The organism is Pseudonocardia oceanicola, assembly GCF_047200735.1.
Taxonomy (GTDB): Bacteria; Actinomycetota; Actinomycetes; order Mycobacteriales; family Pseudonocardiaceae; genus Pseudonocardia.
This window is the reverse complement of sequence record NZ_JBJZON010000001.1, coordinates 623,244-680,914: the sequence shown is the minus strand read 5'-3', so window position 1 is coordinate 680,914 and position 57,671 is coordinate 623,244. Positions and strand designations below refer to the sequence as shown.

Here is a 57,671-nt window from a genome sequence, read left to right as displayed (position 1 = left end):
CGGCCAGCGCCCGGGCCGAGAGGTACACGTTGATCATCCGGTCACCTCCGATGGTGGGGATGCGTTCCCAACGGTGGCGACGCGAAACGGAGACGGGCGCGAGCCACCCGAGGGACGAGCGGTCTGCGCGGAGGGCCGAGCGGATCGGCGTGCAGGAACGCCGCCGGCCGCTCCCGGTGCTCCGGTCCGCCGGCGAAGTGCCCCGTGGTCGGACGCACCGGACCTCGGGCAGGAAGCCGGGCACGGCCGCGCGGCCCTCCGTCCGGCAGACTGCCGTCCGTGAGCCAGCCGATCAGCCCGCCGATCACCCCGCCGGTCACGGAGCCGACCGGGGAGCACCGGCCGACCACCGACACCTTCCCCCGCCTGCACGCCCGTACCCGCCGGTTCACCCTCGGCGCCCCCCGCGGCGTCACGGTCTCACCCGACGGCGGCCGGGTCGTGTTCCTGCGCAGCCGGGGCGGCACGGATCCGGTGACGTGCCTGTGGAGCCTCGAGGTGGGGACCGGGGAGGAGCGGCTGGTCGCCGACCCCCGCGAGCTCGACACCACCGACGTCGAGGACCTGCCGGCGGAGGAACGAGCGCGCCGCGAACGGGCCCGCGAGCAGGCCGGCGGCGTGGTCGGCTACACGACGGACCGGGCCGTGACCCGGGTCGTGTTCCCGCTCTCCGGCCGGCTCTACCTCGCCGAGTTCGCCGGCGGGCTCACGCCACGGCTGGTCGAGACGGACGGGCCGGTGATCGATCCGCGCCTCGACCCGACGGGCACGCGGATCGCCTTCGTCTCCGGCGGCGCGCTGCACGTGCACCTCGTCGCCGCGCGCACCACGGACACGCTCCTGGTCCCCGAGACCGACGACGTGACCTACGGCCTCGCCGACTTCGTCGCGGCCGAGGAGATCGACCGGATGCGCGGGTTCTGGTGGTCACCGGACGGTGAGGCCCTCGTCGTCGCCCGGGTCGACGAGTCCGCCGTGCCGGTGTGGCACATCGCCGACCCGGCCAACCCGGACCGGACCCCCGTCGCCGTGCGCTACCCGGCGGCCGGCACCACGAACCCTGCCGTCTCCCTGGAGGTCGTCGGGCTCGACGGGGGCCGCACGCCGATCGTGTGGGACGCCGTCCGGGACGAGTACGTGGTCGACGTCGTGTGGGACGACCGGGGCCTGTTCGTGGTCGTGCAGCCGCGGGACCAGAAGGCCCTGCGGATGCTCGCGGTCGACCCGGTGACCGGCGTGACCACGCTCGTCGACGAGGAGACGGACCCGGTGTGGGTCGACGCGACGCCGGGCCTGCGGGTGCACAGCGCCTCGGGCGCGCTCGTGAAGCTCGCCCATCGGGGCGGGGCCCACCGCGTGCTCGTCGACGGCGAGCCGGTCACCCCGCCCGAGATCCAGGTCCGGGGCCTGCTCGACGTCGACGGCGACACCCTGCTGATCAGCGGGTCGACGGCGCCCGCGTCCGTCCGGCTGTGGCGGTGGGACCCGACCGGCGGGCTCGTGCCCGCCTCGCCCGAGGAGGGCGTGCACTCCGGCCGGCTCGCCGGCGGCACGTTCGTGCGCACCTCGACCGACCTCACGTCGCCGGCCGCGACCACGGTGCGGAGCGGGGGAACGGAGCGGGAGATCGCGTCGTTCGCCGCCGATCCGGGCCTCGGCCTGCGCATCTCCCTGCACCGCTGCGGCGGGCGACGGCTGCAGACCGCGCTGCTGCTGCCCTCCTGGTGGGAGCCGGGCACCCCGCTGCCCGTCCTGATGGACCCCTACGGCGGGCCGCACGGCCAGCGGGTCTACGCCGCCCGCAACCCGCACCTGACGAGCCAGTGGTTCGCCGAGCAGGGCTTCGCCGTGGTCGTCGTCGACGGGCGCGGGATGCCCGGGCGGGGGTCGGAGTTCGAACGGGCCGTGCACGGCGACCTCGCCCGGCCCGTGCTCGACGACCAGGTGGACGCGCTGCGCGCCCTCGCCGTCGAGAACCCGGACCTCGACCTGACCCGGGTCGGCATCCGCGGCTGGTCCTTCGGCGGGTTCCTCGCGGCGCTGGCGGTGCTGCGCCGCCCCGACGTCTTCCACGCCGCCGTGGCGGGCGCACCCGTGACGGACTGGACGCTGTACGACACCCACTACACCGAGCGGTACCTCGGGCACCCGGACCGTGATCCGGCCGCCTACGAGCGGTCCTCGCTGCTGACGGAAGCGGCGACCCCGGCCACCGAGGAGCTGCCGAACCGGCCGCTGATGATCATCCACGGGCTCGCCGACGACAACGTCGTCGCCGCCCACACGCTGCGGCTGTCGTCGGCGCTGCTGGCCGCCGGGCGTCCGCACCAGGTGCTGCCGCTCTCCGGCGTCACACACATGACGCCGCAGGAGGTCGTCGCCGAGAACCTGCTGCTCCTGCAGGTGCGGTTCCTCCGCGACGCGCTGGGGGTGCCCGCCCCGCCGGCCTGACCGGGCGGGCGTCAGTCGTGCGAGACGTGGTGGGGCGTGTCGTCGTCGGCCGAGACGCCCACGCCGCGGGTGTCCGGGGCGTCCGGGTCGGGCGCACCGACACCCGCGGTGCGGAGCTTCTCGTTGCGGCGGTCCCACACCCCGACGCCGAGCGCGATCAGGGTGGTCAGCACGGACACTCCGAGCGCGCCCGCGATGGCGGCCCGGTAGGACCCGCCGGACCCGCCGAGCACGCCGTAGAACACCCCCGCCACGGTGGCCGTGCCGATCGCCGCACCGACCCGCTGCCCCGTCTGCAGCGCGCCCCCGCCCGAGCCGGCCATCCGCACCGGCACGTTGCGCAGGGTCATGGTGATGTTCGGCGAGATCACGAAGCCGCCGCCGATCCCGCCGACCAGCAGCGCGGGCGCGGCGAGGAACCCGGCGAGGTCCCCCGGCGCCACGAACAGGATCGCGGCGGTGCCCGCGATGCCCACCGCCACCAGGGACAGACCGAACACCGTCAGCCGCCGCCCGACGCGCTCGACGAGCCGGCCCGCCACCACGGACGAGCCGGCCGAGCCGACGGCGAACGCGGTGACCGAGAGTCCGGACTGCAACGGCGTGTACCCGAGGCCGGCCTGGAAGAACTGCGCGAACACGATCCACACGCCGGCGAACCCGGTGAAGTACACGAGGCCGAGCAGGGCGCCCGGCGCGTAGCCCGAGGTCTCGGTGACCAGCCGGATGTCGAACAGCGGCTCGGCCTCCCGGCGGACCTCGCGCCGCTCCCACCAGATGAACGCCGCCGCCAGCGCCGCCCCGACGGGGAACAGCCACCACAGCCGCCCGACGCCGCCCGACTCGGCCTGCACCAGCGGCAGCAGCAGGGCGAGCACCGCGCCGCCGAGCAGCCCTGCGCCCACCCAGTCGATGTCCGCCCGGTCGCCCGGCCGGCCCTTGGGCAGCAGCCGCGCGGCCAGGACCACGGCGAGCACACCGATCGGCACGTTGACGTAGAAGATCCACCGCCAGCCGTCGGGCTCGCCGAAGGCGGCCAGCAGCAGCCCGCCCACGATCGGTCCGGCCGCGGTCGAGATCCCGACGGTGGCGCCGAAGAACCCGAAGGCGCGACCCCGCTCGGCCCCCCGGAACAGGCTCTGGATCAGGCCGGAGTTCTGCGGCGCCAGGGCACCGGCCGCGAGGCCCTGCAGGAGCCGGGCGATCACGAGCAGCTCGATCGTGGGCGCCGCGCCGCACAGCGCGCTGAACACCACGAAGGCGGTGAGCGCGATGAGGAACATCCGCCGACGGCCGTACGCGTCGCCCAGCCGCCCGGCGGGGACGAGCGCGAGGCCGAAGGTCAGGGCGTACCCGGAGACCACCCACTGGACCCCGGCCGGATCCGTGTCCAGGCCCTGCTGGATCGACGGCAGGGCCACGGAGACGATGCTGACGTCGAGCAGCGTCATGAACCCGGCGGCGAGTGTGACGGAGAGGGCGCGCCAGCGGCGGGGGTCGGGCGAGTAGTCCTGCTCGGTTCCGCCCCGGGCCGGTGCCGAGGTCATGAGGCGGATCCCGAGGGCCGCGGACGAACGGGTCGGGGGCGATCGAGCACGGCGACCGACGCTACGCCGAGCCCCGCCGTCCCGCCCGCCGGACCGTGCGGACGAGGGGGATCCGGACGAGCAGCCCCACCCGGAGCGTGCCGGCCGCGGCGACGTCGGCGTCGGCACCTGCGCACGCCGCCGGTGCCCATGTCGGGGGGGGCGCACGCCACCTCCGGAAGGCGGGGCCCGGGCGAGGTCTGGCAGGGTGGCGCCCGACCGACGCGAGACGCAGGAGGAAACCCGACGATGGCACCGCAGAAGCCCGACGTCGACCCGATCGACGGCCCGGCCCCGAGCGATCTGGAGATCACCGACATCGCCGTCGGCGAGGGCGAGGAGGCGAAGGCCGGCCACCGGGTGGCCGTGCACTACGTGGGCGTGGCGCACTCGACCGGCGAGGAGTTCGACGCCTCCTACAACCGCGGCCAGCCGCTGCAGTTCGGCCTCGGCGCGGGCCAGGTCATCCAGGGGTGGGACCAGGGCGTGCAGGGCATGCGGGTCGGCGGTCGCCGCCGGCTGGTCATCCCGCCACACCTGGGTTACGGCGACCGCGGTGCCGGCGGCGTCATCAAGGGCGGCGAGACCCTGATCTTCGTGGTGGACCTGCTCGCGGTGCAGTGAGGGCGCCGGTGCGCCTGCTCCTCGTCTCCGACACGCACGTCCCGGTGCGGGCGAAGGACCTGCCCGCACCGCTGTGGCAGGCGGTGGAGTCACTCGGCGCGGGCGACCTCGTCGTCCACGCCGGCGACTGGATGGACCCCGGGCTGCTCGACGCGCTGGCGGCCCGGGCGCCCCGGGTCGTCGGGGTCTGGGGCAACAACGACGGCCCGGAGCTGCGCGAACGCCTCCCGGAGGTGGCCCGCTTCGAGGCCGGCGGGCTGCGCTTCGCCGTCACCCACGAGGCGGGCGCCGCCCAGGGCCGGGAGCGCCGGATGGCCACCCGGTTCCCGGCGGACGACGTGCTCGTGTTCGGGCACAGCCACATCCCGTGGGATTCGACGGCTCCCACGGGTCTGCGGCTGCTGAACCCCGGCTCCCCGACCGACCGCCGCCGTCAGCCCACGCACACGTGGATGACGGCGACCGTGCAGGACGGTGAGCTGCGCCGGGTGGAGCTGGTCCACCTCGAGGACCTGCGCTGACGCGTCCGTGCCCGGTGACCGGGCCCGCGTGGTGACCGCTGCCGAGCACCACCGACGACGCGCAGCGCTCAGGAGTGCTCGCGGTCGTAGCGGGCCGTCTCCGCGTCGATCTCCCGGTCGTGCCGGTCCATCGCCTCGGCCTCCTCGCGGCTGTGCGCCACCGGCACCGCGACCGACGTGCCGTGCCCCTCGGCGAGCTCGGGGCGGCGCCGGACGGCGACGAGACTGGCCACGGTCGTGATCGCCAGGACCCCCACGATGACGGCCAGCGACAGCGCGATGCCGACCTCCGGCACCGGGATCGGCTCGCCGCCGTGGAGGAAGGGCAGCTCGTTCTCGTGCAGGGCGTGCAGCACCAGCTTGACGCCGATGAAGGTCAGGATGACGGCCAGCCCGTAGGACAGGTAGATCAGCTTCTTCAACAGCCCGCCGAGCAGGAAGTACAGCTGGCGCAGGCCCATCAGGGCGAACGCGTTGGCGGTGAAGACCAGGTAGGGCTCCTGGGTGAGCCCGAAGATCGCCGGGATGGAGTCGAGCGCGAACAGCAGGTCCGTGAGCCCGATCGCGATCATCACGATCAGCATCGGGGTGACCCATCGCCTGCCGTCGAGCTTCACGGTCGTGTGCGAGCCGTGGAACCTGTCGGTCACCGGCAACACCCGGCGGACCAGCGTGACGACGCGCGGCTCCTTCCACTCCTCCTCGTCGCCGCCCGCGCCCTGCCGGACCATGTTCACGGCGGTGTAGATCAAGAACGCGGCGAAGAGGTAGAACACCCAGCTCAGGGCGTTGATCGCGGCGGCGCCGACGGCGATGAACAGACCGCGCATCACGAGCGCGATCACGATGCCGACCAGCAGCACGCGGTGCTGGTGGATCGCGGGCACCGCGAAGCTCGACATGATGATCACGAAGACGAACAGGTTGTCCACCGAGAGCGAGTACTCGGTGATGTATCCGGCGAAGAACTCCCCGGCGTACTGGCCGCCGGCGAAGTACCAGATGCCGAGGCCGAACAGCACGGCGAGGGCGACGTAGAAGAGCACCCAGCGGGTGGCTTCGGCGACCGTCACGGCGTGCGGCTTGTGGTCGACCAGGAAGAGGTCGGCCAGGATGACCGCCACCAGGCCACCGATGGTGGCGAACCAGAGCCAGACGGGCACGTTCACGCGGGGAGCCTCCAGGGTCCTCGGGCAGCACGGGACTGCCCCGAGGTCTCTCCCCTCCGCCGTGTGCGGATCGGTGGCGCCGGGTTCCGGGACCCGCATGGTTGTCCGATGGGGGCTGCGGGCCCGTCTCCGTGCTGACGACGCCACCGTGACCGGGATACTCCCCTACGGTGCTTTGCCAGTGTGCCCGGGCCGCTCCGCCCGGCGCCAGCCGGGGTGACCGACCACACCGGTCAGGGCCGCCGTGCCGGGGAGGAGACGGACGACCCGGCCGGCACGGACAATCCGGTCGGAGTACTCGACCAGCCGGTCGGGACCGCGGGAACGGCCGGCGCGGCGGGCGGCATCGCCGGGGGTGGGGAGGCCGGGGGCACGGCGGCGGGCGGGAGTCCGGGGAGGCCGGGCACCGGCCGGGCGAGATCGACCCGGTCGATCTCCTCGCCGTCGACCGTGATCGCGCGGATCCGCATCGTCGCGATCCGCCCGGGCGCCTCCGGCTGCACCTCCACGCGCAGGTACGCGTAGCCGGCGTAGCGGGCCCGGGACCAGCCGACCTTCTCCGAGCTCTCGCCGTCCTCCCCCGTCACCCGGCTGCGGATCTCGCGGTCCTCCCCGCTCCGGCCGCGGTGGCGGTCGCCCCCGTCGTCGAGCCAGCCGTTGCTCCTCCGTCCGCCCGACCCGACGCAGATGTAGGTGGTGCCGTCGCTCTCGGGGCGGACGGTGGACCGGTCGGCGGCCTCGCGGGTGGGCTCGCCGTCGCGGAGGGGGTCCGTGCGCTCGTACTGGTGGTTGTGCCCCTGGACGGCGAGGTCGACGGAGAAGCGGTCGAACAGCGGCGTCAGGGCCGACCGGACCCCGCCGTCGGAGGCGTGCGAGTCGCTCGTCGAGTAGGCGCAGTGGTGGAAGAACACCACCACGAAGGTGACGGCCGGGTCGGCGCGGAAGGCCGCGAGCGTGTCGGCCAGCCAGTCGACCTGCGCACCGCGGCTGTAGCCGGTGTTCGCGCGGATCTCGGTGGAGAGGTCGTTGGCGTCGACGCTCACCACGCCCACGCAGCCGTGCGTGAAGGCGTAGACGGACGGGCAGCCCGAGGGCCCCGTCCCCGGCAGGTCCAGCCGGGCCCCGTGGCCGCCGTAGCCGTGGCCGGAGTCGCCGTCGTCGTAGACCGCCTCCATGTCGTGGTTGCCGGTGGCGAACATCCACGGAGTGCTCGCGGCACTCCTCTCGATCGCGGCGAAGTACCGCGTCCACAGGCCTGGGTCGAAGGAGTCGTCACGGTCCCCGCGCCCGGCCCGGTCGGCGTAACAGATGTCGCCCGCCAGCAGGTGGAACGCCGGGGCGTCCCGGGCGACGAGGGCGGTCAGGGCGTCGGGGGGCGCCCCGCCACCGCGGTCGTCGGACGCGACCCCCTGGTCCGCGAAGGCGGTGAAGGTGAACGGCGTGCGGTCGCCCGGGCCCGGGGCGGTGCGGAACGTGGCGTCCGGAGTGGTCGCGCCGCCGGGCAGCCGGAAGCGGTAGTGGTAGGTGGTCCCGGGCCGCAGCCCCTCGGCCCGCGCGTGCGCGAAGAGCTGCTGCCCGCCCCGGACGTCCTCGCCCCGCGGCACCTGGCTCACCAGCTCGCGCAGCTCGACGGGCACGGTGGCGCCGTAGCCCGGGTCGAGGCCGAGGTCGAGCAGGACCTTCCCGGCCGGTGTCCCGGTCAGTTCACCGGCGATCGCCATCGAGGTCCGCGGGTCGTCGCCGAAGGCGAGGTGCCGGCCGACGATCCCGGTCCCCGCCGCCCGCGCGACACCGGCCCACGGCCCGTTCGCCAGCGCCAGTCCCGCGAGCACCCCGATCCCGCCCCGGAGCGCGGCCCGCCGGGTGACGGGCCGCCGGCGCAGTTCGGCGCGGATCCACTCGTGCTGGTCCGCGACCGTCATGTCGCGGGCCAGCCGGCGTGGGATGCCGAGATCGGGCGTCTCGCCCTCCGGGTTCACGGGCACGTCCCGACTGTCACCCGCCGCGCGCGCCGCGCGGCCCAGCGACGTCGGCGCGTCGGGAAAGGTCGACGACCGAGTGACCGTCGGACGAGGTACGGAGGACGGTCGGGTCGTCGCGCGGCTCGCCGGCCGGATGGTCGGGGCGGCCCGCCGGCGCATCCGACCACCGCTCTCCCACGAGATCGCCCCTCATGGAACAGGAGCGTCGGAATTCGACCGTCCCACTCCACGGCGAACGATCACCGTGCGACGGGGACGGTCGGGCCGCGCCGCCCCATCCCGCACCGGCCGACCAGGAGTGCTCCTCGTCACCGCGCCGACCGAGGAGCAGGCAGCGGTACTGCCCCACCCCGGAACAGGGTGTAGCGGACGAGTGCGACACTTCGGCTGAGAGCGGCCTGAGGCATCGCGCGCGGCCCGGCACGGCGCGCGGATACGGTTCCGGGGTGTTCCGCCTGTCCCGCGCCGTCGGCGCGCGTGCCGCCGTGCGCCCGGCCGCGCACCGGTCCGAGCGCCCGCCGGCCGGTGTGCCGGGGCGCCTTCGTCGTGCCGCCCTCCTCGGGTCCGCGGTGGCGACGATCGCGCTGCTCGTCCTCACGCCGGGCACCGCCGGGGCCGCGGCCGGTGCGATCGCGCCGCTCGCGGCCACGCCGGCCCCCGCGCCCGTCGCTGCGGACATCCGCACGAGCGACCAACGCATCGACGTCCGCGGCGGGCCGGGTGTGCCCGGCACGGTGTCGCTGGACACGACGCTCTACCTGCCCGCGACCACTCCGGCGCCCGCGGTGCTCGTCGCGCACGGGTTCGGCGGGAGCAAGCGGTCCGTCGACACCGACGCCCGCCAGCTCGCCGACCGCGGCTACGTGGTCCTGGCCTGGTCCGCCCGCGGGTTCGGGGCCAGCGGCGGCCGGATCGCGCTCGACTCCCCCGACCACGAGGTCGCCGACGCCCGGCAGCTCGTCGACTGGCTCGCCCGGCGCCCGGAGGTGCAGCAGGACGGGCCGGGCGACCCGCGTGTCGGCGTCACCGGCGGGTCGTACGGCGGCGCGCTGTCGCTGCTGCTCGCCGGCTACGACCGGCGGATCGACGCCCTCGCCCCCGTGATCACCTGGAACGACCTGTCCCAGGCGCTGTTCCCCAACGCCGCTGCCGCGCAGGGCCTCCCGCAGGACACGCCGGCCCGGGGCGCCTTCGCCGGCGACGGCGTGTTCAAGCAGGGCTGGGCGGGGGTGTTCTTCTCCTCCGGCTCGAGCGACACGGGGGACGCGGGCGCCACGGGAAACGGCGCCGGGACGACGAACGGAACCGCCCCCACCACCGACGGCGCCCCGACGGACGGCGCCCAGGACAACGGCGGCCAGAACAACGGCGGCCAGAACAACGGCGGCACGGCCCCCGCGGACGGCACCGGCGCCCCCGGCGACCCCACCGCCGCCGGCGGAACCGGCAACGGCGGCACCGGCGCGGGCGCGACCAGCAGCGCCGCCGGCGCGTCGAACGAGGCCGGCCCGGGCACCGGCGACAGCGCCCCGAGCGGCCTCGCTTCCGCCCTCGGGGCCCCCACCGGCGGGGGCCTGCCCGCCTCGGCCGTCCCGCCCACCGCACCGCCGCTGACCTGCGGCCGGTTCACCGCCGAGGTCTGCGCCGCCTACACGGAGGCCGCCACCACCGGCCGGCTCTCCCCCGCGACCGAGGACCTGCTGCGACGCTCCTCCCCGGCCTCGGTGACCGACCGCATCACCGCACCCACCCTCGTCGTGCAGGGCGAGCAGGACACCCTCTTCGGCCTCGACCAGGCCGACGCCAACGCCCGCCAGATCGCCGCGAACGGCACCCCGGTGAAGGTCGCCTGGTACGCGGGCGGGCACGACGGCGGCGCGCCGGACCAGGCCGTCCGCGACCGGATCGGCGCGTGGTTCGACTTCCACCTCCGCGGCATCGGCGAGGACCCCGGCACCTCCTTCTCCTACGAGGTGGAGAGCGGCATCCGGGCCGGGCGGACCACCACCACGAGCCGCACGGTGGTCGCCGACGCCTACCCGGGCCTGCCGGGCGCCGCACCGGCCACCACCGAGGCGCTCCCGCTCACCGGCGAGCCCCAGGTCGTCGTCCACCCGGCCGGCGGGAACCCGGCGGCGATCACCTCGCTGCCCGGCCTCGGCGGGGCCCTCGGCTCGCTGGGCAGCCGGCTCTCGGCCTTCACCGCCGACCTGCCCGGCCAGTCCGCCCTGTTCACCGGGCCCGAGCTCACCGCCCAGACCGACGTCGCGGGCGCGCCCCGCGTCGACGTCACCGTCTCGCGGATGCCCGGCCAGCCCGCGACCGACGAGGCCGTCCTGTTCGCCAAGACCTACGAGGTCGGCCGCGACGGGCTGCGCCAGCTGCTCGGCAACGCCGTCGCCCCGATCCGCGTCCCGGTCCCCGCCGACGGCACCCCCGCGCGGGTATCGATCACCCTGCCCGGGGGCGTCGCGCCGATCGAGGTGGGCAACCGCCTGGTGGTCTCGATCAGCACCACCGACCAGGGCTTCGCCTCCCCGGCCGCGCCCGCGGTGTGGCGGATCGGGCTGGCCGAGGGCACCGCACTCGAGGTCCCGGTGGTGCCCGGGCGGGCCGTCACCACCAGCACGGTGCCGGTGTGGCCGCTGGTCGGGATCGGCGTCGTCCTGCTGGTGTCCCTGGTCGCCTGGCTGGTCGCGAAGGCGCTGCGCCGCCGCCGCGAGGTCCCGCCGGCCGGGGCCGCCGGCGCCCCGCCCCTGGAGATCACCGGTCTCGCCAAGACCTACCGGGGCGGCTTCAGCGCGGTGAAGGAGGTGTCGTTCACCGTGCAGCCGGGCATGGTGCTCGGCCTGCTCGGCCCCAACGGCGCGGGCAAGACCACCGTGCTGCGGATGCTGATGGGGCTGATCTCGCCGACCTCCGGTTCGATCCGGGCGTTCGGCGAGCCCGTCGGGCCCGGTGCGCCGGTGCTGGCCCGGATCGGCGCCTTCGTCGAGGGGCCCGGTTTCCTGCCGCACCTGTCCGGCGCCGAGAACCTGCGGCTCTACTGGGCGGCGACCGGCCGGCCCACCGAGGAGGCGCACCTCGAGGAGGCTCTCGAGGTGGCCGGGCTCGGCGAGTCGGTCCACCGCCGGGTCGGCACCTACTCCCAAGGCATGCGGCAGCGGCTCGCCATCGCCCAGGCGATGCTCGGTCTGCCGGAGCTGCTCGTGCTCGACGAACCGACCAACGGGCTCGACCCGCCCCAGATCCACGCGATGCGCGAGCTGCTGCGCCGCTACGCCGAGGGCGGACGGACCGTGCTCGTCTCCAGCCACCTGCTGGCGGAGGTCGAGCAGACGTGCACACACGTCGTCGTCATGCACCACGGCAAGGTCGTCGCCGACGGCACGGTCGACGACATCATCGCCGGCGGTGGCGCCGCCAGCTTCGGGGTCGACGCGCCGGACCGCGCGGTCGAGGTGCTCACGGCGCTCGACGGTGTGCGCGACGTCGCCGCCGAGGGCCGCCTGGTGCACGCGGAACTCAACGGCACCCCGCGCGCATCGGCGGTGCAGGCCCTGGTCACGGCGGGGATCTCGGTGGAGTCCGCCGGCCCGCGCCGCCGCCTGGAGGACGCGTTCCTCCAACTCGTCGGAGAGGACACCGCACCGTGACGACGCAGCCGAACGAGCACGAGTCACGCGGCGACTGGTTGCACCGGGACGCGAGGTACGCCGACCCGTCCACGCGGAGGGGGCACGTCGGCCTGCTCGCGGCCGGCGGGTCGCCCGCGTCGTCGTACCGGGCGGGCCACACCCTCCCGCTGCGCGTCGAGCTGGTCCGCCAGCTGAAGCGACGCCGCACCCAGGTGACCTTCGGGCTGGTCGCGCTCCTGCCGGTCATCCTCTGGATCGCCTTCTCGCTGACGAGCGACGACGGTGCGGGCACCTCGGTCAACCTCGTCGACCTCGCCAAGGGCGGCGGCACCAACTTCGCGGTCTTCGCGCTGTTCGCGACGGCCGGGTTCCTCCTGGTGGTGGTCGTCGCCCTGTTCTTCGGCGACACCGTGGCGTCGGAGGCGTCCTGGTCCTCGCTGCGGTACCTGCTCGCCGCACCCGTGCCCCGTGCCCGGCTGCTGCGGCAGAAGGCGATCGTGGCCGGGCTGCTCTCGTTCACCGCGCTGCTGCTGCTCCCGGTGGTGGCGCTCGTGGTCGGCACGCTCGCCTACGGCACCGGTGACCTGGTCAGCCCCACCGGCGAGTCCCTGGGCTACTGGGCCGCGACCGGCCGGGCCCTGCTCGGCGGGGTCTACGTGGCGGTGAACCTGCTGTGGGTGGCGGGGCTGGCGCTGCTGCTGTCGGTGAGCACCGACGCCCCGCTCGGCGCGGTCGGCGGCGCGGTGATGACGTCGATCGTCTCGCAGATCCTCGACCAGATCACCGCGCTCGAGGACCTGCGTGACTACCTGCCGACGCACTACGCGACCGCGTGGTCCGACCTGCTCGCGAGCCGGATCGACTGGGGCGACATGACCCGGGGCGCCTTCGGGAGCATCACCTGGGCCGCGGTGCTCTTCGCGCTCGCGGCCTGGCGCTTCCACCGCAAGGACGTCACCAGCTGATCAGGTCCCGGCCTCCAGCAGCGCGCGGACGCCCGGGGCGGCCGAGCCGGCGAGCACCGTCCCGGCCAGGGGCGGGACGTGCACCGCGACCTCGTCGGCGATCCGGTAGGGCCGCGCGACCAGCAGCCCGCCCAGTCCGCGCCGGAGCCTGCTCATCTCGGCCCGGACCGTGACCAGGTGGTCGCGGTCGCCGTAGAGGGCGGCGGACAGCGCGCCGGCGTCGAGCCCCGCCGCGCCGGCCCGGGCGAGCAGCACCAGCAGCTCCGCGTGCCGGGTGGACAGCGGGTGCACCCACCGCGCCGAGCCCTCGACGACCGCGCGCGGCCTACCGGTCAGCTCCAGCGTCAGGGTGAGCCCGCCGGACGTCCCGGAGCCCGCGCCGGCCGACCGCAGCAGCCATCCGCCGGGCACCGGCTCGGGGACGCACAGCCCCACGCCGTGCACCGCCAGCGGCCGGTCCGCCCGCGGCACCGCGACCCGCTCGATGCTCGGCATTCCGGTGACGGCCGCGACCCAGCCGTGGTCGTCCACGACCAGCCCGGCCCCGGGGACCGCCGACAACAGGGGGGCCGCGACGCCGCGCAGCGCGTCGAGCCGGACCTCGTGCTGACGCCACAGGCTCGCCTCGGCCAGCTTCACCGCCGTCCCGACCAGGGCCACGGTGGTCGGGTGGACCGTCTCGGCCGGACCGCTGACGTCCACCACGCCGAGCAGCTCGCCGGTCCGGGGGTCGTGCACGGGGCAGGCCGTGCAGGTCCACACGTGGTGCGACCGCACGAAGTGCTCGGCCGCGAAGAGCTGCACGGGCGCACCCTCGGCCAGCGCGGTGCCGATCGCGTTGGTGCCCACGGACGCCTCGGACCAGTCCGCACCCTCGGCGAAGCCGAGCGCGTCCGCCCGGTGCCGCACCCGGTTCGCACCCTCCCGCCACAGCAGGATCCCGTCGGCGTCGGTCACGACCATCACGTGCCGCGCGTCCTCGGCCACGGAGGTCAGGGCCGCGCGCAGCTCCGGGAGCACGCGCTGCAGCGGGGAGCCCGACCGCCGCCGCTCGAGCTCGTCGGCCGCGAGCGGGCCCGCGGGCTCGCCCCGCTCGGGGTCGACGCCCTGGGCGCGTACCCGCCGCCAGGACCGGGCGACCAGGGACCGGATCTCGGGCGACGGGCTCGCCCCCGCCAGGACGGCGTCGTGCAGGTGGGCGAGGACCCTGGCGTGGCGCCCGACGTCCGTGCCCGGGCGGAGGGCGCACACGGCCCGCCCGTGCCGAACCCCCTCGCCCTCGGGGTGGATGTCCGCGTCGACCCCCGTGCCGTCGACCCCCGTGCCGTCGACCCCCGTGCCGTCGACCCCCGTGCCGATCCGTGCGCCCGCCACGTCACCTCCGCCCCGTCCCGGCGCTGGTGTGCCGGGTGCGGCCGCGATGCGACGCGCCACGGCGACGGGACGTGCCCCACACCATAGTCCGCGGGCACCCGGGCACGCGGGCACGCGCCGTCCGAGCGGTCAGGCCCGATCGCCGACGAGCGTCTCGCGGTTGCCGACGACCGCGGCGGGTGCGGTCCGGGCGGGCCGGGGCGTCCCCAGCAGCACCCCGCCGACGATCACGACGGCGGCGACCAGCTCGACGACGCTCGGCCGCTCCCCCAGCACCGCGGCGGCCAGCGCGATACCGACGACGGGCACCAGCAACGAGTAGGGCGCGACGACCCCCGCCGGGTAGCGGCGCAGCAGCCAGGTCCAGATCCCCGAGCCGACCACCGTCGCCATCAGCGACAGGTAGCCGACGGCGGCGAGCCCCGGCAGTCCCTCGACCGAGAAGGCGGCACCCAGGGCCGACCAGCCCGCACCCGGCCCCTCGGTGACCATCGAGGCCGCGAACAGCGGGATCGGTGGGATCACGCACATCCACAGCGTCAGGTGCATCGGCCTGGGCGGGGCCGCGAGCCGGCTGCAGAGGTTGCCGAAGGCCCAGCCCGACGCCCCGCACAGCGTCAGCAGCACCGGGACCAGGGCAGCCGCCTGCGCCCGCGAGATCGCGATCGCTGCCAGTCCCAGCACGGCCAGCCCGATCCCGACAACCTGCTGTACCGAGAGGCGCTCCCGAAGCAGCAACGCCCCGAGCAGCACCGTGAACGGCGCCGAGGCCTGCAGCACCAGTGACGCGAGCCCGGTCGGCATGCCGACGTCCATCGCCACGAAGAGGAACAGGAACTGCACGGTGCCGAAGCCCAGCCCGTAGCCGAGCAGCCAGCGCAGCGGGACCTGCGGACGCGGCACGAACAACAGCGCCGGGACCGCGACGACGAGCATGCGCAGGCCCGCGAGGAACAGCGGCGGGAAGTGGTCGAGGCCCACGTGGATCGCCAGGAAGTTGCCACCCCACAGGGCGGCGACGAGGACGGCGAGCAGGCGGTGGCGGGCGGTCACGCCCCCGAGCGTGCGCCGCCCGGACTCGAAAGACCAGCGACATGTTCTGAAGCGACGTTGTAGTTTCGCTTCATGGAGGTCCAGCGGCTGCGTGTGCTGTGCGAGCTCGCCGACCGCGGCTCGGTCACGGCGGTCGCCCGGGCCCTGCGGTTCACCCCTTCGGCGATCTCCCAGCAGCTCAAGACGCTCGCGGACGAGGTCGGTGTCCCCCTCACCGAGCCCGCGGGCCGGGGCCTGCGCCTCACGGGGGCCGGGCAGGCCCTGGTGGCGGAGGCCGAGCACGTCCTCGCCGCGCTCGCCCGCGCCGAGGCGGCGGTCGAGGCGCTGCGCACCACGCCCCACGGCGGGGTGCGGCTGGCGACGTTCCCCTCGGGCGCCCGGATGATGCTGGCCGGCCTGCTGCGGCGGGTCGCGGGCACCGGGATCGACCTGCAGGTCCGCGACGTCGACATGACCCCCTCCGAGGTGCCCGTCCTCGCCGCGGACCACGACCTCGTCGTCACCCACCGCGACGAGCACGCCGACCCGCTCGCGAGCGGGCGGCACCGGGTCGTCCCGCTCGTCCGCGAGCCCCTCGACGTGGTCCTGCCGCCCGGGCACCCGCTGGGCCGGCACCGCCGGCTGCGGCTCGACCAGCTCGCCGCCGAGCCGTGGATCAGCGTCAACGTCGGGTGGCCGGTCGACGACGTGCTCCGCTCGCTCACCACCCGCACCGGCACCCGCCCGCGCGTCGTCCAGCGGATCAACGACTTCGCGGTGACGGAGGAGCTGGTCGCGGCCGGGGTCGGGGTGGCCCTGCTCCCCCGCTGGTCGACCGACGACCGGGGCGGCCGACGGTTCCTGCGCCGCCCCCTCGCCGGCGTGCGCGCGGCTCGGCTGATCGAGGTGGTGATGCGCGAGAGCGTGGCCGAACGCCCGGCCGTGCGCACCGTGGTCGACGCCCTGCACGCGACGATCGCGGAGACGACGGGTCGGAGCGACCCGTGAGGCCCCCTAGCTCTCCGGCAGCCTGACGACGGCGTCGGCGGACTCGTCGACCAGTTCGCGGAGCTCGTCGGGCGGCGCCGAGCCGCCGACCTCGGCCACGAGGTCCCTCCTACGGCTCGTCGGCGACCGCACCGGGCTTGCCGAGGGCGTAGGCGGCGATCTCGTCGTGGTTCACGTCCGCTCGACCCCGGCCGGCCGCCGGGAGTGGTACCGCCGGGCGACGGCCAGCAGGGCGACCGCGACGATCACGTACGTGGCCCCGACGACCTGCTGGGCGGCGTTCCACCCCAGCTCGACCTGGTTGTTGCCGGGCAGCCAGCGGAAGGGCGCGACGAAGAAGGCGACCAGCAGTACCAGCTCGACGGCGATCCAGCCGGCACGCCCGGTCCTGGCGGCGTGCGCCCCGACGGCGACGACCGCCGGCGCGATCCACACCCAGTGGTGCGACCACGAGGTCGGCGACACCAGGAGCATGAACGCGGCCGTCGCGGACATCGCGACGGCCGGGTCGGCCCGGCGGACGGTCGGCACCAGTAGGACCAGCAGCAGCACCGACACGACCCCCCAGATCCCGGTCAGCAGCGGCCCGTCGATCCCCCACCGCGCGACGACCGCCTGGATCGTCTCGTTGGTGTAGAACACCGAACCGCTGACGCCGGCCGCCGGGCCGCCGAACCAGTAGGCGGCGGACGACCGGGCGTCGACCAGGAACCCCAGCGCGGTCGCGGCCGCCGCGGTGACGACGGTGACCACGGCCGCGCGCAGGTCCCGCCGGAGGAGGAAGAACAGCACGAACGCGGCCGGGGTCAGCTTGATCGCCGCGGCCAGCCCGACGAGCAGGCCGCGGGGCCAGCGGGTCCGCGGGGCCAGGCAGTCGACCGCCACCAGCGCCATGAGGACGAGGTTGACCTGCCCGAACTCGAACGTCTCGAGCACCGGCTCGATCCACAGCAGCACCGGCAGCGCGAGGAACGCGACCGACACCGCCCCGCTGCGGCCGCCGGCGGGCCAGGCCCGTAGCGCGGCGAGGTAGAGCGTGACCGCGAGCGAGGCCAGCGAGAGCGCGAAGAGCAGCACCCACGCCGGGGTCCACGGCAGCAACGCCAGCGGCGTGAGCACCATCGCCGCGAAGACCGGGTAGATGAACGGCAGCGCCAGCCCGGAGATCGTGGGCGGCAGGGCGCCGTACATGTCCCCGCCCTCGAGCCACGTGCGCACGCCGAGCCGGTACACCTCGAGGTCGATGTGGTAGCCGTGCGTGTGCAGCACCATGCCCGCGACGGAGACCGCCAGCAGCGGCAGGCTGAGCTTCAGGGTGCGCGGCGACGCCAGCCTCGGCCGGATCCGCCGCACCATCTCGCCCATCTTCCCGGCCGTGCCGGGGTGGGTGCGGGAGAGCGTCACGCGGTCCTCCGGCTCGTGCGTCGCAACGGCGCCCACCGTAGCAACGCGCCGGATCGCGTCGGCGACGCGCCGGATCTCGGGGCCCGCGCCGGCCGGCGGGACCGGCCGGGACCGGCCGCACCGCGGCGCGGCTCAGCTGATCCCGGCCGCGTCCATCCCCCGCAGCTCCTTCTTCAGGTCCTGGATCTCGTCCCGGAGCCGGGCGGCCAGCTCGAACTGCAGGTCGCGCGCCGCCGCGAGCATCTGGTCGTTCATCTGCTGGATGAGGTCGGCCAGCTCCGCGCGGGGCATCGCCGTGGTGTCGCGACCCGCCACGATCCCCGAGCTGCCGCCGGACGCGCGGCCCGGCTCGCCCGCGGCGCGCTTGCCGCGGGAGGCGTTGCGGCCCGACCCGCCGACCGGGACCTCGGTCTCCTCGGCCTCCCGGTACACCTGGTCCAGGATGTCGGCGATCTTCTTCCGCAGCGGCTGCGGGTCGATCCCCTTCTCCGTGTTGTAGGCGATCTGCTTGGCCCGGCGGCGCTCGGTCTCGTCGATCGCGTGCTGCATCGACTCGGTGATCGTGTCGGCGTACATGTGCACCTGGCCGGACACGTTGCGGGCCGCGCGCCCGATCGTCTGGATCAGCGAGGTCCCGGAGCGGAGGAAGCCCTCCTTGTCCGCGTCGAGGATCGCGACGAGCGACACCTCGGGCAGGTCCAGGCCCTCGCGGAGCAGGTTGATGCCGACCAGCACGTCGTACTCCCCGAGCCGCAGCTGGCGCAGCAGCTCCACCCGGCGCAGCGTGTCGACCTCGGAGTGCAGGTAGCGCACCCGGATGCCCAGCTCGAGCAGGTAGTCGGTGAGATCCTCGGCCATCTTCTTGGTCAGCGTGGTGACCAGGACCCGCTCGTCCCGCTCGGCGCGGTCGCGGATCTCGCCCACCAGGTCGTCGATCTGGCCCTTGGTGGGCTTCACGACGATCTCCGGGTCGACCAGGCCCGTCGGCCGGATGACCTGCTCGACGAACTCGCCGCCGGTCCGCGAGAGCTCGTACGGGCCCGGCGTGGCCGACAGGTAGATCGTCTGCCCGATCCGGTCGGCGAACTCCTCCCAGGTCAGCGGGCGGTTGTCGACGGCCGAGGGGAGCCGGAAGCCGAACTCCACCAGGTTCCGCTTGCGGGACATGTCGCCCTCGTACATCCCGCCGATCTGCGGCACCGTGACGTGCGACTCGTCGATGACCAGCAGGAAGTCGTCCGGGAAGTAGTCGATCAGGGTGGCCGGCGCGCTGCCGGGGCCACGCCCGTCGATGTGCCGCGAGTAGTTCTCGATCCCGGAGCAGAACCCGACCTGGCGGATCATCTCCAGGTCGTACTGCGTGCGCATGCGCAGCCGCTGCGCCTCGAGCAGCTTGCCCTGGTTCTCCAGCTCGGCGAGCCGCTCCTCCAGCTCCTGCTCGATGTCGCGGACCGCGCGCTCCATGCGCTCCGGGCCGGCGACGTAGTGCGTGGCCGGGAAGATCCGCACCGTGTCGACCTGCTTGATCACGTCCCCGGTCAGCGGGTGCAGGTAGTAGAGGGCCTCGATCTCGTCCCCGAAGAACTCGATCCGGACGGCCAGCTCCTCGTACGCCGGGATGATCTCCACGGTGTCGCCGCGCACGCGGAAGGTGCCGCGTGCGAAGGCCACGTCGTTGCGCGTGTACTGCACGTCGACCAGGAGCCGCAGGAACGCGTCCCGGTCGAGCTCGCCCCCGACGTCGAGCTTCACGGAGCGGTCGAGGTACGACTGGGGCGTGCCCAGGCCGTAGATGCACGACACCGAGGCGACGACCACGACGTCCCTGCGCGACAACAGGTTCTGCGTCGCAGAGTGCCGCAGGCGCTCCACGTCGTCGTTGATCGACGAGTCCTTCTCGATGTAGGTGTCCGTCTGCGCGATGTACGCCTCGGGCTGGTAGTAGTCGTAGTACGAGACGAAGTACTCGACCGCGTTGTGCGGGAGCATCTCCCGCAGCTCGTTGGCCAGCTGCGCCGCGAGCGTCTTGTTCGGGGCCATCACCAGCGTGGGCCGCTGCATCCGCTCGATCAGCCAGGCGGTGGTCGCGGACTTGCCCGTACCGGTGGCGCCGAGCAGCACCACGTCCTGCTCGCCGCGCCCGAGCCGCTTCTCCAGCTCGGCGATGGCGGCGGGCTGGTCGCCGGCGGGTTCGTACTCGCTGACGACCTCGAAGCGCCCGCCGGCGCGCTCGATCTCGCCCACGGGGCGGTACTCCGAGTGCGCGAGGGGGACCTCCGTCCCGTCCTCGCGTGCGCCGCCCTCCCGAGCGCTGCCGGGAACCTCTGTCGCGAATGCCACGGACCCAGGGTACGAGCGACCCCCGACAGTTTCCGCCCGCCGAACCCCCCGCGCCGACCGTTCGTCGGGCAGGATCGGCCGGGTGCACCCGCCGAAGATCCAGACCTTCGACGTGCCCGCCGGCGTCAACGTCGACACCAAGGGTGTCCGGCGGGAGGTGGCGGAGTACCGCCGCACCCCGTTCGGCCTCTACATGAGCCGGGCCGTCGTCGGGCGCCCCTCGGCGTACTGGATCGAGTCCTGGCTGCTCCCCGACCTCGGCCTCGTCGTGACCGACTGGCGGTGGAACCCGGGGCACGAGCGCGAGCAGGACTTCTACCTGGACGTCGCCCGGGTCGAGCCGGGCGAGAGCGTGTGGCGGACGACCGACCTCTACCTGGACCTGGTCGTCAAGCGCGGGCGGTGGACCGAGGTGCTCGACGCCGACGAGTTCGTCGAGGCCGTGGCCGCCGGGCTGGTCGACACCGCGTCGGCGGAGTGGGCGCTGCACCGCTGCCACGAGACCGTGGCCGGGCTCGCCGCCCACGGCCACGACCTGGACGCCTGGCTGGCCGGGCTCGGCGTCGTGCTGACCTGGCAGGGCCCGGACCGGGAGGTCCGGCCCGCGGGCTGACGCGGTCCGTGGCCCCGGCACCGGCGCACCGGCTCGTCGCCGACCGGACGGCGGGGCCCGCGCCGGACGCCGCCCGGCATTCGTGACTCAGGCCGAGCGCAGCTGCTGCTCGGTCATGCCGTGCCCGCCGGCCCGGGCCAGCCGGACGACGTCCCGGCAGACGGCGTCGGCGTCGTCGTCGCCCCGGGCCAGGGCCAGCCGGGCCCGGGCCAGCCGCGCCTCGTACCGGCCGAGCGGGGGCCCCGCCACCAGCGCGGCCGCGACCTGGTCCGCGGCGTCGTCGAACCGGCCGCGGTCGGTCAGCGTGAGGGCGAGCTGGGCGTGTGCCCAGCAGGTGAACAGCGGCAGCCCGCGCGCCGTCGCCAGCGAGTCGCGGAAGGCCGCCTCGGCCGCCTCGAGGTCCCCGGCGCTACGCAGGGCGAGACCGCGGGCCCGCAGGGCGGTCGCCGTCCAGCCGCGGTGGGCGAGCCGCTCGGCCGTCTCCCGGGCGTGCTCGGCGTCGGCCAGGGCCTCGCGGGGGCGGCCGCACCCGGTCAGCACCTCGCTGCGATGCCAGAGTGCGTACGTCTCCGCCTCGATCGCGCCCAGCTCGCGGGCCAGCTCCACCGACCGGTCGCTGTCGGCGAGCGCCGCGGCGGGGTCGTCGGCGAAGAGCAGGGCGTGGGCGCGGGTCGACCAGGGCGTCACGGCCCGGTGCAGGTCGCCGAGGTCGGTGTAGAGGCGCACGACCTCCCGGAAGCGGGTGATACCCGTGCGGATCCCGCCGCCGAGGAACCCGGCCATCGCCCGCGCGTCGAGCACGTCGGCCACGCCGTGGGCGTCACCGAGGCCGAGGTAGAGCCGTCGCGCGGCCTCCGCCCGGCTCGCCGCCCGCTCCTCGCGGTGCAGGTTCATGTCGACGACCGCCGCCACCGCCAGGGCCGCGGCCCGCGCGCCCGCGTCGGTCCCGGCCGACACCAGGGCCAGCTCGACGAGCTCGGAGGCGTGCCGGGGATCGTCCGCGCCCAGGGACAGCATCGCCAGCCGCGCCAGCAGCCGGGCGCGCTGGGGGGAGGACGCGCCCACGGCCAGCGCCGCCCGGAGATCGGCGCGGGCCTCGACGAGCTCCCCGGCCCGGGCCCGGGCCTCGGCGCGCACGTCCAGCAGCTCGGCGACGACCGGGTCGGGTGGTCGCAGGTCGAGGGCCGCGGTGGCCAGCTGGGCCGCCTCCGCGTCGGCGTGCCGGCCGAGCTGCTCGCGCGCGTCGGTGACGAGCGCCGTCGCGGCCGCCGCCGGGTCGCCGGCGCCGACGAGGTGCCGGGCCCGCTCGCCGGGCGGGGACGGGTGGGGGCCGAGCGCGGCGGCGACGCGGCCGTGCAGGCCGGCGCGGTCGGCCGGGGGCAGCTCGTCGACGACCGTCTCGCTGATCAGGTCGTGCTGCACCAGCCAACCGCCGGCCTCGACCCGCACGAGGGCGGCCCGGGCCAGGCACTCGAGGTCGGCGAGCACGGCGCGCTCGGGTCGGCCGGCGGCGTCCGCGAGCAGGCCCGCCGGGGTGTGCCGGCCCAGGAGCGCCAGGAGCACCAGCAGCGTCCGGGCACCGGGGTCCTGCCGCTGCACACGGGCGAGCAGCGACCGCCGCCGACCCTCACGGGCGAGCTGTCGGGCCCGGTCCGGGGCCTCGGCCGAGCTCGGGGACCACCGGCCCCCGCGGTCCCGCCGCACCCGTCCTTCGGTCTCGAGTGCGGTGAGGACCTCCGCCAGGGCGAAGGGGCTGCCGTCGGTCTGCTCGGCGAGGACGTCCGCCAGCCGCCCGGGCAGGCCGAGCTCGATCAGGTCGCCCCGGCACAGCGGCCCGAGGACCGTCTCCCGCGGGCCGACGGCCGACCCCAGCTCGGCGAGCAGGGCGGCGACCGGCGATCCCGTGGTCAGCTCCTCCGGGCGGTGGGCGAGCACCACCAGGGGGCCGTGGAGTCGCTGGGTGGCCAGCGCGAGCAGGTGCACGCTGCTGGCGTCGGCCCACTGCAGGTCGTCCACGAGCACGGTGGCCCCGCCGGCGGTGGCCGCCGTCAGCAGGCGCAGCGCCCCCTCCAGGAGCAGCGCCCGGCGTGTGCGCGGCTCCAGCCGCAGGTCGGGTGGCGGCGGCAGCTCGGGCAGGAGGTCGGCGAGCGCGGCCCGGATCCGCGGCGGCAGGCCGGCCGGCACCTCCGGGCGGAGCGCGGTGGCGGACCGCAGCAGCGTCGCCGCGAGGGCCCACGGGGTGCGCCGCTCCGCGGGGAACGCCCGGGCCGACAGGACGGGCGGCCCGACCCGGGACGCCAGCTCGGCGAGCAGGCGGGACTTCCCGGCGCCGGCGCCGCCCGCCACCACCGCCACGCCCCCGGTCCGCGACAGGGCGAGCAGCTCCGCGAGCTCCCCGGCACGGCCCACGAACGGCAGCCGTGCGTCCTGCGGCGGGCGCCCGGCCGCCGGGCCCCGGTCCCGCAACAGCTGGACGCGCAGGGAGCGGGTGGCCTCGGTCGGGTCCACCCCGAGCTCCTCGACCAGCCGCGCGCGCAGGTCGTCGAGGACCCGGAGCGCGCCGGCGCGGTCCCCCGCGGCCATCCGTGCCCGGGCCAGCAGCCGGTGTGCGGGCTCGTCCAGGGCTTCGGCGGCGGCAGCCCGGTCGGCGGTGTCGAGGGCCCGGCGGACCCGGCCGAGCTGCAGCCCCGCCTCGGTGGCGAGGATCAGCGCCTCCTGCCGGGACCGCACCAGGCGGCGGCGGTACTCACGGGCCCAGCCGGCGTCGGCGTCCTCCGGGAGCGGCTCGCCCGCCCACCGGCGCAGACCGTCGTCCAGCGACCGGAGCGCCGCACCGGCCTGCCCGGCGTCCAGCAACGCCCGACCCTCGGCGACGGCACGGAGGACGCACTCGGCGTCGATCTCGCAGCCGTCGCCGGTGACCAGCAGGTACCCGGCCGCGGTCCGCCGCAGCACGTCCTCGCCGCCGAGCGCCCGCCGGGCGCGGTGCACCAGGACGTTCAGGTTGGCGGCCGGATCGGCCGGAGGGCACGCGGCCCACAGGATCTCGGCGAGCTCGTCGCGCGACACCGGGCGGTCGGGACGGGTGGCCAGGATCCGGGTGAGCAGGCGGGCCTGGCGGCCCCCGAAGGCGGTGGGCGGGACGGCCACGCCGTCGCGGGACACGCCGAAGCCGCCGAGCAGGCGCACCTCCACCCGCGCCGACGGGGCGGGTCGCCGCTGCTCCATCACCACACCTTCCCCCGGAGGTCTCGCGCGCTGCGGCAGCGGCTCGACGAGGAGGACCGGTCCCGGCGGCCCCGCTGGACCGCCGCGACCCGTCCGGACCGTGGACGTCGCTATCCGGCTGCAACCGACGGTTCCTAGTCTCCCGCCGTCCTGCCGGAACGCGAAGGGAGAACGTCATGACCGCGACCGAGGCGAGGCACGACCCCCGTGAGGTGGACGAGGCCCGGCTGGCGGAGTTCGTGGGCCGCTTCGTCGGGGACCTGGGAGCGGTCCTGCACGCGGCGACCGTCCTGGTCGGCGACCGGCTCGGGTTGTACCGGGCGATGGCGGACGGGTCCTGGGTGGACGCCGGGGAGCTCGCGACGCGCACCGGCACCGACCGGCGGTACGTCGCCGAGTGGCTCGCGGCGCAGGCGGCGAGCGGGTACGTCGAGGCCGACCCGCCGGGTTCGCGGTTCCGGCTCCCCGCCGAGCAGTCCCTGGCGCTCACCGACGAGGACAACCCGCTGTTCGCCCCCGGCGGCCTGCAGGTCGCCGCGTCGTCCGTCAAGGACGTCGACCTGGTGGTCGAGGCCTTCCGCACCGGGCGCGGCGTCGACTGGGGCGCGCACGATCCGGATCTCTTCGACGGGACCGAGCGGTTCTTCCGCCCGAACTACATCGCCCACCTCGTGTCCGAGTGGATCCCGGCGCTGGACGGCGTGGCGGAGCGGCTGGAGGCCGGGGGCGCCGTGGCCGACGTGGGGTGCGGCCACGGAGCCTCCACCCTCCTGATGGCGGGCGCCTTCCCGCGTTCGCGGTGCACCGGCTTCGACCCGCACCCACCCTCGATCGAGGCCGCCCGGCGCCGGGCCGACGCCGCGGGCCCGACCGGCCGCCCGGCCTTCGCGGTGGCGACCGCGAAGGACTACCCGGGACGGGGCTACGACCTGGTGACCTGCTTCGACTGCCTGCACGACATGGGGGACCCGGTCGGTGCGGCCGCGCACGTCCGGGAGAGCCTGGCGGAGGACGGCGTCTGGATGATCGTCGAGCCGTACGCCGGTGACCGGCTCGCGGACAACCTGACGCCGGTCGGCCGGGTCTTCTACTCGGCCTCGACGATGATCTGCACCCCGGGCTCTCGGTCGCAGGAGATCGGGGCGGCGCTCGGGGCGCAGGCCGGTGAGGCCCGGCTGCGCGAGGTGCTCACCGCCGGTGGCTTCGGCCGGGTCCGGCGGGCCGCGCAGACGCCGTTCAACCTCGTCCTCGAGGCCCGGCCGTGACGGAGGAACCGACGACGCGGCAGCGGAGCGACGGCACGGAGGCGGGCACCACCCGGACGCTCGCGACCGTGGAGCGCTTCCTGGAGGCCTTCGGCCGCGGCGACGTCGACGCGGTGATGGCGGTGATGGGCCAGGACTGCGTCTTCGAGTCCACGGAACCGCCCGACGGCCGCTGCCACCGGGGCCGGGACGAGGTGCGCCGTTGCTGGCAGGAGCTGTTCGGCACGCCCGGAGCGCACTTCACCACGGAGGAGGTCCGGGCGTTCGGCGACCGCGCGGTCGTGCGGTGGCGCTACTCCTGGGCGGGTGCGCCCGGTGCGGAGGAACAGGTCGGCGGGCACGTCCGGGGCGTCGACCTGTTCACCGTGCGGGACGGCGTGGTCGTGGAGAAGCTCTCCTACGTCAAGGGCTGACGGGTCGGAGGCCGGCCCGGCCCGGAGGCCGGCCGGGTCCGCACCCGGGCCGCCGGTGGCGCTCGGGCGCTCGGGCGATCAGGCGATCAGGGCGGCGAGCAGGCCCTGCTGCACCACCGGCGAGGTGCTCGTCGTCCCCGTGGGCGTCCCCGACGTCGTGGTCGCCGTGGTCGCCGTCGGCCCCGTCGTCGTGGTCGTGGTCGCCGGCGTCGTGGTGCCCGTGGTGGTCGTGCTGCTCGGGGCCGCCGACGTCCGGCTGGTAGTGGTCGGCGTCGGGTCGGGCCCGCCCTCCACGTCGCCGTCCTCCTCCGTGGGGGTCCGGGTGGTCGTCCGCGAGCTGGTCGGCGGGCTGGTCGTGGTCGTGACGGGCGGCGGGTCCACCACGGTGGACGGCTCCGGCGAGGGCGCCACGGGCTCCGGCGTGGTGGTGCGGGCACGTGGCGTGGTGGTGCGGGCACGTGGCGTGGCGGTGCGCTGCCTCGTCGTCGTGGTCGGCTCGGGCTCCGCGGCGACGACGGGCGGGGTGACCACGGGCGGGGCCACGGTGGTGGTCACGGGCGGCGGTGTGGTGGGGACCTGCGCCACCGGCTCGACGACGACGGGTGCGGGCTGGGCGGCGGCGGTCCCGATCGCGGTGACCCCGCCGAGGGCGCCGATGGTGAGCACCGCCGCCGCGGCCGCGCCGCTCGCGCGGTTGGCCGCCCCGGCCCGCCGGACCACGTCCTCGATCGCGGGCAGGGCGACCCCCGCGGCCAGCTCGTCGTCCAGCCGTCGGAGCTCCTCCGCGCCGCGCCCTTCCGACCGGCCGGCGTACTGCAACGGGTTGCTCACCGGGTCTCCTCCTCGTCCCTGGCGTCGCTCGTGTCCCTGGCGTCGCTCGTGCCTGCGTCCGGGCCGCCGTCGACACCCGTGCCGGAGCCCGTACCGGCCGACTCGTCGGATCCCTCACCGCGGCCCTCACGCGCGGTCTTGCCGGCGCCCTCGGCCGAGGACCCACCGCGGTCCGCGTCCTCGCCGGACCCCGTGGCCGGACTCTCGGCCGCGTCCGCCCCGGGCTGCGCCTCCGGGTCCACCGCCGGCGCCTCCGGGTCCACCGCCGGCGCCTCCGGGGCCACCGCCGGCGCCTCCGAGCCCACCGCCGGCGCCTCCGGGCCCGCCACCGACCAGCCGGCCGAGCCCGTCCCGGCGCGCCCGTCGACGGCAGGGCCCGCCGCACGACCCCGGTCCGACCCCGCCCCGGGCCTCCCGGCGCTCGCCCCGGCCTCGACCGGTGCGGACACCGGGGTCGGCGGCGGCTCCGACGACAGGAGCGCGACGCCCCCCAACCCGGCGAGGCCCTCCTCGATCTGGCTCCCGACCCGGTTGAGCCGGGCCTGCACGGTGCCCGGCGACACCCGCTCCAGCGCGGCGACCTCGGGCACGCTCACACCGGCCATGTGCACCAGCACCGCCGTGCGCCGGTCGTCCATCGGGACGCGGGCGAGCGTGCGCAGCACCGCTGCGGTCCGGGGATCGAGACCGGCCTGGTCCTGCACCGGTGTCCCGCGCAGGCCCAGACGCGCGGTCAGGCGCCGCCAGGTGCTCGCCGAGGACCGCACCGCGACCCGGCGCACCCACGCCTCCGCGTCCCCCGCCCGGACCTCCGACCACTGCCGCCAGGCCCGGGAGTAGGCGTCCTGCACCAGGTCGTGGGCCGCCCCGGAGTCCAGCGTGATGGCGAAGAGCTGGCCGACGAGCCGCGGGTAGTGGGCCTCGAGGTGGGCGCCGAAGTCGGCCCGCAGCCCGCCCGGGGCGGCGGCCTCCGTGAGGTCGCGCTCGACGACGGAGCCGTCGGCGGTGCCCTCCTCCGGATTTCGCGGACCCGACGGAGCGGGCTCCCGGTCGACCTGTGCGCTCACCCTCCGCCCCTTCGTCGCCCTGCCGGGTCCTCGGCCGTCTCCCGCCGCGGGCGTCACCCGCTGTCACGTCCTGCCCGCCTATCGCGCGAGACCCGTCCCCCGTTACAGCGAAGCCCGGCGCGCTCTACGCCCGTTCAGCCTAGTAACGAGGCGACCACCCGGTGGTTGCGGCCCAGCGCTCGGCCCCGGGAAGTACCGCGTCGAACCAGGGCTCCGTGCGCTCGACGTAGCGCGCCGCGTCGGGGTCACCGGCGCACTCGGCCGCCGCCGCCCGCGTGACCTCCAGGTACTCCTCCCGCGCACCCTCGTCGGCCCGCAGCCAGTCCCGGAGCAGCAGGGCGGAGCGCCACCCGGGCGAACCGTGCACGCGCACGTGCAGGTGCACGCGCTGCTCCGGATCGGCGCCCGCGAAGCAGCGCTTCCGCCAGTGCTCGGGATCGGGATCGGTCGGCTTCGGCCGGTCCCGGTCGATCCCGGGTCGGAGGATCAGGCCGAGGGCACGCAAGGGCTCCGCGATCGCCTCCGCGTCGTCGAGTGCCGCCACCGCGAGCTGCAGGTCAGTGACGTCCTCGGCGGGCAGCCCGGGCACCGCGGTGGAGCCGACGTGCTCCACTCCCAGGCTGCGCTCCCCCGCTGCGCGCGCCACCCGGGCGGCGAGGCGCGCCCCCCGGTCCGCCCACCCCGGCTCGGGCTCGACCAGGACCGGCGCTCCCCCCACGACGGCGCGCCCGAGCCGCACGTTCTCCTCGAAGGGCACCAGGCGCTCGTGCCAGAGCCGGTCGACCCGGGCCCGGAGCTCCTCCTCCGACCCGTCGTTGTCCAGCACGGCGTCGGCGACGGCCAGCCGCTCGGCGTCCGACGACTGCTTCGCGATCCGCGCCCGGGCGTCCTCCTCGGTCATCCCGCGGCTCGCCACGAGCCGCCGCACGCGCACCTCCGCGTCCGTGTGCACGACCACGACCAGCGGGAACCGGTTCGCGTTGCCCATCTCGACCAGGAGTGCGGCGTCGTGCACCACGACGGCCTCCGGTCCGGCCGCGGCGACCAGCTCGGCCTGTCGGCGCGCGATCAACGGATGGGTGATGGCGTTGAGCACGGCGAGCCGGTCGTCGTCGCCGAAGACGATCGACGCGACCCGTGCCCGGTCCATCTCGCCGTCCGGCCCGACCACCTCGGGTCCGAAGGCCTCGGCGATCCGGGCGAGCCCCTCCGAGCCCCCGGCGACGACCTCGCGGGCGATCAGGTCGGCGTCCACCAGGACGGCGCCCAGCTCCACCAGCCGTCGCGAGACCGTCGACTTGCCCGCCCCGATACCGCCCGTCAGCCCGATCTGCAGCACGGGACCGACCGTACCCAGGCATGGATCACCGGGCGGCGGCCACCGCCGGCACGGAGGTCGGTGCGGCTGCGCTCGGCGTCGCGCTCGCGGGCGCCGGTGGCGCGCTGGTCTCCGGCGGGGCCGGCTGGGTGGCGCCGTCCTTCGGCAGGACGCGCAGCGCGAGGTCGACGAGCCGGTCGACCGGGGCGCCGGGGGCGCGGGCGCTGACCGGGAGCACGAACGTCAGGGTGTCCACCCCGTAGACCACGGCGAGCACCGTCTCGGTGGGCCGCTCCACCGCGACCGCGGGTGCGGCCCCGATCGACAGGTCGCGGGACCGTCCGTCCGATCGCTCCGCGTTGGTGTTCAGCTGCCACTGCCGTCTCGCGGCGTCGGCGTCGGTGTAGCGCCCGACGTTGATGTCCAGCAGGGTGTTCCCGCCGCCGGCACCGCTCTCCGTGTAGCGGCAGCCGATCCGCTCGGTCCGGTTGACCGACGGCTCCGGGATCCCGCGGATGGTGCGCAACGCCGTGGACCCGAGGGGGCGGGCGAACAGGGCGCCGAGATCGTCCGGGGCGAGGAACGCGCTGCAGTCCTCCGGAAGGGCGAGCTTCGTGGGCTCGGAGCCCGACGCCGCCTCCGCCGACTCGGTGAACGTGGGGACGGGCAGCGTCTCCTGGCCGGTGGCCGTGGAACAGCCGGTCAGGACGCCCAGGCCGACGGCCAGCATCGCCACCACACGCCCCCCGACCCGCATGGATCAAAACTAGGCCCGAACGAAGATCGATACACGTGACGCGCCGGGCCGGTCACGGACCGCAGCCCGATTGTGATCCACGCGTCACCCGACGGAGTTCCGGGGAACACCGAACGGCCCCGGTCCGGAGGGCCGGGGCCGTTCGTTCAGCCGTGCGTCAGGCGGTCGGCCCGCGCTCACGCACCGCCGGACAGCTTCTCCCGCAGCGCGGCGAGCTGCTCGTCGCTGGCCAGCGAGCCGCCGGTCTGCGCCTCCTGCGGGGCATCGCCTCCGGAGGAGTAGTTGGCGGCGCCGGTGTCGACACTCGCCTCCTCCTCGGCCTCGGCGGCCTTGCGGATCTGCGCCATGTGCTGCTCGTAGCGCTCGTGCGCCTCGGCGTACTGCTTCTCCCAGGCCGCGCGGGCCTCGTCGTAGCCTTCCTTCCACTCGCCGGTGTCGACGTCGAAGCCCTCGGGGTAGATGTAGTTCCCCTGGTCGTCGTACTCCGCCGCCATGCCGTAGCGGGTGGGGTCGAACTCGGTGTCGACCGTCATGCCCTCGTTGGCCTGCTTCAGCGAGAGCGAGATGCGGCGCCGGTCGAGGTCGATGTCGATGACCTTGACCATCGCGTCGTCGCCCACCTGGACGACCTGCTCCGGGATCTCCACGTGGCGCTCGGCCAGCTCGGAGATGTGGACCAGGCCCTCGATGCCCTCCTCGACGCGCACGAACGCGCCGAACGGGACGAGCTTGGTGACCTTGCCCGGGACGATCTGGCCGATCGCGTGGGTCCGGGCGTAGAGGCGCCACGGGTCCTCCTGCGTCGCCTTCAGCGACAGCGAGACCCGCTCGCGGTCCAGGTCGACGTCGAGGACCTCGACCGTGACCTCCTGGCCCACCTCGACGACCTCGGAGGGGTGGTCGATGTGCTTCCAGGACAGCTCGGAGACGTGCACCAGGCCGTCGACCCCGCCGAGGTCGACGAACGCGCCGAAGTTGACCACCGAGGAGACGACGCCCTTGCGCACCTGGCCGCGGGCCAGCTGGTTGAGGAACTCGCTGCGGACCTCGGACTGGGTCTGCTCCAGCCAGGCGCGGCGGGACAGGACCACGTTGTTGCGGTTCTTGTCCAGCTCGATGATCTTGGCCTCGATCTTGCGGCCGACGTACGGCTGGAGGTCGCGCACGCGGCGCATCTCGACCAGCGAGGCCGGCAGGAAGCCGCGGAGCCCGATGTCCAGGATCAGGCCGCCCTTGACGACCTCGATGACGGTGCCCTCGACCGGCTCGTCCGCCTCCTTCAGGGCCTCGATCGTGCCCCAGGCGCGCTCGTACTGGGCGCGCTTCTTGGAGAGGATCAGGCGACCCTCCTTGTCCTCCTTCTGGAGGACGAGGGCCTCGACGAACTCGCCGACCTCGACGACCTCGGCGGGGTCGACGTCGTGCTTGATCGACAGCTCCCGCGAGGGGATGACGCCCTCGGTCTTGTAGCCGATGTCGAGCAGGACCTCGTCACGGTCGACCTTGACGATGGTGCCCTCGACGATGTCGCCATCGTTGAAGTACTTGATCGTCTGGTCGATGGCGGCGAGGAAGTCCTCCTCCGACCCGATGTCGTTGACGGCGACCTGCGGCGTGGTCGGGGCGGCGGTGGTGTCGGTGGACATGTAGTGGGGTGCTCCGGTGGATGTCTTCGGTTGTGGCCGCGTCACGGGCGGCCGGTCGGTGGATGTAGCCGTGACTGGATGGTGCGTGTGACAGTCACCTTCGATCATCGATTCCCCGCGGGCGCTCCCGCACCGGCCGCCCCCTCGCGCTCCAGCTCGAGCGGGTACCGCGCACGTTGACCACGGGTACCGGCCATGCTACGCGGCACCCGATCAGCGGGGCAATGCGGGTCCCCGGTGCGGAACTGGGACGATCCGGGGCGTGAGCTGCAGCTGCCGGGTGGATCGATCATGAGGGCGCGGACGGCCCGTCGGGGCCCGCGATGAGCGCCGAGGAGACGCTCGGCACGGCCGGGATCGCGCGCCGGACGGTGGGTCCGGCGGAGTCCGAACGGGCCAGCCGCGCCTGGTGGGACGCCGACGCCGCCGAGTACCTCGCCGAGCACGGACCGGACATCGGCGAGGCGGAGTTCGTGTGGTGCCCCGAGGGCCTGCACGAGGCCGAGGCGGGCCTGCTCGGGGAGGTCGCCGGGCGCCGGGTGCTGGAGGTCGGCTGCGGCTCGGCGCCCTGCGCCCGGTGGTTGCGGGCGCACGGGGCGGAGCCGGTGGCGCTGGACCTGTCCCGCGGGATGCTGCGGGCCGCCGCCGCACTCAACGCCCGCACCGGGATCGACGTGCCGCTCGTCCAGGCCGGCGCCGAGCACCTCCCCTTCGCCGACGGCTCGTTCGACCTGGCCTGCTCGGCCTTCGGCGCGGTCCCGTTCGTCGCCGAGCCGGTGCAGGTCATGCGCGAGGTGCACCGGGTGCTCCGGCCGGGCGGGCGCTGGGTGTTCGCCGTCAACCACCCCATGCGCTGGATGTTCTCCGACGACCCGGGGCCGGACGGGCTGACGGTCACCCAGTCGTACTTCGACCGGACCCCCTATCTGGAGGTCGACGCGCAGGGCCGCGCGACGTACGTCGAGCACCACCGGACGCTGGGCGACCGGGTGCGCGACGTCGTCGCGGCCGGACTGGTGCTCGACGACCTCGTCGAGCCGGAGTGGCCGGAGGGGTTCGAGCGGGTGTGGGGGCAGTGGTCGCCGCTGCGGGGCGCGCTGTTCCCGGGCACCGCGATCTTCGTGACCCACCGGCCGGCATGACCACCCCGCGGGCCGCCCGGGCCGTGATCACCTGTCGTGGAGGTGGACGAGGGCGGTCGTGGAGCCGGACGGGTCCGTGTGACGACGGGTGGAACGACCCGTGGTCACGGCGCCGCCTCCCCGTCGGATGCGCCTGCGGCACTCTCGGGGCGGTCGACACCACGGGTTAGGGTCCGGCGGTGCCGATCGACGCCTCCCAGCTCCGCTCCCTGCACGCGCCCGCGACCCCCGGGCAGCTGAACGACCGGATGGGGATCGAGATCCTCTCCGCGTCGGTGGAGGAGGTGCGGGGCCGGATGCCGGTCGAGGGCAACCGCCAGCCCTACGGCCTGCTGCACGGCGGCGCGAGCGGGGTGCTCGCCGAGACGCTCGGCTCGGTGCTCGCGGCGATGCACGCCCTGCCGGAGCGCTTCCCCGTCGGGCTCGAGCTGGCCTGCACGCACCACCGCGCGGCCACGGAGGGCTACGTGACGGGCGTGGCCCGGCCGATCCACGTCGGCCGCAGCACCTCGACCCACGAGATCGTGCTGACCGACGAGCAGGGTCGCCGGACCTGCACCGCCAAGCTCACCTGCCTGCACCGGGACACCGAGCCCACGATCTGAATGCACGAACGGCACTCTCGTGCGGTAGGTCCGCACGAAAGTGCCGTTTGTGCAACAGGCCGGCCGTCAGGTGCCCACGTTCTCGCCCAGGTAGGCCTCCTGCACCCGCGGGTCGGCGAGGAGCTCGGTCCCGGTCCCGGACAGCGTGGTGCGGCCGAGGTCGATCACGTAGGCCTTGTCCGACAACGCGAGCGCGGCCAGCGCGTTCTGCTCGACGAGCAGCACCGTGGTGCCCTCGTCGCGCAGCTCCCGGACGGTGTCGAAGATCCGCTGGGTCATGATCGGCGAGAGCCCCATGGACGGCTCGTCGAGCATGAGCAGCTTCGGCCGGGACATCAGCGCGCGGCCGATCGCGAGCATCTGCTGCTCGCCGCCGGAGAACAGCCCGGCCTTGTTCGTGCGCCGCTCCCCCAGCACCGGGAACAGGTCGTACACGCGCTGCATGTCCTGCGCGACGCCGGCCTCGTCCTTGCGCGTGTAGGCGCCGAGCCGCAGGTTCTCCTCGACCGACATGCGGGCGAAGAGCCGCCGACCCTCCGGGCTGTGCGCCACGCCCCGGGAGAGGATCTCGTGGGCCGGCATCCTCTGGATCGGCGTGCCGTCGAACTCGATCGTCCCGGAGACGGGCCGCAGCAGTCCGGAGAGGGTGCGCAGCGTCGTCGTCTTGCCGGCGCCGTTCGAACCGATCAGGGAGACGATCTGGCCCCGGTCGACGTCGAACGTCACGCCGCGGACCGCCTGGATGGCGCCGTAGGCGACCACCAGGTCGCGGACGGACAGGAACGCCATTACTCGGACTTCCCCTCTGCCGTGCCGGCCCCGTCCGCCGCAGCGGCACCCGGGCCGGGGCCGGCGTGCAGCTGTGCCTCGACCTCCTCGGGCGGGGCGCCCAGGTAGGCCTCCACGACCCGGGGGTCGCCGCGCACCTCGTCCGGCGAACCCTCGACCAGCAGCGCGCCCTGGACCAGCACCAGCACCCGGTCGCAGAGCGTGAAGATGAACTTGGTGTCGTGCTCGATGACGACCACCGACACGCCCAGGTCGCGGATCGCGAAGATCAGCTGCCGGGTCGCCTCGGTCTCCTGCGCGTTCATGCCCGCGGTGGGCTCGTCGAGCAGCAGCACCGACGGGTCGGTGGCGAGCGCGCGGGCGATCTCGAGCCGCCGCTGGTCGCCGTAGGGCAGGTTGCGGGCCAGCTCGTCGGCGAAACGGGTCAGCCCGACGAAGGCGAGCAGCTTCTCCGCCCGCTCCGCCGCCTCGGCCTCGCTGCGTCGGAACCGCGGGCCGTGCAGCAGCGAGGAGAGCGGGCCCTGCTTCATCCGCACGTGCCGCCCGACCAGGACGTTCTCGGTCGCGGTCATGGACGGGAACAGCCGGATGTTCTGGAACGTCCGGGCGACGCCCGCCTCGGTGACCCGGGCCGGGTCCTGCGGCATCGGCCTGTCGCGCAGCGTCACCTGGCCCGACGTCGGTGTGTAGAGCCCGGTGAGGCAGTTGAAGAAGGTCGTCTTCCCCGCCCCGTTGGGCCCGATCAGGCCGATGATCTCGCCCTCGTGCAGCGAGAGGTTGACGTCGTCGAGGGCGCGCAGGCCGCCGAACTGCATGGTCACGCCGGACGACACCAGGATCGGCTCCCGGGTGCCCGTCGCGATGTGCATGTCCGAGGCGAGCTCGGCGGCGACCCTCTGCGGAGGGGCCTCGGCCTCGACGGCGGCGCCGTCGGCCGTGGTGGCGCCGGGCCCGGTCCCCTCGGGGGTCGGGCCGTCGAGGGTGGGGGGGTTCTCGCTCACGGCTCCACCCTCGTGGGAAGCGGACCCGGGCCTTCCTTCACGGTGTCCTCGGGGTCGGGGTCGGTCAGCTCCGCCCTGCGGTGCCGGTCCGGCACGATGCCCTGCGGCCGGAACCGCATGATCAGCACCAGGGCCAGGCCGAACAGCAACAGACGGTAGTCGGAGAACTCGCGCAGCTTCTCCGGCAGCACGAACAGGATCGACGCGCCGAGCACGGCGCCGGGGATCGTGCCCATGCCGCCGAGGATGACCGCCGCGAGCAGGGTGACCGACTCCAGGAAGCGGAAGGAGTCGTAGGCGACCACGGCCGTCTTGTGCGCGAAGAACGCGCCCGCCAGACCCGCGAGCATCGCGCCGATGAGGAAGGCCAGGATCTTGATCGGTCCGGTGCGGATGCCCATGGCGGCAGCCGCGTCCTCGTCCTCCCGGATCGCGATCCATGCCCGGCCCAGCCGCGAGTTCTTCAGGTGCGCGAACACCAACATCACGGCCGCGACCAGCAGCACGATCAGGACGTAGTAGAGGACGCCCGAGGGCAGCCGCACGTCGCCGATCGTGATCGAGTCGGAGAACTGGAAGCCGCCGACGGCCACCGCCGGGATGTTCGGGATGGCGTTGGCGCCACCGGTCAGCCCGCCGATGTTGTTCTGCGCGCTGCGCACGAAGATCTCGCCGAAGGCCAGCGTGACGATCGCCAGGTAGTCGCCGCGCACCCGCAGCGTCGGCGACCCGACGATCGCGCCGAACAGCCCCGCCACCACGGCCGAGATGACCATGACCAGCAGGAACGGCAGGTGGATGCCGATCTCCGAGGCCGCCGCGCCGGAGAGGTTCGCCGCCACGAAGGCGCCGATGCCCAGGAACGCGACGTACCCGAGGTCGAGCAGGCCGGCCAGGCCGACCACGATGTTGAGCCCGATCGCGGTGGCGGCGTAGACGCCGATGTTCGACGCCACCGTCATCCAGTACTCGGTGCCGGCGCTGGTCAGCGGCAGGAGCAGCGCCACGATCAGCAGCACGATCACGCTGAACGTGCGGTGCCGCTCGGAGACCGCGGCGAACCAGGTCAACAGGCCGGAGGCGTTGAGGGCGGCGAACGCGCCCGCCAGGGCCGCCAGCAGGGACAGGAAGACGACGCCGGCGTAGGGGTTGACCACCCCGCCCTGGCCGCCGCTGGTGAGCACCGCGGCGACGAGCAGCAGCACGACCACGAACAGGACGACGAGCAGGAGCCACTCGACCCACCAGGGCAGGCGCCAGGTCCACACCGGCGTGCGCTCGAGACCGCCCGCGTCGGCGCCCAGGATCATGACGAGCCCACCGACGAGGGTGACGATCGAGCCGAACGCGATCGCCCCCTCGGAGGCGGTGACGGCACCGAGCCCGCCGCCCTCGACCGTGATCCACAGCCCGTTGATCAGGGCGACGACGGTGATGCCGATCCCCAGCCCGCGCACGATGCGGTGGCGCGCCGGGATCCGCCGCAGCGCCGCCACGACGATCGCGGCCAGCCCCAGGATCACCAGGTGCAGCCGGAAGCCGGTGACGGCGAAGGGGGCGACGAAGTAGTTGAGCGTCGCCTTCTCCGGGTAGGGCCCGTCGTTCAGCACGAACGTGACCCACGGCAGGTACGCGCCGACGAGGGTGAGGACGCCGCCGACGATCATGAGGATCGTGGAGCGGGGCGCGGCCGCGTCGAGCAGGCCCGCGAGCCGGCCGGAGTGCCGCGGCGGGGCCGACGGCGTGGCGGGCGTTCGAGGGGTCGCCGTGGTGGTCATGCGCGCACCCGCTCGGACTCGCCGAAGAAGCCCTGGGGCCGGAACACCAGGACGATGATCAGCACCACGAAGATCCAGACGTAGTCGTAGGCCGTGCCGCCGGGGAGGTACTGCCCGCCGAGGGCCTTGACCAGCCCGATCACCAGGCCGCCGACCACGGCACCGCGGATGTTGCCGATGCCGCCGAGCACGGCCGCGGTGAACGCGAAGATGCCGTTCTGGAAGCCCATGTCGATGTTGATGTTGTTCAGGTAGCTGCCGTAGAGCACGCCCGCGACGCCGGCGAGGGCGCCGCCGATGGCGAAGGTCAGCACGATGACGCGGTCGGGGTCGATGCCCATCAGCCGCGCGACGTCCCGGTCCTGCGAGGTGGCGCGCATGGCGCGGCCGAGCCGGGTCCGCTCCACGAACCGCTCGAGGCCGAAGGCCAGCACCAGCGACATGACGATCAGCAGGATGCCGACGTACCGGATCACCACGCCGTCCCCGATCGGGATGACGACGGCGCCCTCGACGAACAGGTTCGGGAACGGCAGGGCCGCCGTGGCCCCCGGGTAGAAGACGCGCATGGCCTCCTGCAGCGCGACCGACACGCCGAGCGCGGTGATCAGCGGGGCGAGGCGTGGCGCGTTGCGCAGGGGCCGGTAGGCGAAGCGCTCCATCGCCACGGCGATGAGCATCGCGACGAGCGCGCCCGCCACCAGGGCGATCGGCAGCGCGAAGTACCAGGTCGTGGCGATCGCCGTGGGCAGGACGTAGGTCAGGGTGGCCAGGCCGCCGTAGGCGCCGACCATGAAGATCTCACCGTGCGCGAAGTTGATCAGCTGGATGATCCCGTAGACCATCGTGTAGCCGAGCGCGATCAGCGCGATCAGCGAACCGAGCACCAGCCCGTTCGCGACCTGCGACAGGAACGTGGACAAACGAGGGGTCTCCTCCACCGCGTGCAGGAGCGGGGACGGGTGGTGTCCCGTCCCCGCTCACGTGCGTCCTCGTCGCGTGCCCCCGGGGTCGGGGACGCGCGTCAGCCGGCCGGGTAGGTGCCCGTCTCCAGCGGCTTGAACTCGCCACCCTGGACCGAGTACACGGTCAGCACCTTGTTGGTGGTGTCGCCGTACTGGTCGAAGGAGATGGTGCCGGTCGCGCCCTGCAGGTTGGTGGCCTGCACGGCCTGGATCAGGCCGTCCCGAGTGGCGTCGGAGAAGGTGCCGTTGCCGACCGCCTTGGCGAGACCGTCGATGAGGACGTTCGCGGCATCGTAGGTCAGCGCGCCGTAGGCGCTGTACGGCTCCGAGTAGCCGGCCTGCTGGTAGGCGTCGATGAAGGCCTGCGCGCTGGGCAGCTGCTCCGGTGGGGCCCCGACGTTGGTGGCCAGGTCGCCCTCGCGACCGCCGAGCGAGACGTAGTCGTCGGCGACGATGCCGTCGCCGCCCATCAGCGGGACGTTGAGGCCCGCGTCCGCCAGCTGCTTCGACAGCGGCCCGGCGACCGGGTACTCGCCGCCGTAGTAGACCGCGTCGGGGTTGGACGGCCGGATCTTGGCGATCACGCCGGAGAAGTCGGTGTCCTTCTCACCGACCTTCTCGCGCGCGACCACGGTCGCGCCCAGCTTCTCGGCCTCCGCGGCGAACTGGGCCGCCAGGCCCGCGCCGTAGGTCTTGCCGTCGTCGATGACCGCGATGTTCTGCTTGCCGGCCTTCTGCACCAGGTACTGCGCCGCGAAGGGACCCTGGATGGCGTCCGTGGTGGCGGTCCGGAAGTACGAGTCGAACGGCCGGGTCGGGTCGGTCTGCCAGTTGTCGCCCTGGGTGAGCGCCGGGTTGGTGTTGGCCGGCGAGATCTCGACGATCTTCTTCTGTGCCAGGACCGGAGCCGCCGACTGGGCGGTGGAGGAGTTCAGGGTCCCGATCACGCCGACGACGTTGGGGTCCGAGGCCAGCTTGGTCGCGGCCTGGCCGGCGACCTGGGCCGTCGCCTGGTCGTCCTCGGCCTGCAGCGCGAGCCGGTAGCCGGGCACGGTGCAGTTCTGGTTGGCCTGGTTCACCGCCAGGTCGGTGGAGTTCTTCATACCCAGGCCCAGCGCCGAGAGGCCGCCGGAGAGCGGGGCGATGAAGCCGACGACGAGGGTGCCCTTGCTGGTGTCGCAGGATCCTCCGCCCCCGCCGGTCGCCTCTTCCCGGTTGGTGCTGCACGCGGTGAGCGCGAGGGCGCCCGCGAGCAGCGCGGCGGTCGCAGCGACCTTCCGCGTCCGACTCATGTCTTGTCCTTCCGTGCCAACCACGTCGAAGGCGGTCCCCCGAGCGCCGCCCCGCCCCCGGACAGACGCCGGAAGCGTCGCGGACGTTAGGTCACCGGAAGGTGCGCCGTCATCACGAGCGGCGGCAGCTTTACCAGACCGCAACCGGATATCACGCAGCGTCACCGACGCTTCACCCGCAGTGCTGAGTTATCATATCGTTATCAAGTGGCAGCGTTCTGACCAGCAGAGACGTCGATAGCACGTGGCGAAAATCGCACTCCGGGCGGGGGCATTACCGCTGGGTAACGATCATGTGCAGGTCGGAGAACGCGACGAGGCCGCCCCGGCGGTCGACCGGGACGGCCTCGAGGAAGGTTGCGGGGCCTAGCCCTTCGCGGGTGCGAGGCCCTCGATGACGGCCTCGGCGACCGCCTTCATCGTGGTGCGGCGGTCCATCGCGGTGCGCTGGATCCACCGGAAGGCCTCGGGCTCGGTCATGTTCTGCTTGGCCATCAGCAGACCCTTGGCCCGGTCGACGACCTTGCGGGTCTCGAACCGGTCGTTCAGCGAGGCCACCTCGTCCTCGAGGGCACGCTTCTCGGCGAAGCGGGACACGGCGAGCTCGATCGCGGGCACCAGCTCGTGCCGGGCGAACGGCTTGACCAGGTAGGCCATGGCACCGGCGTCGCGCGCGCGCTCGATGAGGTCGCGCTGGCTGAAGGCGGTGAGCATGACGACGGGCGCGATCTTCTCCTCGACGATCGTGGCGGCCGCCTCGATGCCGTCCTTCTTCGGCATCTTGACGTCCATGATCACGAGGTCGGGCCTGAGGTCGCGGGCCATCTCGATGGCCGCCTCACCGTCGGGGGCCTCGCCCGCGATCTGGTATCCCTCTTCCCCGAGCATCTCGGTCAGGTCGAGGCGGATCAGCGCCTCGTCCTCCACCACGAGGACGCGCCAGCCGACGGCAGGGCCGTCGTCGGTCGTCCTGTCCTCGGACACTGGCTGGCTCACGGGTGGGTTCTCCTTAGACGTGCGGGTCGAACGCAAGGCCCCAGGGTAGCGGCGATAAGGTTGCACCCAGGTTGCCCTGCCCGTGTGATCCCGTGCGACGCGAGCGAGAACACAGTCGGGGCGGCCGGCCCCCGTAGCCCAACCGGCAGAGGCAGCGGACTCAAAATCCGTCCAGTGTCAGTTCGAATCTGACCGGGGGCACCACCCTGACCTTCGAGGACGTCGGGTCGGTGATCAGGACTCACGGTCCTGTCCAACTGGCATCTCCGCCGACTCGCGAACGACGCCTGACCGGCGGTCGCCGCACGCACCTGCTGCCCGCGCTCGGCGACGTGCCGCTGCGCGACCTCACTCCCCCGCGGCACCGTCTGGCTCGTCGTGACCACCGGCATCCGCCGCGGCGGGCTCTGCGGCGTGCGCTCCGGTCGGCTGCACCTCGACGAGGAGATCATCGGGATCCGCCGCAGTCGGGTGCTTCCGGTCTGTCGTCGCGCGGGCAACTGCGCAGCACTGCTGCCACCCCACGATCGTGTGAACCCCGAGCGTGGGTCGGGTAGCACCGGTGCGGACCGCCCCTTGAGGCCTCAGCCGATGAGCGACGCCGGGCCCTGTGTGGGCACGTGGATCCATCCCTCGACCTCGGCGAGCCTGGTCTGCTCACGGGTGTCGGTCGAGCGGTGTGCCCGCGAGCGGTGAGCGCGGCGATCGATGGAGGACACTGCCGGTTGATCCGTTCGGCCGGCAACCACTGCGAACCGCAGGAGGTCCTCCTGATGTGGATCTTCTTCACCGCGAGCGGGTCGAGGCGTTGGCTGCCAGGGTCCGGCGTCTTCCCGGATTCCCGACCTTCCCCGGCGTCGAGGCCGGCGGAGCCCGCTACGACCACAGGGGAGCGCTGCTCACCGACGCCGCGTTGCAGGCCGCGATCGACTTCGACTCGGTCGTGAAGCCTCGGGTCGCGCGTCTCGTGGCGGCCTGGCCGGAGGCCGTCACGGTCGACCTCTTCCGGGCCCGCGTCTCTGCCGAGGTACCGGGCGAGGTCCTCCAGTGGAAGCACCCCGAGAAGCTCGCCCGCGCTCTCCGCCTCGCCGACCTCCTTGCGGCCGAGAAGGTCCAGACCGTCAGCGAGCTCCGCAGCTGGTGTCTGCTCCCGGACAGTCGTTCGACGCTGCTGACGCTGAAGGGCGTCGGGGAGAAGACCGCTGACTACGTCGCCGTACTGGCGGGCGGGCAGGCCGTCGCCGTCGACCGCCGGATCCGCACTTTCGTCGGCGGCGGAACCGACCAGGAGATCCGGATGCTTCTGACGACGGTCGCTTCCGAGCTGGACCTCGACCTCGGCGTCCTGGACCGAGTGGTCTGGGCGGCGGGCAAGGCGGAGCCACCGCCGGACGATCGCCCCGACACGGTCGACGTCACCCTCACCGTTCCGGCCGACAAGGCCGCCCGGCTTCGCGACCTCACCGCGCTGTGGCTCGAGGGCCGACCGAACGCAGAGTGGCGAGCGACCGACCATCAGCTCGCGGTCGCCCTCTGGCAGCAGCTCGACGACCGCCGCCGACAGCTCTTCGGCGTCCTCATCGACCATCCTGGCCGACGATTCCCCGCGGACGAGCTCGTCGACCTCGACGGCGCTGCCGCCTCCCTCGAGAACCTCACAAGCCTTCTCGGACAGCCCGGCCCACTGAGCGAGCAGAGGGGCAGGGCCTGGCCGTGGCAGTACGACTACCCGGCGGGCAAGCAGGAGCTCGCCGTCTACTGGTTCGAGCCGGACATGGCCGAGATGTTCGGCAAGGCACGCGCACTCGTCGATGCGCAGGACCCACTTCACCGCCGTTGATCTTGGGAACGCCCTCGTTCGCACGGCTCCGGGCCGGCGCCCTCGGGAGGCCGCCCACATGACGTGACCGAGCGACCGGGCCGACCACGAGCGGCGAGATCCGAGCAACGGGACTGGCGTCGGGAGAACGTGTTCGTCGGCGACTGACGCGGCAGCAGGATCGTCCGGGGACGAGCGGTCGATCCTGCGCGGACGAACTGCGCCCCGGCCGCGCACCCTCGCCGGGTGTCCGGGCGGCGCCGACCAGTCGCCGCACCCTGTGGACAGCTCGCCCCCCACTCGCAACGAACCCCAGGAGTCGAACAGGTGGTCGACTACCCTGGCCTCCATGTCCACCGCCTTCGCATCGCCGGCCGAGACGGCCGTCTCGACCGCTGAGGCCGAGTCGGCACGGATCGAGCAGCTCGTCGCGCTGCGCAACGGCATCGACGCCGAGATCGCCGAGGCGATCCGCGCGTTCGCCCGCGCCGAGGTGGAGGCACGGCTCGAGCAGATCGCCGCCGAGCACGTGACCGTGGAGCAGGTCGAGGCGACCGTCGTGGACAGGCTTGGGCGCGTCCTGCGGGTCTCCCCGACCCGGGCCCGGGCCCAGCTGCGCATCGGTCGCGACCTGCACGCCGGGCTCGATCACATCCGCACGCTGTACAGCTCAGGTGAGCTCGACCAGCCCAAGGTCGCCGCGATCGTCACGGCAGCCAAGCATCTCGACGAATCCGAACGTTCCGAAGTGGACCGGCGACTGTCCACACATGACCTGCGCTCGCTGGGCCTGCGCAGGGTCGGGGACCTGACCCGCACGATCGCCGCCGAAGTCGCCCCGGAGAAGTTCGTCGAGCGCGCGCGGGCCGCCCGTCGGGACCGGCACGTCACGCTCAGTCCCGCCGAGGACGGGATGGCGATGCTACGGGCCTACCTCCCGGTCGAGCAGGGGGTCGCCTGCTATGCCGCGCTGCGCAAGTCCGTCACCGAGCACTGGGTCTCCCCCGAGCCGGTCACCCGCACCCGCGCACAGATCATGGCCGACACCCTCGTCGAACGACTCACCGGAACCGCACCCACCGCGCCGATGGCCACGGTGGAGATACAGGTCCTGGTCCCGCTCGACACCCTCGTCGCCGCCGACGGGCCGCTGCCGGTCGAGCTGCCCGGCTTCGGTCCCGTCCCCGCCGAGTTCCTCGTCGAACCCGGCCGCTGCACCTGGCGGCGGTTGATCACCGAGGACGGCGTCGTGATCGGCGCCGACTCGCGACGACGCACCTTCACCGGCGTCCTCGCCGACGTCATCCGCTCCCGGGACCGCGGACGCTGCACCGCGCCTCACTGTGACGCCCCCATTCAGCACCTCGACCACCTGCACCGTTGGTCGGAGGGCGGGCGCACCACACTGGACAACGGAGCGGGTAGATGCGCCTTCCACAATCTGGTGCGGGAGATACCGCTGTAGGTGCGCCGCCGGCGACGCACCCGCTGGCGGCGTCGACCACCGTCGTCCATCACTCGGCGAGGCACTGCTCGAACTGGTCGACGTCCCGGAGTCCTCGCCGGGACACCCACGCCCCCGCCCGGTTGCGTTCGGGTCCCACCCGGCGGCACCGCCTGCGGTCAGCCGTCCTCGAGACGGATCAGCGCGAGACCGGTCTCCTCGTCGACCTGCTTGCGCAGGTGGGCGGGCGACTCGGTGACGACGACCTCGAGGGTGGGCCAGACGACGGCGCGCTGCAGGTGACCGCCGACCGTGGAGCCGCCGCGTAGGCCGAGGACGGCGTGGGCGTGCACCGCGGGCTCGTCGCCGTGGCGTGCGATGTCGCCCACGAGCGACAGCACCTCGGCCTGCTCGGTCACGGGGATGTCCTGGTAGTCCATCTGTTCGGGGTCGAAGTACCCCAGCGTCGCCTCCCGGCACGCGCCCACGGCGGTGAGCGAGGCGCCGTCGATCCCTTCCCGACGCGCGAAGGCGACCAGTTCCGCGGCCGCCTCGTCACCCTTGTCCATCACCACGGCGAACGTCCGCAGCCCGTCGACCCCGTGCAGCAACCGTGCCTTCATCGTCACCCCTCCGTTCGGGTTCCGGTCCTCCGCCGCGCAGCGGGGGCAGCCGCGGACCGCCGCCGAGGTCCCCGACAACGCCGTCCTGCGGCAGATCTCCACCCCGCGACCATCCGCCGGGTCTCCGGCGTCGGCCGCCCCGGTCGTCGCCCGGCGATCGGCGGCCCAGGGCCGCCGGCGCGACCGACGGTCCAGGGCCCGCCGGAGGGCCCAGCCCTGCCTACCCGCGCCGCGAGGCGTCAACCTCCCGGCGGGCCGACGGGTGCGTCCGGCGACCGGCGTCAGCGCACGAGCCGGTAGAAGCGGAAGAAGTCGTCCTCGATCCCCAGGATCTCGATGTCGGCGAAGCCGGCCTCGCGGGCGTAGCCGCGCAGGGTGTCCGGGCGCATCACGGTGCCCGTGCCGACGGAGTGCTCGTGGGCCATCCCGTCGGCCAGGCAGCACACCAGGCTGTAGCCGTACATGAGCCGCTCGATCTCGTCGCCGGGCGCGGTGAAGGTCTCGGCCACCCGCTCGTCCATCACCACGACGGTGCCGCCGAGCCCGTGCATCGCCCGCAGCACCGCGACCGGGTCGGGCAGGTCATGGATGCACTCGAAGGCGAACACGACGTCGTAGGTGCCGTCGGCGGAGCCGGCGTCGGCATGGTGGAACCGGACCCGGTCGGCGATGCCCGCCTCGACCGCGTTGCGCCGGGCGGCCTCGATCGAGGGCTCGTCCAGGTCGAACCCGTCGACCGTCACCTCCGGGTAGGCCAGCGCGATCCCGATCGCCGACCAGCCGTGCCCGCAGCCGACGTCGGCGACGCGGGCCCCGCCGCGCAGGGTGGCGTCGACGTCGTGGACCGACGGGAGGTACTCGCGGCCGAGGGGCCCGAGGAACATCGGCCGGTTCGCCGCGGCCTGGCCCTCGCGCGCGTCGGTGCCGTGCTGCGCCCACGACACCCCGCCGCCGGTGCGGAAGGCCTCCGCGAGCAGGTCCGACTGCTTGGCGCACCCCACCGCGAACCGCGCGAGCGGGACGACGTGGTCCAACGACAGGACCTCGACCAGCGCGGCGCGGTGCGCCTCGGGCAGCGCGTAGCGGCGGGCGATGTCGTCGGGCTCGTCGCCGGCCTCGAGGATCCCGGTCACGGCCTGCTGCTCGCACCACTCGCGGGTGTAGCGCTCGGCGGTTCCGGTGCGCTCGGCCAGCTCACCGGGGGTCAGCGCGGTGCCCTCCGCGGCGAGTGCGCGATAGTAGCCGAGCCGGTCGCCGAGATAGACGGCGTGCAGGTCAAGAGTGGCGAGCACGGCGCCGAAGAGCCGCTCGGTCAGCGACTCGGTGCCGAAGGTCGCGACGGCGTCGCCGGTGTCGGTGGTCCCGGTGGTCCCAGTGGTGACGGTGCTGTCGGTGGCGGTCATGGTGTTCCCCTTCCCTCGGTCACCGAGGATGGGAAGACGCGCTGTCGGCGGGCTGTCGGTCCGCTGTCAGCGCGGACCGGCCGGACCGAGGTGACGGAAAGGGACCGAAGTCGCTCCCGCCTGGCCACCGGATGCGCCACGATGGTGCGATGGCGGTCCTCCGGGTGCTCGGACCGCTCGCCCTCGCCGACGGAGCGGTCGCGGTCGGGTCGGCGCGGCAGCGGCGCCTCCTGTCCGCCCTCGCGCTGCGGCTCGACGAGCCCGTGCCCGTGGACCTGCTCGCCGAGCTGGTCTGGGGGGCCACCCCGCCGGCCGACCCGGCGGGCGCCGTGCAGACGAACGTCGCCCGGCTGCGCCGGCTGCTGCCGACCGGCCTCGCCGTGGAGACGACCCCGCAGGGCTACCGGCTGCGCGCCGACCGGGCCGCGGTCGACGCGACCGCGTTCACCGACCTCCTCGGGAGCCTCGCCGGGCCCACCGGCGACGGGGTCGACCCGCGGGCCCGCCTCGCCGTGCTCGACGCCGCCCTGGCGCTGTGGCGCGGGCGGCCCTTCGCCGACCTCGACCATCCGGCCGTCGACCCCGAGGTGGCGCGGCTGGACGAGCTGCGCCGGCAGGCGGTCGAGGAGCGGGCGCGGGCGCTGCTGGAGGTGGGCCGGGCCGCCGACGCGGTCGCCGCACTCGAGCCCCTCGTGCGCGCCGAGCCGCTGCGCGAGCGGGCCGTCGGGGTGCTGATGCGGGCGCTGGTCGCCGCCGGCCGCCAGGCCGAGGCGCTGGACGCCTACACCGCGCTGCGCACCCGGCTGGCCGAGGAGCTGGGCCTGGACCCGTCGCCGGAGCTGCGCGAGCTCGAGGGCCGGGTGCTGCGCCAGGAGCTCGCTCCCGCGCCTCCTCCTGCCCCGGACCCGCCGGCCCCTCCGGCGATGCCCGCCCCCGCGCCGCCGAGCACCGCGGCGCCGCCGGCCAACTCGTTCGTCGGGCGCGGCCCGGAGCTCGCTCTCGCCGCCGAGCTGCTCGGGCGCTCCCGGCTCGTCACGCTCACCGGACCCGGCGGCGTCGGCAAGACCCGGCTCGCCCGCCACGTCGCCGCCGCCGTCGGACCGGACTATCCGGACGGCGTCCTGCTCGTGGAGCTCGGGGACGGCGGTCCGGACGACGTCGAGCCCGCCCTGGCGGGGAAGCTGCGCATCACCGACGCCGAGCCCGGATGGCTGCGGGACCGGATCGTCGAGGTGCTGGCGCCCCGACGACTGCTGCTGGTCCTCGACAACTGCGAGCACGTCGTGGAGCGGGCCGCCGCCCTGGCGGAGGCCGTGGTGGCGGGCGCACCGGGGGTGGACGTGCTGGTCACCGGGCGGGAGGCGCTGCGGATCGACGCCGAGCAGTGCCTGCCCGTCGCCCCGCTCGGCCCGCTCGACGCGGCGCGGCTGCTCGTCGACCGGATCCGCGCGGGCGATCCCTCCGCCCCGGTCGACGCGGCGCTGGTCGCCGAGATCTGCGCCCGGCTCGACGGGCTGCCCCTCGCCCTGGAGCTCGCCGCCGCCCGCGCCCTGCCGCTGGGCCTGGCCGGCCTGGTGGAGGCGCTCGACCGGCCGCTCGACGTGCTGCGCGGCGGCCGGCGCACGGCCGCGGCCCGGCACCGCTCGCTGCGCGACGTCGTCGCCTGGTCCTACGGCCTGCTCGACGAGGAGCAGCGCACGCTCTTCGACCGGATGGCGGTGTTCGCAGGTCCGGTCGAGCCGGACGCCGTCGCGGCCGTGTGCGGCGACGCGGCCGCACTGCCGGATCTCGTGGAGCGCTCGCTCGTGGTCCGTCGGGGCGCCCGGTTCACCATGCTGGAGACGCTGCGCGCCTTCGGCCGGAGCCGGCTCGCCGAGCGGGCGGAGGGGCCGGGGCTGCGGGCCCGCCACGCCACCTGGGCCGCCGGTCTCGCCACGGAGCTGGGCCGGGCGCGGCGGGGCCCCGGGGAACCGGACGCGGTCCGCCGTTTCGACGCCCACCTGGCCGACCTGCGCCGCGCCCACGCGTGGCTGGTCGAGAACGGGCCGCGGGACGACCTGCTCCGCCTCGCCGGACTGTTCGCCGAGCTCGGCTACCTGCGCTGCCGGATCGACCTGGTCGACCCGGCGGAGGAGGCGCTGCGGGCGGCCGGGATCGTCGGTGCCGACCGACGGGTGGCCACCCGCCGGTTGAGCCCCACCGGCGCCCGGACCCTGTACTTCGTGGCCGGTGCCTGCTGGCAGCGTGCGGACCTCGAGCTCGCCGGCGCGCACGCGGACGCGCTGATCACGCTCGGGTTCCCCGCCTACGGTCACGAGCTGCGGGCGAACCTGCTCTCCTTCGAGGGCCGCCTCGATGAGGCCCGGAGGGCGGCCGAGGCGGCCCGGGCCGCACTGCTGGCGACCGGGGACCGCGACCACGAGGTGCTCCTCTCCGCCCTCGTCGACCGGCTGTTCTGCACGACCTACGCCGACCACGACGACACGGCAGACGGCTCCGACGGCGAGCCCCTCGTGGACAGCCCCGCGGCGGACAGGAACGCAACGGACAGCGCCTCGACGGGCAGCACCTCGACGGGCAGCACCGCTGCCGACAGCGTCGCGACGGGCAGCACCGCCGCGGACAGCACCGCGACCGGCAGCACCCCGACGGACAGCACCCCGACGGGCCGGGCCGCGGCGGACAGCACCACCGCGGACAGCCCCGCGGCGGACAGGAACGCAACGGACAGCGCCTCGACGGGCAGCACCGCTGCCGACAGCGTCGCGACCGTCAGCACCGCCGCGGACAGCACCGCGACCGGCAGCACCCCGACGGACAGCACCGCGACGGGCCGGGCCGCCGTGGACAGCGTCGCGACCGTCAGCACCGCCGCGGACAGCACCGCGACCGGCAGCACCCCGACGGACAGCACCGCGACGGGCCGGGCCGCGGTGGAGGCCGAGATCGCCGAGATCGAGGAGGTCGCGGCCCGCTCCGGCTCGCCGACCGTGCGGGCCTGGGCCGCATACGCGCAGGGCGAGCACCGGACCGAGCGCGGCGACCCCGCTGTCGGGGCGGCCCACCTGCGCGCCGCGGTGGCGCTGGCCGAGGAGGCCGACTCCGCGTTCGTCGCCGGGATCGCCCGGCACACCCTGCTCACCTCGGCGGTCCGGCACGGCGGGGCGTCGCTCGCGGAGCTGCGGCCGCTGCTCGAGCACTGGCACCGGTCCGGGTCCTGGAACCAGACCTGGGTCGCGGTGCGCGCGCTGGTCGAGGCGCTGTCCGGGCTGGGCCGACACGGCGAGGCCGCCACCCTGCTCGGCGCCCTGCGGGCGAGCTCGCGCGCCACGCGCGCCTTCGGCGCCGACCTCGACCGGGAGCGGCGGGTGGAGGCGGCGGCCCGCTCCGCCCTGGGAGCCCGGCTCGACGCCGCGCTCGCGGAGGGTGCCGCGCTCGGCGACGCGGCCGCCTTCGCGCTCGCCCTGCGGCTGACCGGCGAGCCGGCACACGCCCCGACCGACGCCGCGCTGCGCCCCGGCGGTGCCGAACCGGCTGCCCGCGTCGTCGGTCGCGGGGGCTGGGCTTCGAGTCCGACGCCGTGACCGTCGACGCGCACGCCGCCTCGCCCGGGCCGCGGAAGGGTCGACCCGCCCCCGTGACCCCGCTCGGGACTTAAGTCCCTAGAACCCGTTCCAGGGTCAGGGCCAGGCTCGGGTCCGCGGCACGGGGAGGGGGGACACCCGGCCGGCGTTCGGATCCGGTCAGGACCCGGCTCCGGACCCGGTGCCGCCGGGGCTCGGCCGGAGGGCACGCCGGCCGAGCCCACTCGCGTCCGGGACCGATCCTCCGGGTCCGGACCCTCCTTGGTGCCGGACCCTCCTTGGTGCCGGACCCTCCTTGGTGCCGGACCCTCCTTGGTGCCGGAGCCCCGGTCCTCCGGACCCCGCTCCGGTCGCCGCGGTCCACGGGCGCGTGGCCGCGCTGGTGCCGGAGCCCCGGTCCTCCGGGCCCCGCTCCGGTCGCCGTGCGGTCCACGGCGCGTGGCCGCGGGCTTCGCTACGGTCCGATCATGAGCACCGTCGTCGAGAAGGCCATCGAGCTGCGCCGGCTGCACGAGGCGCCCGAGCTCCTGCTCGTGGTCAACGTGTGGGACGCGATCACCGCCCAGGTCGTCGCACGGACGCCCGGAACGAAGGCCCTGGCCACCGCCAGCCACGGCATCGCCGCCTCCCGCGGCTACGAGGACGGTGAGAACATCCCCCGCGACGAGATGATCGCCGAGGTCGGGCTGATCGCCCGCGTCGCCGGTGACCTGCCGGTGACCGCCGACCTCGAGGCCGGCTACGGCGACCCGGGCGGCACCATCACCCGCGCGATCGACGTGGGCGTCGTGGGCGCGAACCTCGAGGACGGGATGAAGCCGCTGCCGGACTCGGTGAAGGCGGTGGAGGCGGCGGTCGCCGCGGGCGAGAAGGCGGGCGTCCCGTTCGTGCTCAACGCCCGCACGGACGCCTTCCTCAGAGCGGGCGACCGGGATCCGGAGGAGGTCCTCGCGGACGCGATCCAGCGCGGCCGCGCCTACCTGGACGCCGGCGCCGCGTCCTTCTTCGTGCCGGGCACGCTCGACGAGGCCACGGTCGGGCGGCTGGTCGAGGCGCTGGGCGAGCGGAAGGTCAACCTGATCGGGGTGCCGGGCTCGATCCCGCTCGCGCGGGCCCGGGAGCTGGGCGTCGCGCGCGTCTCGTACGGGCCGTGGAGCCAGAACGTCGCCCTGACCGCCCTGGCGTCGCTGGCCGAGGACGTCTACGCCGGCGGCGGGCTGCCCGAGGGCACCCGCCGGCTCAACTGATTCCGCGCCGGCCGAACGCGCCTGGGCAGTGCTGGCGCCGCGGCATGCCCTACGTCATCTGCGACACCGACAACCCACCCGTCGACCCCGCTGAGCCCCACTCAGCTGCTCCGCCGCACCGGCATCTCCAGCGAGATCCGGGCGAGCGGCAGGAGGAGGGCGAGGACCGGCCAGGGCCCGTCGACGGTCAGCCAGGTCCGGGTGCCACTCCCCCGCGGCTCGACGCCGTGGTCGAGCGACAGCCCGATCGGGCCGAACCGCACGTCCCAGGCCCAGGATCCGGTGCCGGGCCGGGCGGCGGGTGCGTCACCCGGGCCCGTCTCCCCCGGTTCGTGGACCTCGGTCACCGTGAACGGCACGGAGAGCCTCAGCGGCCCGCGCACCCGGCCCGTCATGCCGGGGACCAGCCGATCCGCGGAGGCGTCGACAGCGAGCAGGTAGGGCGCCCACTCGGGCCGGCGTTCGGGGCGGGCGTAGCGGTCCCAGGCCTCCGGGGCGGACACGGGACCGGAGGCGTCGATCGTGGTGCGCACGCTCCCGATCGTGCAGGTCCGGGGGCGGCCCCGCGCGCCGGAACGGAGCTCAGGGCTGGGCGCCGGAGACCTCGTCGCGGACCCGGCCCACCGTGTCCCCGACCTCGTCGCGGACGCGGCGCAGCTGTGCCAGGCCGGCGGCGGCGAGGCCGCCCGCAGCTCCGCCGTACACGCCCGTCACCACTGCCGCCGAGGCCGTCCTCGGCAGGACCCCGTCGAGCGCGCGCATGAGGAGAGCGGCCGAGGATCCCGCGGCCAGGAGACCGAGCAGTCCCGCGCCGCCCAGCAGCAGGCTCGCGGTGCGGGCCCGCCCCAGCTCGCCGACCAGGTCGTCGCGCATCGCCCGGACCTCGCTGCGCACCAGCGCCCGCACGTCCTCGGTCAGGGCGCGCACCGGCTCCTCGCGCCGCGTGTTCGGCTCGGTCATCGTCGGCTCCGTCCCGTCGTCGTTCCGTGGCCCGTGGTCGTTCCGTGGCCCGTGGTCGTTCCGTGGCCCGTGGTCGTTCCGTGACCCGTCGTCACTCCGGGGCCCCTCGTCACTCCGCGGCCCGCCGCCACTCCGCGGCCCGCCGTCACTCCGCGGCCCCTCGTCACTCCGCGGCCCGCCGCCACTCCGCGGCCCGCCGTCACTCCGCGGCCCGCCGTCACTCCGCGGCCCGCCGTCACTCCGCGGCCCGCCGTCACTCCGCGGCCCGCTGGGCCGCGGCGTAGGCCAGTTGCAGGAAGTCCGCCCCGGCCAGGGCGGTGAAGGTCCCCGTCACGAGCCGGGTCACCCGCGGCGCGAAGACCAGTCCGATCGCGAAGCCGGTGGCGATCCAGAGGTCGAGGCAGAAGGGGCAGGTGAGCAGCTCGCCGAAGCTGTGCCGCAGCGAGGACTCCTTCCGCGGTTCCTCCATCACCTCGGACGGCCCGGCGGTGCCCGCGTACGTCGCGAACGGGACCCGCAGCGGGCTGGTCACGGCGTCCTTGGTGATCGTGCGGGAGAGCTTGTGCGTGGCGACGGTGAGCAGCACCAGTTCCTTCACCGAGAGCCGGGGCAGCGGCCGGCGGGTCGCGGCCGCGATCCCGGCGACGGCGGTCACCACCGAGGTGAAGACCGCCATCACCACGACGTACCCGCCGAGGGGGCGGTCCTGCCCCTGCCGGTACGCCTCGGCCTCCGACCGTGCTCTGTCGTCGGCCACGGCCGCGACCTTCCGTGCCGTGCTCGCCATCCGTCCTCCCGCTCCGTCCGTGCGTGGGGTGTCGGTAGGCGCCTACCCGCTGACGCGGTCGTCATCCCTGCCCGAGCGCTGCAGCAGCTCGATCGCGGCCGTCCGCGCCGCGCGGTGCAGCAGGCCCGCGGGCCCGTGGGCCCGCAGGGCCGAACGCGCCGCGAACCAGCCGCAGGCGCCGTGCACGCCCCCGCCGGGGTGCGCCGACGAGCTGCCCAGGTACAGGCCGGCGATCGGTGTCTCGGGACGGCCGAGCCCGGGTACCGGCCGGAACACCAGCTGCTGGAAGAGCTGGGCGGTGCCCCCGTTGATGGTGCCGTGCACCAGGTTCGGGTCCGCGTCCTGCAGGTCCGACGGCCGCTGCACGGTCCGGCGCCGGACCGTCGCCCCGAACCCCGGTGCGAACCGCTCCAGCACGTCCTCCGCCCGGCGGGCCAGCTCGTCGGCCGAGTCCGCGTCGTCGATCCCCCGCGGGAGGTGGGTGTAGGCCCACGCGCTCTCCGTGCCGGCGGGCGACCGGGTCGGGTCCGCCGTGGTCATCTGCCCGACGAGCAGGAACGGCGACCGGGGCAGCCGCCGGGACTCGATGTCGGCGCTCCACCGCACGAGCCCGTTCTCGCCCTGCCCGACGTGCACCGTGCCGGCGAGGCCGACCTCGGGGGCCCGCCACGGGATCGGCCGGTCGAGCGCCCAGTCGAGCTTGACCACCGGGGTGTCCCACGCGAACCGGTCGAGGTCGCGGTGCACCCGGGCGGGTACGGCGTCGGCCGGCAGGAGGTCCCGGTACAAGGTGGGCGCGGCGACGTCGGCGACCACCGCCCGCCGCACCCGCACGGTGGTGCCCGCGGCGGTGTGCACCGCACGGACGCGGCCGCCGGAGACGGTGATCCGCTCGACCCGCTCCCCCGTGAGCAGCCGTGCCCCGGCCGCCTCCGCACGGCGGGCGAGCGCCGCCGCCAGCCCGCTTGAGCCCCCGGCGGGCACCGGGAAGCCGTGGTGCTGGCCGAGCATCGCGAGCAGCCAGCCGTAGGCCCCGCTGACCGGCGAGGTCGTCGGGATGTCGGCGTGCACGGCGTTGCCGGCGAGCAGCAGCCGGGCGCCCTCCCCGCCGAACAGCTCCTCCCCCATCCGCTTCGCCGGGAGCAGCAGGAACCGGGCCAGCCGCAACGCCTCGGCGGTGCCGATGCGCCGCAGCAGCCGGGCGGGCCCGCGGACGGGCGGGAACGTCGTGAACAGCGTCCGCAGGAACGGCTCCTGCAGCACGTCCCAGCGCCGGCACAGGTCGAGCCACGCACCGCCGTCGCCGGGGTGCTGCGACTCGAGCCGTGCGGCGGTGTCCTCGCGGTCCCGGCACAGCAGCGCGGCCTCGGAGCCGTCCTCACCGAGCGGGTGGGCCAGCACCGCGGGAGCCTCGGACCAGCGCAGGCCGTGCCGCTCGAGGTCGAGCGACCGCAGCACCGGGGAGGCCCGCGAGAGCGGGTAGAAGGCGCTGAACAGGTCGGTGACGAAGCCGGGGTGCAGCTCGGCGGAGCGCACCGCCCCACCCAGGTGGTCGGTCGCCTCGAGCAGGCAGACGTCCCACCCCGCGTCGGCGAGCACGGCGGCGGCCACCAGCCCGTGGTGCCCACCGCCGACGACGACGGCGTCGACCGCCGGGTCGCTCACCGTGTACGGGGGTTCCGGTCGGGCGTCTGGCCGGCCACCCCGTGGCGCAACGGCTGGTTGGTGCCCACCTGGTCGACCGGGTCGGCCGCGCCGGTCTCCGGGGTGGGCGGCACCTCGGGCTGCGCGGCGGCGGGGTCGCCCCCGGAGGGCTCGGCCTCGCCGCGCGCCAGTGCATCCCGGCGGTGCGTCAGCGCCTCGAGCACGGACGGGCGGCCGGCGTGGTCGCGCTCGTACTCGAGCACGGTGTTCAGCCCCTGCTCGTCGAGGGTCCGGATGCGGTGCACGAGGCTGCCCTCGGGCACGTGGTCGTAGTCGGGGATCGGCAGCTCTGTCCGGTCGGTCATGGCGGGCGGGTACCGCGCATCGCGCCGGCCATGCACGCCGTCGCCGCCCCGTCCGTACCGTCTCCGGCCCGGACCGTCGGGCGGCCGCGGTCGTCGAGGGGGTCCGGTACGCCGCCCTCGGTGCCGACCTGGGCCTCCGCCTGGTCTCGGCCCGGCGGACACACGGAAGGCCGGGTCCCGGCGCCGGGACCCGGCCCACACCCGGGGGGAGCTGGTCTAGAACCAGACCTTCCTGCCGCCGACGGGGCGGCCCGTCCGCCCGAGGATCAGGAAGATCACGCCCAGGATCACCAGGATCGCGCCGATGTAGTACAGCAGGGACAGTCCGGTGAGGAAGCCGATCAGGAGCAGGACGAGTCCGAGGATGATCACGGTGTCTCCTTCGACGGTGGGCACCGCGTGTGCCCGTGGTGATCGCTTGTACCCGAACGGATGATCAAACATGCGCTCGGAGGTCACGATCCGGCGACGGTCCGCCGGGTGTGCCGGCTCCCGGGCCGGGTAGCCGCGCCGCGAGCCCGGCACCACTCCACCCCGGCACCACTCCACCGGAGGTCCCCGTGCAGGTCGTCGCCGTCCCGTACCCCGAGGAGCACCCCGAGGAGCACCCCGAACAGCACCCCGACCTCCTGGCCGGCGCCGCGGGCGGGCTCGACCTGGGTGACCGGTTGCGGGAGGCCGGCCACGAGCCGGTCACCACCACCGAGACCGGCGAGGCGCTCGACGCGGAGCTCGCCGACGCGGAGGTGCTGATCACCACTCCCTTCAGGCCCGCTACCTCGACCGCGCGCGGATCGAGGCGGCGAAGGAGCTGAAGCTGGTGATCACCGCCGGCGTGGGGTCCGACCACGTCGAGACCGACGCCGCGACCGGGCACGGGATCACCGTCACCGAGGTGACCGGCAGCAACGTCGTCAGCGTGGCCGAGCACAAACGTCCTGCAGATCCTCGCGCTGGTGCGCAACTTCGTGCCCGCGCACGAGCAGGTCGCCGCCGGTCGGTGGGACGTCGCCGACGCGAGCCAGGAGGCCCACGACCTGGAGGGCAAGACCGTCGGGATCGTGGGCCTGAGGGCGATCGGTGCCCGCACCGCCCTGCGGCTCAAAGGGTTCGACGTGCGGATGCTGTACTTCGCCCGGCACCGCCGCAGCCCGGCGGAGGAGGAGATCCTCGGGGTCCGCTACGCGCGGTTGGACGACCTCGTCCGCGAGTCGGACGTGATCTGCGCGGCCCTGCCGCTGCAGCAGGGCAGCACCGCCCTGTTCGACGCCGACCGGATCGGGCAGATGAAGCCGGGCGCCTGGCTGGTGAACACCGCGCGCGGGGCCGTCGTGGACACGGACGCCCTGCGCGACGCGGTCGGGTCCGGCCGGTTGGGCGGCTACGCGGGCGACGTCTGGTATCCCCGGCCCGCGCCCGGGGACCACCCGTGGCGCACCATGCCGCGAACGCCATGACCATCCACTACTCGGGGATGACCATCGAGGCGCAACGGCGGATCGCCCAGGGCGTGCGGGAGATCCTCGACGCCCATCTGGCCGGCGACCCGCCGCCGGAGGACTACGTCGTCGCCGCGCCCGGTGACTGACCCGCACTACGGGACCATGATGCGGGTTCCCGGCGCGCGGGCGCACCGTGGTTCCATGGTGCGCGATCTGGCGGCTCGTGCGCGCATCATGGTTCCACAGTGCGTTGTTCGGAGGCCGCTCCGCTCAGTCGCCCTCGATCCACACGGTCTTGGCGTTGACGAAGGTGCGCGGGCCGAACCCCGCCAGCTCCCGGCCGTAGCCGGAGTTCTTGGTCCCGCCGAAGGGGACCTCCGGCGTCGACTCCGTGAACCGGTTGACGTAGATCATCCCGGTCTCGATCTCGCGGACGAGCCGTTGCTGCTCGTCCCGGTCGGCGGTCCACACGCTGCCGCCGAGGCCGAAGGTCGAGTCGTTGGCGATGCGGATCGCGTCGTCGAGGTCCTGTGCGCGCCACACGCTCGCGACCGGACCGAACAGCTCCTCCCGGTGCGCGGGCGAGCCGTCGGGGATGTCGGCCAGCACGGTCGGCGGGTAGTAGAAGCCGGGCCCGCTGCCGGGCTCCCCGCCGGTGACGAGCGTGGCCCCGGCTGCCACGGTGTCGCGCACCTGCTGGTCCAGGGTCTTCACGGCGTCGCCGGAGGACAGCGGCCCGATGTCGGTGTCGGGGTCCATCGGGTCGCCGACGGTCAGGGCCGCCATCGCCTCCCCGAGCCTCCGGGTGAACTCGTCGGCGACGTCGGTGTGCACGATGAACCGCTTGGCGTTGATGCAGGACTGGCCGTTGTTCAGGGTGCGCGAGGACACGGCGTTGCGGACGGCGGTGTCCAGGTCCGCGGACGGCATGACGACGAACGGGTCGCTGCCGCCCAGCTCGAGCACGCTGGTCTTGATCTGCGCGCCGGCCGCGGCGGCCACCTGCCGGCCGGCGGCCTCGCTGCCGGTGAGGGTGACGGCACGGACCCGGTCGTCGGAGATGACCTTCTCGATCTCCGAGGACCCGATCAGCAGCGTCTGGAACACCTTCTCCGGGAACCCGGCGCGCACGAAGGCGTCCTCGATGGCGAGCGCGCACTGCGGCACGTTCGAGGCGTGCTTGAGCAGCCCGGTGTTGCCTGCCACCAGTGCCGGCACGGCGAACCGGAACACCTGCCAGTACGGGAAGTTCCAGGGCATGACGGCGAGGACGGGCCCGAGCGGCTCGTACCGGGTGAGCACGCGCGCACCCTCGACCTCGTGCGGGAGGTCGGCGAGCATGGCCTCGGCGTTGTCCGCGTAGTAGCGGCAGCCCTTGGCACACTTGTGCACCTCCGCCACGGCCGAGGTGTAGGTCTTGCCGACCTCCTGCGTCGCGATCCGGCCGAGCTCCTCGGCCTCGTCGTCGAGCAGCGCGGCCAGGTCGTGGAACAGCGTCGCCCGGCGGTCGAGCGGCGTGTCCCGCCAGTGCCGGAACGCGGTCTCCGAGGCCCTGAGCTTCGCGTCGAGCTGCTCGTCGGTGAGCGCGTCGAAGGTCGTGCGCTGTTCGCCGGTGCTGGGGTCGATCGTCGCGATGGCCATGTCGGCCGGGTACCGCGTCGGCGCAGGATCATGCCCGGTCCGCGGGGTAGATACGCCCTCCGCCGGGAAGGCCACGGGGATGGAAACCGAACTGACCCTGCGGGTCGACGGCGCCACCCACCACCTCCGCGTCGACACCCGGACCTCGCTGCTCGACGCGCTGCGGCAGCGGCTCGGCGCCACGAGCCCGAAGAAGGGCTGCGACCACGGCCAGTGCGGCGCGTGCACCGTGCTCGTCGACGGCCGGCGGATCCTCGGCTGCCTCGCCCTCGCCGTCGCGCACGAGGGAGCCGAGGTGACCACGGCGGCCGGGCTGGCCCCCGGACCCGACGAGGACCATCCCGTGCACCGCGCGTTCGTCGAGCACGACGCCTTCCAGTGCGGCTACTGCACGCCGGGCCAGGCGTGCTCGGCGGTCGGCGTGCTCGACGAGCTCGAGCGTGGCTGGCCGAGCTCCGTCACCGCCGCCCTCACCGACGGCCCCGACCTCGCCGACCCGGACTCCCTCGACCGGGAGATCGCGGAGCGGATGAGCGGCAACCTCTGCCGGTGCGGTGCCTACAAGGGCATCCGGGCCGCGGTCGCGCAGGAGGTCCGTCGATGAGGCCCTTCGCCTACGCCACGCCCCCCGACGCCCGCGAGGCCGTCCTCGCCGTCGCCGAGCGGCCCGACGCCGCGTTCCTCGGCGGCGGCACCAACCTGGTCGACCACCTGCGCCTCGACGTCGCCCGGCCGGGCCTGCTCGTCGACGTCACCGGCCTGACCTCGGCCGAGATCGAGGAGCTGCCGGACGGGATCCTGCGGATCGGCGCGGCCGTGCGCAACTCCGACCTGGCGGCCGACCCGCGGGTGCGTCGGCGCTACCCCGTGCTCGCCGAGGCCCTCCTCGCCGGTGCCTCCGGGCAGCTGCGC

At 74.6% G+C, this 57,671-nt stretch carries 49 protein-coding genes and 1 tRNA gene (2 of these 50 cut by a window edge); 21 read left to right on the top strand and 29 right to left on the bottom strand.

The features are described from left to right. Window positions 1-37: the 5' portion of a hypothetical protein gene (locus tag ACL02T_RS03160; protein WP_412829098.1), read on the bottom strand. It extends 152 nt beyond the left edge of the window; 37 of the gene's 189 nt are visible here — the first part of the coding sequence; the start codon lies at window positions 35-37; its stop codon lies beyond the left edge, outside the window. A gap of 242 nt (window positions 38-279) precedes the next feature. Here ACL02T_RS03160 and ACL02T_RS03155 point away from each other — a divergent pair, with 242 nt between their 5' ends. Continuing rightward, window positions 280-2,451 carry a S9 family peptidase gene (locus ACL02T_RS03155; protein ID WP_412829097.1) on the top strand — a complete coding sequence of 724 codons (2,172 nt, stop codon included), beginning with the start codon at window positions 280-282 and terminating at the stop codon, window positions 2,449-2,451. Between the two features lie 11 nt (window positions 2,452-2,462). Here the strand turns inward: ACL02T_RS03155 and ACL02T_RS03150 are convergent, their stop codons facing one another. After that, window positions 2,463-3,998, bottom strand: coding sequence for an MFS transporter (locus ACL02T_RS03150; protein WP_412829096.1), 1,536 nt, complete (start codon window positions 3,996-3,998; stop codon window positions 2,463-2,465). A 288-nt stretch (window positions 3,999-4,286) separates the two neighbouring features. Here ACL02T_RS03150 and ACL02T_RS03145 point away from each other — a divergent pair, with 288 nt between their 5' ends. After that, entirely contained in the window at window positions 4,287-4,661 is a 375-nt protein-coding gene (locus tag ACL02T_RS03145; RefSeq protein WP_412829095.1) for an FKBP-type peptidyl-prolyl cis-trans isomerase, read from the top strand. 8 nt (window positions 4,662-4,669) lie between these two features. Next, the gene (locus ACL02T_RS03140; protein WP_412829094.1) at window positions 4,670-5,182 is read left to right on the top strand and encodes a metallophosphoesterase family protein; all 513 of its coding nucleotides are present in this window, start codon (window positions 4,670-4,672) and stop codon (window positions 5,180-5,182) included. A 68-nt stretch (window positions 5,183-5,250) separates the two neighbouring features. On the opposite strand, the gene ACL02T_RS03135 is transcribed toward ACL02T_RS03140, so the two are convergent. Beyond that, a complete protein-coding gene (locus ACL02T_RS03135; RefSeq protein ID WP_412829093.1) occupies window positions 5,251-6,351 on the bottom strand; it encodes a TerC family protein in 1,101 nt (366 codons plus the stop codon). A gap of 233 nt (window positions 6,352-6,584) precedes the next feature. Then, the gene (locus ACL02T_RS03130) at window positions 6,585-8,336 is read right to left on the bottom strand and encodes a metallophosphoesterase (RefSeq protein WP_412829092.1); all 1,752 of its coding nucleotides are present in this window, start codon (window positions 8,334-8,336) and stop codon (window positions 6,585-6,587) included. 566 nt (window positions 8,337-8,902) lie between these two features. Between ACL02T_RS03130 and ACL02T_RS03125 the strand changes: the two genes are divergently transcribed. Then, window positions 8,903-11,989 (top strand): alpha/beta fold hydrolase, encoded by a 3,087-nt coding sequence (locus tag ACL02T_RS03125; protein WP_412829327.1) that lies wholly within the window; start codon window positions 8,903-8,905, stop codon window positions 11,987-11,989. Next, window positions 11,986-12,936, top strand: coding sequence for an ABC transporter permease (locus ACL02T_RS03120; RefSeq protein ID WP_412829091.1), 951 nt, complete (start codon window positions 11,986-11,988; stop codon window positions 12,934-12,936). The genes ACL02T_RS03125 and ACL02T_RS03120 overlap by 4 nt, the downstream gene beginning before the upstream one ends. On the opposite strand, the gene ACL02T_RS03115 is transcribed toward ACL02T_RS03120, so the two are convergent. Continuing rightward, on the bottom strand, window positions 12,937-14,310 hold the full coding sequence (locus tag ACL02T_RS03115; RefSeq protein ID WP_412829090.1) for a GAF domain-containing protein: 1,374 nt from the start codon (window positions 14,308-14,310) through the stop codon (window positions 12,937-12,939). A 129-nt stretch (window positions 14,311-14,439) separates the two neighbouring features. Next, the gene (locus ACL02T_RS03110; RefSeq protein ID WP_412829089.1) at window positions 14,440-15,363 is read right to left on the bottom strand and encodes an EamA family transporter; all 924 of its coding nucleotides are present in this window, start codon (window positions 15,361-15,363) and stop codon (window positions 14,440-14,442) included. Between the two features lie 72 nt (window positions 15,364-15,435). Between ACL02T_RS03110 and ACL02T_RS03105 the strand changes: the two genes are divergently transcribed. Further along, window positions 15,436-16,350, top strand: a complete 915-nt coding sequence (locus tag ACL02T_RS03105; protein ID WP_412829088.1) for a LysR family transcriptional regulator — start codon at window positions 15,436-15,438, stop codon at window positions 16,348-16,350. A 171-nt stretch (window positions 16,351-16,521) separates the two neighbouring features. On the opposite strand, the gene ACL02T_RS03100 is transcribed toward ACL02T_RS03105, so the two are convergent. Then, window positions 16,522-17,754: a glycosyltransferase 87 family protein gene (locus tag ACL02T_RS03100; RefSeq protein WP_412829087.1), complete on the bottom strand. Its 1,233-nt coding sequence runs from the start codon at window positions 17,752-17,754 to the stop codon at window positions 16,522-16,524. A 132-nt stretch (window positions 17,755-17,886) separates the two neighbouring features. Continuing rightward, complete coding sequence (gene uvrB, locus ACL02T_RS03095; protein WP_412829086.1) at window positions 17,887-20,094, bottom strand: excinuclease ABC subunit UvrB; 2,208 nt, start codon at window positions 20,092-20,094, stop codon at window positions 17,887-17,889. An 82-nt stretch (window positions 20,095-20,176) separates the two neighbouring features. On the opposite strand from uvrB, the gene ACL02T_RS03090 reads away from it, so the two are divergent. Next, entirely contained in the window at window positions 20,177-20,707 is a 531-nt protein-coding gene (locus tag ACL02T_RS03090; protein WP_412829085.1) for a ribonuclease FAU-1 family protein, read from the top strand. Window positions 20,708-20,794: 87 nt separating this feature from the next. Here the strand turns inward: ACL02T_RS03090 and ACL02T_RS03085 are convergent, their stop codons facing one another. Next, window positions 20,795-23,935 carry an ATP-binding protein gene (locus ACL02T_RS03085; protein WP_412829084.1) on the bottom strand — a complete coding sequence of 1,047 codons (3,141 nt, stop codon included), beginning with the start codon at window positions 23,933-23,935 and terminating at the stop codon, window positions 20,795-20,797. A 176-nt stretch (window positions 23,936-24,111) separates the two neighbouring features. Here ACL02T_RS03085 and ACL02T_RS03080 point away from each other — a divergent pair, with 176 nt between their 5' ends. Together ACL02T_RS03080 and ACL02T_RS03075 are read left to right on the top strand one after the other, a co-directional pair. Next, window positions 24,112-25,200 (top strand): class I SAM-dependent methyltransferase, encoded by a 1,089-nt coding sequence (locus ACL02T_RS03080; protein WP_412829083.1) that lies wholly within the window; start codon window positions 24,112-24,114, stop codon window positions 25,198-25,200. After that, complete coding sequence (locus ACL02T_RS03075) at window positions 25,197-25,613, top strand: nuclear transport factor 2 family protein (protein WP_412829082.1); 417 nt, start codon at window positions 25,197-25,199, stop codon at window positions 25,611-25,613. Before ACL02T_RS03080 ends, ACL02T_RS03075 begins: the two co-directional genes overlap by 4 nt. Window positions 25,614-25,691: 78 nt before the next feature. Here ACL02T_RS03075 and ACL02T_RS03070 read toward each other — a convergent pair whose 3' ends face one another. From ACL02T_RS03070 to rpsA, 5 genes are all read right to left on the bottom strand, one after another. After that, on the bottom strand, window positions 25,692-26,444 hold the full coding sequence (locus tag ACL02T_RS03070; protein WP_412829081.1) for a hypothetical protein: 753 nt from the start codon (window positions 26,442-26,444) through the stop codon (window positions 25,692-25,694). Beyond that, complete coding sequence (locus tag ACL02T_RS03065) at window positions 26,441-27,511, bottom strand: sigma factor (RefSeq protein WP_412829080.1); 1,071 nt, start codon at window positions 27,509-27,511, stop codon at window positions 26,441-26,443. Before ACL02T_RS03065 ends, ACL02T_RS03070 begins: the two co-directional genes overlap by 4 nt. 139 nt (window positions 27,512-27,650) lie before the next feature. Further along, on the bottom strand, window positions 27,651-28,850 hold the full coding sequence (gene coaE, locus ACL02T_RS03060; RefSeq protein WP_412829079.1) for a dephospho-CoA kinase: 1,200 nt from the start codon (window positions 28,848-28,850) through the stop codon (window positions 27,651-27,653). Between the two features lie 25 nt (window positions 28,851-28,875). Then, entirely contained in the window at window positions 28,876-29,586 is a 711-nt protein-coding gene (locus tag ACL02T_RS03055) for a hypothetical protein (RefSeq protein WP_412829078.1), read from the bottom strand. A 176-nt stretch (window positions 29,587-29,762) separates the two neighbouring features. Further along, complete coding sequence (gene rpsA, locus ACL02T_RS03050) at window positions 29,763-31,232, bottom strand: 30S ribosomal protein S1 (RefSeq protein ID WP_412829077.1); 1,470 nt, start codon at window positions 31,230-31,232, stop codon at window positions 29,763-29,765. A gap of 323 nt (window positions 31,233-31,555) precedes the next feature. Between rpsA and ACL02T_RS03045 the strand changes: the two genes are divergently transcribed. Both ACL02T_RS03045 and ACL02T_RS03040 read left to right on the top strand, forming a co-directional pair. Beyond that, window positions 31,556-32,374 carry a class I SAM-dependent methyltransferase gene (locus tag ACL02T_RS03045; RefSeq protein WP_412829076.1) on the top strand — a complete coding sequence of 273 codons (819 nt, stop codon included), beginning with the start codon at window positions 31,556-31,558 and terminating at the stop codon, window positions 32,372-32,374. Window positions 32,375-32,553: 179 nt separating this feature from the next. After that, on the top strand, window positions 32,554-32,979 hold the full coding sequence (locus ACL02T_RS03040; protein ID WP_412829075.1) for a PaaI family thioesterase: 426 nt from the start codon (window positions 32,554-32,556) through the stop codon (window positions 32,977-32,979). A gap of 66 nt (window positions 32,980-33,045) precedes the next feature. On the opposite strand, the gene ACL02T_RS03035 is transcribed toward ACL02T_RS03040, so the two are convergent. From ACL02T_RS03035 to ACL02T_RS03010, 6 genes are all read right to left on the bottom strand, one after another. Next, window positions 33,046-33,768 carry an ABC transporter ATP-binding protein gene (locus tag ACL02T_RS03035; RefSeq protein WP_412829074.1) on the bottom strand — a complete coding sequence of 241 codons (723 nt, stop codon included), beginning with the start codon at window positions 33,766-33,768 and terminating at the stop codon, window positions 33,046-33,048. Further along, complete coding sequence (locus ACL02T_RS03030; RefSeq protein ID WP_412829073.1) at window positions 33,768-34,769, bottom strand: ABC transporter ATP-binding protein; 1,002 nt, start codon at window positions 34,767-34,769, stop codon at window positions 33,768-33,770. The genes ACL02T_RS03035 and ACL02T_RS03030 overlap by 1 nt, the downstream gene beginning before the upstream one ends. Next, window positions 34,766-36,547 (bottom strand): branched-chain amino acid ABC transporter permease, encoded by a 1,782-nt coding sequence (locus ACL02T_RS03025; protein ID WP_412829072.1) that lies wholly within the window; start codon window positions 36,545-36,547, stop codon window positions 34,766-34,768. The genes ACL02T_RS03030 and ACL02T_RS03025 overlap by 4 nt, the downstream gene beginning before the upstream one ends. Next, window positions 36,544-37,470, bottom strand: coding sequence for a branched-chain amino acid ABC transporter permease (locus tag ACL02T_RS03020; protein WP_412829071.1), 927 nt, complete (start codon window positions 37,468-37,470; stop codon window positions 36,544-36,546). Before ACL02T_RS03020 ends, ACL02T_RS03025 begins: the two co-directional genes overlap by 4 nt. Window positions 37,471-37,571: 101 nt before the next feature. Further along, entirely contained in the window at window positions 37,572-38,804 is a 1,233-nt protein-coding gene (locus ACL02T_RS03015; protein WP_412829070.1) for a branched-chain amino acid ABC transporter substrate-binding protein, read from the bottom strand. A gap of 366 nt (window positions 38,805-39,170) precedes the next feature. After that, the gene (locus ACL02T_RS03010; protein ID WP_412829069.1) at window positions 39,171-39,800 is read right to left on the bottom strand and encodes an ANTAR domain-containing response regulator; all 630 of its coding nucleotides are present in this window, start codon (window positions 39,798-39,800) and stop codon (window positions 39,171-39,173) included. Between the two features lie 127 nt (window positions 39,801-39,927). On the opposite strand from ACL02T_RS03010, the gene ACL02T_RS03005 reads away from it, so the two are divergent. The 3 genes from ACL02T_RS03005 to ACL02T_RS02995 all read left to right on the top strand — a co-directional run bounded on the left by ACL02T_RS03005 (window position 39,928) and on the right by ACL02T_RS02995 (window position 43,084). Beyond that, window positions 39,928-40,004 (top strand) — tRNA-Leu (locus ACL02T_RS03005). Between the two features lie 571 nt (window positions 40,005-40,575). Beyond that, window positions 40,576-41,640: a DUF6416 domain-containing protein gene (locus ACL02T_RS03000; RefSeq protein WP_412829068.1), complete on the top strand. Its 1,065-nt coding sequence runs from the start codon at window positions 40,576-40,578 to the stop codon at window positions 41,638-41,640. 328 nt (window positions 41,641-41,968) lie between these two features. Further along, window positions 41,969-43,084, top strand: a complete 1,116-nt coding sequence (locus ACL02T_RS02995; protein ID WP_412829067.1) for an HNH endonuclease — start codon at window positions 41,969-41,971, stop codon at window positions 43,082-43,084. Between the two features lie 158 nt (window positions 43,085-43,242). Here ACL02T_RS02995 and ACL02T_RS02990 read toward each other — a convergent pair whose 3' ends face one another. Both ACL02T_RS02990 and ACL02T_RS02985 read right to left on the bottom strand, forming a co-directional pair. Further along, the gene (locus ACL02T_RS02990; protein WP_412829066.1) at window positions 43,243-43,686 is read right to left on the bottom strand and encodes a PPC domain-containing DNA-binding protein; all 444 of its coding nucleotides are present in this window, start codon (window positions 43,684-43,686) and stop codon (window positions 43,243-43,245) included. A 281-nt stretch (window positions 43,687-43,967) separates the two neighbouring features. Then, a complete protein-coding gene (locus tag ACL02T_RS02985) occupies window positions 43,968-45,089 on the bottom strand; it encodes a class I SAM-dependent methyltransferase (protein ID WP_412829065.1) in 1,122 nt (373 codons plus the stop codon). Between the two features lie 149 nt (window positions 45,090-45,238). Between ACL02T_RS02985 and ACL02T_RS02980 the strand changes: the two genes are divergently transcribed. Together ACL02T_RS02980 and ACL02T_RS02975 are read left to right on the top strand one after the other, a co-directional pair. Then, window positions 45,239-48,673 carry an ATP-binding protein gene (locus tag ACL02T_RS02980; RefSeq protein ID WP_412829064.1) on the top strand — a complete coding sequence of 1,145 codons (3,435 nt, stop codon included), beginning with the start codon at window positions 45,239-45,241 and terminating at the stop codon, window positions 48,671-48,673. Window positions 48,674-49,140: 467 nt separating this feature from the next. Beyond that, window positions 49,141-49,920: an isocitrate lyase/PEP mutase family protein gene (locus ACL02T_RS02975; protein ID WP_412829063.1), complete on the top strand. Its 780-nt coding sequence runs from the start codon at window positions 49,141-49,143 to the stop codon at window positions 49,918-49,920. 101 nt (window positions 49,921-50,021) lie between these two features. Here the strand turns inward: ACL02T_RS02975 and ACL02T_RS02970 are convergent, their stop codons facing one another. The 6 genes from ACL02T_RS02970 to ACL02T_RS02945 all read right to left on the bottom strand — a co-directional run bounded on the left by ACL02T_RS02970 (window position 50,022) and on the right by ACL02T_RS02945 (window position 54,048). Continuing rightward, window positions 50,022-50,453 (bottom strand): SRPBCC family protein, encoded by a 432-nt coding sequence (locus tag ACL02T_RS02970; protein ID WP_412829062.1) that lies wholly within the window; start codon window positions 50,451-50,453, stop codon window positions 50,022-50,024. 49 nt (window positions 50,454-50,502) lie between these two features. Then, window positions 50,503-50,880, bottom strand: coding sequence for a phage holin family protein (locus ACL02T_RS02965; RefSeq protein ID WP_412829061.1), 378 nt, complete (start codon window positions 50,878-50,880; stop codon window positions 50,503-50,505). 253 nt (window positions 50,881-51,133) lie between these two features. Continuing rightward, on the bottom strand, window positions 51,134-51,667 hold the full coding sequence (locus ACL02T_RS02960; protein WP_412829060.1) for a DUF1360 domain-containing protein: 534 nt from the start codon (window positions 51,665-51,667) through the stop codon (window positions 51,134-51,136). Window positions 51,668-51,709: 42 nt separating this feature from the next. Next, a complete protein-coding gene (locus ACL02T_RS02955; protein ID WP_412829059.1) occupies window positions 51,710-53,332 on the bottom strand; it encodes a phytoene desaturase family protein in 1,623 nt (540 codons plus the stop codon). Next, window positions 53,329-53,676 (bottom strand): DUF8129 domain-containing protein, encoded by a 348-nt coding sequence (locus tag ACL02T_RS02950; RefSeq protein ID WP_412829058.1) that lies wholly within the window; start codon window positions 53,674-53,676, stop codon window positions 53,329-53,331. Before ACL02T_RS02950 ends, ACL02T_RS02955 begins: the two co-directional genes overlap by 4 nt. A 216-nt stretch (window positions 53,677-53,892) precedes the next feature. After that, a complete protein-coding gene (locus ACL02T_RS02945; protein WP_412829057.1) occupies window positions 53,893-54,048 on the bottom strand; it encodes a hypothetical protein in 156 nt (51 codons plus the stop codon). Window positions 54,049-54,236: 188 nt separating this feature from the next. Here ACL02T_RS02945 and ACL02T_RS02940 point away from each other — a divergent pair, with 188 nt between their 5' ends. The 3 genes from ACL02T_RS02940 to ACL02T_RS02930 all read left to right on the top strand — a co-directional run bounded on the left by ACL02T_RS02940 (window position 54,237) and on the right by ACL02T_RS02930 (window position 55,264). After that, window positions 54,237-54,491, top strand: coding sequence for a hypothetical protein (locus tag ACL02T_RS02940; RefSeq protein ID WP_412829056.1), 255 nt, complete (start codon window positions 54,237-54,239; stop codon window positions 54,489-54,491). A gap of 141 nt (window positions 54,492-54,632) precedes the next feature. After that, window positions 54,633-55,133 (top strand): NAD(P)-dependent oxidoreductase, encoded by a 501-nt coding sequence (locus ACL02T_RS02935; RefSeq protein ID WP_412829055.1) that lies wholly within the window; start codon window positions 54,633-54,635, stop codon window positions 55,131-55,133. Beyond that, a complete protein-coding gene (locus ACL02T_RS02930; protein ID WP_412829054.1) occupies window positions 55,130-55,264 on the top strand; it encodes a hypothetical protein in 135 nt (44 codons plus the stop codon). Before ACL02T_RS02935 ends, ACL02T_RS02930 begins: the two co-directional genes overlap by 4 nt. Before the next feature lie 124 nt (window positions 55,265-55,388). Here ACL02T_RS02930 and ACL02T_RS02925 read toward each other — a convergent pair whose 3' ends face one another. After that, window positions 55,389-56,759 carry an NAD-dependent succinate-semialdehyde dehydrogenase gene (locus ACL02T_RS02925; RefSeq protein WP_412829053.1) on the bottom strand — a complete coding sequence of 457 codons (1,371 nt, stop codon included), beginning with the start codon at window positions 56,757-56,759 and terminating at the stop codon, window positions 55,389-55,391. Between the two features lie 79 nt (window positions 56,760-56,838). Here ACL02T_RS02925 and ACL02T_RS02920 point away from each other — a divergent pair, with 79 nt between their 5' ends. Both ACL02T_RS02920 and ACL02T_RS02915 read left to right on the top strand, forming a co-directional pair. After that, window positions 56,839-57,363 (top strand): 2Fe-2S iron-sulfur cluster-binding protein, encoded by a 525-nt coding sequence (locus tag ACL02T_RS02920; protein WP_412829052.1) that lies wholly within the window; start codon window positions 56,839-56,841, stop codon window positions 57,361-57,363. Continuing rightward, on the top strand, window positions 57,360-57,671 hold the 5' end (the start) of the coding sequence (locus tag ACL02T_RS02915) for an FAD binding domain-containing protein (RefSeq protein ID WP_412829051.1). The gene runs 696 nt beyond the window's last position; only the first 312 of its 1,008 coding nucleotides appear in the window; the start codon lies at window positions 57,360-57,362; its stop codon lies beyond the right edge, outside the window. The genes ACL02T_RS02920 and ACL02T_RS02915 overlap by 4 nt, the downstream gene beginning before the upstream one ends.

Bases quoted from the DNA above. Each gene is read 5' to 3' on its own strand.
- ACL02T_RS03150 (WP_412829096.1), bottom strand. From the start codon at position 3,998: ATGACCTCGGCACCGGCCCGGGGCGGAACCGAGCAGGACTACTCGCCC.
- ACL02T_RS03145 (WP_412829095.1), top strand. From the start codon at position 4,287: ATGGCACCGCAGAAGCCCGACGTCGACCCGATCGACGGCCCGGCCCCG.
- ACL02T_RS03105 (WP_412829088.1), top strand. From the start codon at position 15,436: ATGGAGGTCCAGCGGCTGCGTGTGCTGTGCGAGCTCGCCGACCGCGGC.
- ACL02T_RS03085 (WP_412829084.1), bottom strand. From the start codon at position 23,935: ATGGAGCAGCGGCGACCCGCCCCGTCGGCGCGGGTGGAGGTGCGCCTG.
- ACL02T_RS03080 (WP_412829083.1), top strand. From the start codon at position 24,112: ATGACCGCGACCGAGGCGAGGCACGACCCCCGTGAGGTGGACGAGGCC.
- ACL02T_RS03055 (WP_412829078.1), bottom strand. From the start codon at position 29,586: ATGCGGGTCGGGGGGCGTGTGGTGGCGATGCTGGCCGTCGGCCTGGGC.
- rpsA (WP_412829077.1), bottom strand. From the start codon at position 31,232: ATGTCCACCGACACCACCGCCGCCCCGACCACGCCGCAGGTCGCCGTC.
- ACL02T_RS03045 (WP_412829076.1), top strand. From the start codon at position 31,556: ATGAGCGCCGAGGAGACGCTCGGCACGGCCGGGATCGCGCGCCGGACG.
- ACL02T_RS03035 (WP_412829074.1), bottom strand. From the start codon at position 33,768: ATGGCGTTCCTGTCCGTCCGCGACCTGGTGGTCGCCTACGGCGCCATC.
- ACL02T_RS03025 (WP_412829072.1), bottom strand. From the start codon at position 36,547: ATGACCACCACGGCGACCCCTCGAACGCCCGCCACGCCGTCGGCCCCG.
- ACL02T_RS03015 (WP_412829070.1), bottom strand. From the start codon at position 38,804: ATGAGTCGGACGCGGAAGGTCGCTGCGACCGCCGCGCTGCTCGCGGGC.
- ACL02T_RS02995 (WP_412829067.1), top strand. From the start codon at position 41,969: ATGTCCACCGCCTTCGCATCGCCGGCCGAGACGGCCGTCTCGACCGCT.
- ACL02T_RS02990 (WP_412829066.1), bottom strand. From the start codon at position 43,686: ATGAAGGCACGGTTGCTGCACGGGGTCGACGGGCTGCGGACGTTCGCC.
- ACL02T_RS02985 (WP_412829065.1), bottom strand. From the start codon at position 45,089: ATGACCGCCACCGACAGCACCGTCACCACTGGGACCACCGGGACCACC.
- ACL02T_RS02980 (WP_412829064.1), top strand. From the start codon at position 45,239: ATGGCGGTCCTCCGGGTGCTCGGACCGCTCGCCCTCGCCGACGGAGCG.
- ACL02T_RS02975 (WP_412829063.1), top strand. From the start codon at position 49,141: ATGAGCACCGTCGTCGAGAAGGCCATCGAGCTGCGCCGGCTGCACGAG.
- ACL02T_RS02965 (WP_412829061.1), bottom strand. From the start codon at position 50,880: ATGACCGAGCCGAACACGCGGCGCGAGGAGCCGGTGCGCGCCCTGACC.
- ACL02T_RS02960 (WP_412829060.1), bottom strand. From the start codon at position 51,667: ATGGCGAGCACGGCACGGAAGGTCGCGGCCGTGGCCGACGACAGAGCA.
- ACL02T_RS02950 (WP_412829058.1), bottom strand. From the start codon at position 53,676: ATGACCGACCGGACAGAGCTGCCGATCCCCGACTACGACCACGTGCCC.
- ACL02T_RS02930 (WP_412829054.1), top strand. From the start codon at position 55,130: ATGACCATCCACTACTCGGGGATGACCATCGAGGCGCAACGGCGGATC.
- ACL02T_RS02925 (WP_412829053.1), bottom strand. From the start codon at position 56,759: ATGGCCATCGCGACGATCGACCCCAGCACCGGCGAACAGCGCACGACC.
- ACL02T_RS02920 (WP_412829052.1), top strand. From the start codon at position 56,839: ATGGAAACCGAACTGACCCTGCGGGTCGACGGCGCCACCCACCACCTC.